We start from the raw sequence: 57,671 nt of genomic DNA, 5'->3' as shown, positions 1-57,671 counted from the left end.
GTATAGTGTTTTGGTTTCATTTCTTTCCATTGAGGTATTTCTCTTGCACATATATCCATTGCATGTTGACAGCGAGTTCTAAAAACACAACCGCTTGGTGGGTTCATTGGACTCGGTACGTCACCTTCTAAAATAATTCTTTCTGATTGTTTAGAGGGATCAGGTACAGGTACTGCAGATAACAATGCTTGAGTGTAAGGGTGTAATGGTTCTCGATAAAGCTCATCACTATCTGCAAGTTCCACCATATTCCCCAAATACATTACTAACACTCGTTCAGATATATACTTTACCATTGAAAGGTCATGAGCAATAAATAAATAAGTTAATCCTAGTTTCTCTTGCAAGTCTTTTAGAAGATTTACAACCTGTGCTTGGATAGATACATCTAGTGCTGAAATCGGTTCATCACACACAATAAACTTTGGGTTTAGTGCTAACGCTCTAGCAATCCCAATTCTTTGTCTTTGCCCACCACTAAATTCGTGTGGATATCGATTTGCGTGCTCAGGAGTTAGTCCAACCAACTTCAACAATTCAGCCACACGTTCCTTGCGCTTTTTCCCTTTTACAACGCCGTGAATGTCCAAAGGCTCTGCGATAATATCTTCAATTCGCATTCTTGGATTCAAAGATGCGTATGGATCTTGAAAAATAATCTGAACCTCTCTCCGAAGCTTTTTCATTTCTGTTACTGATAGAGTAAATATATTTTTTCCTTCAAAAAAAACTTCACCATCTGTCGCCTCTAATAAACGGATAATGGTTTTTCCAGCAGTCGATTTCCCACATCCACTTTCACCAACTAATCCTACCGTTTCACCTTGAAAAATATCCAAACTTAGGTGATTTACAGCCTTTAGAGGGACACCCCCTGAGTTAAAATATTTCTTTAAATTTCTGATTTGGACTAAGGGCTTTTCTACCGAAACCGTCTCACTTGACAAATATATCCCTCCTTAGGAAGTTGTTTGAGTATTCTTTGCTAATGGATGGTGTAACCAGCAAGCTGCATACCTAGAATCTCCTACTTTTTCATACAACGGTGGATTCTCTTTGCATACCCTCATTGCTTTATCACAGCGTGCATAAAAAGCACAACCCTTTGGAGGTGCAAGCAAATCGGGAGGGGTACCTGGAATAGGAGATAACTTTACGTCTCTACTCATATCAATACGTGGCATCGACTTTAATAACCCCTCTGTATATGGATGACTTGGGTTGGAGAATATTTCATGTATAGTACCCGACTCGACAACTTGACCTGCATACATGACCACCACTCGGTCACACATCTCTGCAACAACTCCAAGGTCGTGAGTGATTAGTATGATGGACGTATTCGTTTTCTCTTGTAGGTCTTTCATTAGTTTTAATATTTGGGCTTGGATTGTAACGTCTAAAGCTGTTGTAGGCTCATCAGCGATTAATAATTTGGGTTGACACACAAGTGCCATCGCAATCATTACCCTTTGTCTCATACCTCCCGAGAACTCGTGTGGATATTGATTGAATCTTTTTTCAGGGTTTGGTATACCTACCATTTCTAACATATTAACAGCAGTCTGATATGCTTCTTTTCTAGAAATATTCTGATGTTTTAAAAGTCCTTCAGTTATCTGTGCTCCTACTTTACTAGTAGGATTTAAAGATGTCATTGGGTCCTGAAATATCATTCCAATTTCATTCCCGCGAATTTTTTGCATTTCTCTTTCACGTTTATCTACTAAATTACTATTATTTAAAAGAATAGTCCCACTCTTAATCTTTGAGTGTGGCTCAGGTAAAAGTCTCATGATTGATTTAGCGGTTACACTTTTTCCACAACCAGATTCACCAACTATTGCAACAGCCTCTCCTGGCTTTACATGAAAGGATACGCCACGCACAGCTTTTACAACACCAGCATATGTATCAAAAGTTACATGTAAATCGTTCACCTCTAATATATTTCCCATCGGCTCACCTCCATCATATTCTATTACTTTCGTAGCTTAGGATCTAAAGCATCTCTTAATCCATCACCAAAAACGTTAAATGCAAACATAGTTAAAGAAATGAGAATCGCAGGAATGAATAATTGATAGAAATTACCGATTAATATACTTCCAAGTGCATCATTTGCCATTGTGCCCCAACTGGCTTCTGGAGCAGGTATACCTAGACCTAAGAAACTTAAAGTTGCTTCGGCAAAAATAGCCGTAGGAACTGTAAGTGTGACATTTACTAATATTGGACCCATCGTGTTAGGTAATAAGTGTTTTCTTAACGTCCAGGAAGTAGACGCCCCCATTGCATTCGCAGCCTGCACATACTCATACTCTTTTAACTGTAGTACCTGACCCCTAACAAGCCGTGCCATAGGAATCCAACCAGTGATGGTCATAGCAATGATAATTGGCCATAATCCACGCTCTAATACAATCATGATTAAAATAACCATAAGTAAGTATGGAATAGCATAAAGTATTTCAGCAATTCTCATCATCGCATTATCTACTTTTCCGCCTTTGACCGCAGATATTCCACCATAAAGTACCCCTGCAAGAAAATCTATTAATGCAGCCATAAGGCCAATAAATAAGGATATTCTTGCTCCATACCATGCTCTAGTAAATAAATCCCTACCTGATTGATCAGTACCGAACCAATGCTCTGAATTTGGTCGCAGATTTTTCTTTGTAAAGTCCTGTTCATAGTAGGTATAACCATTTAGATAGGGTCCAATGATCGCCATAACAATTAAAAGAATGATGAGAAGTAAACCAAACATAGCTAGCTTATTTTCCTTTAACCTATTCCATGTATCTTTCCAAAAAGTAAGACTTGGTCGAGAAATTTTCTCTGCTTCTTTAAAATTATCCTGCGCTGGTAAAAACATCTCCTGTGTTAGTTTATGCTTAGTCATTATTTGCTCTCCCCCGTCACCTTAATTCTTGGATCAATCCATGTATAAGCGATATCGACAAGGAAAATTAAAAAAATCAAAATTGCACTATAGAAAACCGTTGATCCTAATATAACCGGGTAATCACGGTTTGAAATACCTGTTACAAACATCTCGCCCATTCCAGGAATACCGAAGATACTTTCGATTATGAAGCTCCCTGTTACAAGGTTAGCAGTTAGAATTCCTAGCACAGTTATAACTGGTAGAATTGCATTTCGTATTGCATGCTTTATGATGATGACGTTCCTTTTCAATCCCTTAGCTTTTGCTGTAATAATATAATCCTGACTCATAACCTCAAGCATACTTGATCGCATTAAGCGAGCTATATACGCAAGCGGCATCATTGCTAGTGAAATGGAAGGTAAAACAGTATGAGACCAAGACTTCCATGTAGCAACCGGAAAGAGCTGTAATTCAACCGCAAGAAAGTTCATTAAGAAGGTTGCTAGAATAAAACTTGGCACTGAAATCCCTATAATTGCAAGTATCATAGATAAATAATCTGGTAATTTATTACGATATAATGAAGCCATAACACCGAGAATCAAACCAAAAGTAATTGCAATTAATAGGGCCTGAGCACCAAGATGGAGAGAGACAGGGAATCCGTTTTTAATATAATCATTAACGGATATGGACGAAGACTTCAATGATGGTCCAAAATCAAATTGAATTAATGATTGTAAATAGAGACCATATTGTACAATCAAAGGTTTGTCCAGATTATAATAACTCTGTAAATTATCATAAATTGCTTTAGGCATGGTACCTTCTTGAGCAAAAGGATTTCCTGGGATACTATGCATGAGTATAAATGTAATTGTAATAATGACCCATAATGTAAGCACTGCCCAGCCTAGTCGCTTAATGGTATACATTAACATTTTTTATCCCCCCTACTATAATGTGAATGAACTAATAAAAATCGGGGTATGCCCTAAAGCATACCTCGATTAATTTGTATATTAGTTTTTAATATCCACATAATGGAATTGAGGATATCTATTGATTGGTGTATAAATCCCAGTTACATATGGTTTAACTGTAAATGGTTTAGTATAGAAGTACACAGGAATAATTGGCATTTCATCCATTAAGATTTTTTCAGCATCATGCATTGCTTGCATACGTTCGCCCTGATCCATCGAAGATTTAGCTAGGTTTACCAATCTATCATATTCAGCATTAGCCCAGTTAGCATCGTTATATGGACTATCTGATACCCATAGATCAATAAATGTCATTGGGTCTACATAATCACCAACCCATCCAGCACGAGACATTGTGTAGTCTCCAGCCTTTTCACGGTCAAGTTTTACTTGGAATTCTACGTTCTCAAGTGTAATTGCTACACCTAAGTTTTTACGTAGCATTTCTTGAACTGCTTCTGCAATTAATTTATGACCTTCTGAAGTATTGTATGTTAGTGTAAATGGTGGAAGTTCAGCCATACCTTCCTCAGCTAAACCTTCAGCTAATAATTTCTTAGCTTCTTCAGCATTTGCTTCGAATAATTTACCTGTGTTTTCTTGGTAATCACCACTTACATCAGGAATACCAGGAGGTACTACAGAATAAGCTGGTGTTTGGCCACCTTGTGCCACGTGCTCAACAATCGTTTCACGATCAATAGCCATCGCTAATGCTTTTCTTACTTTCGGATTATTAAATGGTTTAACGTCATTGTTAATATTATAGTAGTAGATTGCTAGATCTGGTCCAAGGTTAAATTCAGGATCATTATTAGCAAGCAACTGACCTTGAACGTCTTGTGGTAATGGATACACTAAATCAATTTCACCAGAGCGGTACATTTGCCAAACTGTATTTTCATCATCAATAATGACAAAATGAACTTCGTCTAGGTTAATCTTAGCTTGATCATAATAATGTTCATTTTTCTCTAACTTCATGCTTTCTTTATGTTTCCATTCGGTCAACTTGAATGCACCATTAGACACATACGTATCTGCTTCTTTATACCAATCAGGATTTGCTTCTTGAACTGCTTTGTTTACAGGATAGTACGTATAAAAAGATGTTAAATCTAAGAAATATGGAGTTGCAACTTCAAGTGTTACTTCTAATGTCTTTTCATCAAGGGCTTTAACCCCTACAGCATCTTCAAGGGCTTGTAAGTCTGCCCCTTCTTCAGCTGAGTTAAATGCTTGCCCGCCTTTTAAATAGTACAATTGGTAAGCATATGTAGAAGCTGTCTCAGGATTTAATGCATGCTTCCAAGCATATTCAAAGTCATGAGCAGTTACTGAATCGCCATTTGACCAGGTAACCCCATCACGTAAGTAGAAAGTCCAAGTAAGACCATCATTACTCGTTTCCCATTTCTCTGCCATTCCTTCTACAATTTCACCTTCTGGAGATTTCTTAGTTAATCCCTCAAAGGCATGTTCTAGTACCCAAGAATCATGTGTACCTTGTGCTGTACCAGGGTGTAATGAGCCTGGTTCTGAACCATTATTTAACCTTAAAACTTTTGGACTTGTACTGGCACTATCATCTGCAGGTTTTTCTTCAGAGTCTGCAGGCTTTTCGGTATTGTTAGTTGGTTCTTTTGGTTTATTCGCTTCTTCTCCAGCAAAACAACCAGATAGTGCCACTAGTATTGCAAAAAACAACGCTAGAATTGAATAAAGCTTAACTTTCATATTTCCTCCCCCTTTCAATTTGAAATCATCAGATGATTTCTATGATTGATTTTACTTTCGAACATGTAAAAATATTACATATACATTAAAATTTTATTAATTTTTTATTTCCATAAAAAAAAGTGGACAAAGTCCACAAAGTAGGAGGTTATTCTATCTAGTGTTTTTACCAGAAAACACACTTAAAATTGCTTTTATCAGAAAACCGATTAACAAACCTGGAATGACAAATAACATGGGCATAAACACTGGCCCTATGTTCACTCCTAAAATTGTTAATTTTGGTGAGAGCATTAATCCGACTGTAACAAAATATGCCGAAAATACGTATGGAAGATATATATACTTGGACCTATTTTGTGTTGCACCCCGATGCGCGTCCCACATCGCAAAAAAGTATAAACATGGATAAAACATTAACCATTGATAATCTATGGCATTAGCTGCACCTTCAAAATCGCCTAAAAAACTTAACATGATTGCAGTATTAAAATTACTGAATACATTTACGAGAAATTCAAGTGTAATAAATAGTATCCCTTTAATTATTTGCTTATTTAGTATTTGTCCGAAGCCCGGTAAAGCAATACTCCACAAAATTGCTTCAAGTGTCCTATCCTTATTCATGGTGACACACTTAACCCTTCTGCATAGACATTTCTTTTATATTAATATGCACCATCACTTTTATTTCCCACTTTCAGTTAGTTTTAGACGGGAGCCTTTTTAGCTGGAGTTTCGGATAATAGGGATAAATAAATTTTTAAGTATCTAAAGTATGCCCTTAATCGTCTTGTTATAATTCCAATTTTTTTACAAACAAATGGCTAAATTATGGACATATAAAAATTACATATCAAAATTAGAATCTGTTACAATTAAGGAAGAATTAGTTAATGGAGTTGATAGTATGGACCGATCCACAATAGAAGAGGTTTTACGTGCAGTACCTTTATTCCGTGAACTATCGAGTGATGAGTTGTCCGAAATTGTAAACATCTCGCAAAATCGACATTTCATTAAAGGTATCCATGTTTTTATGCAAGATGACCCCTTAGAAAACGTGTATTTTATACATAGTGGAAAAATTAAAATATATAAAAATGATTTAAACGGGAAAGAACAAATTGTTTCTATTCTGAAATCAGGAGATATGTTTCCTCATGTAGGTTTTTTTAGAAAAGGGAATTACCCCGCTTTCGCGCATGTCCTTGAAGATGCAAGAATTGTAGTCATCTCCATTGCTCATTTTGAAAAACTACTTCTTCAGCATCCACAGGTATGTATTAAACTTTTTAAAGTTATGGGTGAAAAAATTATCGACCTTCAAAATAGACTAGAATCACAAATATTAAATAGCACCTACGAGCAGATTATTAAGTTATTGCTAAGGTTAGCACAAACAGATGGTACGCTACTAGAAGACGGTAGGACAGTATTAACCTCACATTATACGAATAAAGATATGGCTAACATGATTGGTACCACTAGAGAAACGGTTAGTAGAACTTTAACAAAACTAAAAAAGAAAAAAATTATTGAAACAGACAAAGATGGAAACTTTATGTTTGACGTACTAGAAGTTGAAGAAGAATTATTTTAAAGCATACACGAGGAAAGGCGTTCGAGAACTTACCGAACCACCCTTTCCTTTTTTCAATTTCAATAACATTTTGGGCCATCCTGAATAGATTGTAATATATCTATTTGCATCAGGAGGTTTCTGCAAAAAATGAGAGATGACCAAGGCAGACAACATCAAAAAAAGTATAATAAAGAACCCTTTGGAGATTTAATGAAATCAATGAACGATTTTTTTCATCAGAAACCAGTTAGAAGATTGCTTGACACAATAGATGTCTTCTTTGAACAACCGTTTCCACTGCAACAGATTCCAGTTGATATGTACGAAACCGACCACGAACTTATCATTTCAGCAGACCTGCCAGGTATTAAAAGAGAGCAAATTGGAATTGAATTCACCGGAAACCAACTAACCATATCCGTTAACCATAATGAGGTCACTGAAGAAAAAAACGAAAAGAAACATTATTATTATAAAAAGGTAGAAAAAAATCAATCCATTCGAACAGTTAGTCTACCCTATATTGTTCATGAAAAAGATGTAAAAGCATCTTATCAAGATGGTGTACTAAAAATAAGAATTCCAAGGCAACGAAAAAAAAGAATTATGATTGACTAAAAATAGAGCGATTTAGCTCTATTTTTTTGGCCTTCTTCCCCGTAAAAACATGGAAAGTGTATTTTCACATCTTTTCCAAAAGGTCCAATACATACTTTTATTCCATCAGTACCAACCTACATCTAGGAGGTGTTTTTCATGGATAGAGAAAACATGGGCAACAAAGATTTACCAGATTTTAAACAGTTAAATGATCGGATGATTGCTGATCCCCCAAGTGAACCTTTTCTTGTCTTAAAAACTAATTTAGATCCTGATGAACCATCTGTGGAAAATCCATATTATCAAAATGGAACAGCAAATAAAAAAGAATTAAACGACTACTTTAATGGGAAATAAGGTGATACTATGGAGCAGACATTAGCCTATTTACGAGAATCGTTATCCAACTATACCGAGGAGCATCAAGTTTCCCTTCAAATTTACAAAAAACTTGAAAAGAAGTCTTATAAAAGTGAAGGCGATTTTGTGAGGGAGTTAGATGAGCAAGAAATTGAATTTTTAAATCAAGTATTACCCGGTGAAATAAACCATGCAATGGATGCACAGGATTATAATCGTGTTCAAGAACTGAATGAAGTATATGAATTGTTGTTTTAGGGATGTGTAAGGCAGTGAATAACCCATTTTCAACAAAGAAATATTCTACTACTAATGTAGATGAAGTGAAACGATTAAATGCAAATTCTGGCTTGAGTTATAATGAAGTTAAATTGTTACTAGCAAAGTCCTATCAAGAAGAAAAACAACAGAAATAATAAAAAGGTATTCACTTTTCTTTGTGAATACCTTTTTCATTTTTATCCATTAAGTGGTAGTGGGTTTAACGGGTGCTTGTTTGATTTTCTTTCTATATAGATTACAACTAATAAAAACGCTAATCCTCCTAGCAGTCGAATTCCAGAGGATATTGACATGGCAATTTGTATATTATATAGCTCGAGTAGGAATACGCCGATTTGGGGTGCAATAAAGCCTACAGCTCCCAAAATAATATTATATGTGGCTAAAAATGATGTTCGCTCTTTTTCAGGAGATACATGTAGCAGTTGGTTAAAAAGAAGCATAACTGTTCCCGCAACAAAAATTCCAGAGAATAAATTTATTATCGTTAAATAGATAAGATTCGTTGATAGTATGGTTAAGATTGGAGCAGTTGCCATTCCAATACCTGCAATAAATAGCATGACAGAGTTACCCCACTTATCTGCAGATCTTCCCCACCATTTGTAGCTTAACATTTGAGAAATGGAATTTACTACAGTAAATAAACTAATCCATATCGCAGTAGCCTGTGCATCATTGATTTGGTAAATGGTAAATAAAGGCCAGGCCATTTGCCATCCAAAATTAAATAGGACTGCACATAAAACAAAACTCCTATAAGGCCTATGACTAATCATCTTTTTTAAAGTTGTGGTAAAGGCTTTTTTCTCTTTTACTTTTACTTTCTCTACTTTTATTTCATAATGCTTCATTAAGAAATAAACTTCAATCACACCGAATATAAATCCCACTAAAAACAATAATTGGTATGGAAATGTGTCAGTCTTATCAAAGCGACTAATAACAACACCAGCAGCAATTGTAACAACCATTCCAACAAAGGTTAAGATTCTGCTCCTTTCACTAAAAAAAGCTCCTCTTCGCTTATCTGGAATAATATCCCCAATAAACGATTGCCATGAAAGTGTAGCAATCGCATTGGGAAGGTTCATTAACGCAATTAAGACAACAAGTATCCATGCCTGATTTACAATTGTTATAAAAGGAATAAAGACCATTAACAGCAGGAAGAATCTAGCACTTAATATTGATAATCCAGTAAACGTTTTTTTAGTCTCGAGTCTATTGATCCACATTGCAGCTGGGATCATTGCTAGCATACTCATTAAAGATGGTAGTGAGCTTATTAGGCCAACCTGTTGGTTTGTAGCACCTAGTACCCCTATTGCAAATAAAGGAATAAAGCCACTTACAAGGCTATTTGCAACGATTGAGGAAGCTCCATTTAATATACTTAGTTTTTCATTATTTTTAATATGCTCTGATGAATAATTCATGAACAACGTCCTTTTTCGACTTCCGAAATATTTAGTTTATAGAAGGAGTTTACTCCTCAAGACAAAAACTTGCAATAGAAATTTTTAGACACATTTTCCACGTGTAGTGTTCACTGAGTCTGCTAAGATTGGAATACTTTCTATGTTCATGAAATAACGGCTTGTGAGTCCGTTTTGAGTTGTCAGCTGTTTTTGACGGACTCACAGGCCGGTATTTGGGTAAAAGTTGACTATTTTCCATCTAACGCGGACTCATAGGCCGTTATTAATATAAAAGATGGGAGTTTTAACACACTTTTCTTCAAATAAGAGCCTCTGAGTCCACTAAGGTCGGAACTAACCTTTGTCTTCTTGAAATAACGGCCTGTGAGTCCGTTTTGAATTGTCAGCTGTTTTTGGCGGGCTAAACAGGCCGGTATTTGGCTAAAATTTGACTATTTTCACCTCTTACAGGACTCAAATAAAAAAGCTACCAATTGATAAGTGGTAGCTTCTAACAATCCTTTTTTTTACCTCTAGATTTACGGGATTGTTTAACAAATTGATGTGTTGTTATCGCTGCACCAGCAGCAATTAGACCGTTTGCAATTCCGTTTACTGTAAAACCTAGCTTTATTACACTAGCAAGTGTGCCTCCAAACAATAATATCCAAATAATCATCCAATCGTGAACCTTTGGAGTATGTTTTAGAGCAAATCCTAGCACGATTAAAGCCGGTACAACTAACACCAACTGTGAATGGATTGAAATCTGACTAAACATTGCTTCTAGCATCTCAAATACCTCCCTTTCTCCTATATAGTATTCAAACTACTATTTAGAAGCATAGGGGATTTCATTAGTTATGATGAGCTTGTTTAAACTTTTTTTGTTTATTTTACTGTCTCTAAGTTTTGAATGTCTTTGTAAAACCTTGAACCATTGATCCTATCTGGTTCACTGCACCAATCATTTGTCCAGCTGTATTCATCATTTTATCAACATTGTAGGAACCATCTTTGTTCTTAAACTGGCTCATAATAGACTGCACTCCTGAAGGTTTTGAGTTTTGTGCAAACTGGTTCTGTTGAAGTGGATATGGTGTCTGATATTGTTGCTGTGCTGAATAAGGTGTAGGATATGGAACATTGTTATACATTTGATTTGGCATAGTAAATTGTTGTGATTGTTGATAGTTCGGTCCCATTGGTTGTTGATAATTCGGTCCCATTGGCTGTTGACCATAATAGTGCGGCCAACCATTTGATTGATAATTTTGTGGAAACCCATTTCTACGTGGGTTTTTTCTATGAGTAAACACAACTTTCCCCCCTCATATATTGCGTTACAATAGTTTATGTAAAATGTCCCAAAGTGTTAATGCAAAAGGTAAAGAATGAGACCATTATTCGACAAGAGTAGACTCGAGTTGTCGGAAGTTTCAATTTTTCAAAAATCATAAATAATGGCCTATCCATGCTATGATTCTGATAAGACTTATATCAGGGGGGCAATTATATGATATTAAACGAACTTAAAGAAAAGTTTATCCAGTTGAAAATGTATGAGCCGGTAGATAACAATGAATTATTGGATTTAGCAAAGCAGCTTTATATCAAAAATCAAATCACAATCATTGATTATCGTAATTTTGTTCGTGAGCTCGAAATGAATGGAGCACTTAACCCTGAGAATACTGATGAATTAATTGAATTGTAACCTTTTTAAAACTTGGCAATTAAAACATGTTATATCCTCCAGTAGAAAATGAAATATTAAGTACTGTAGAAATCCTAATTTGGAGGCTTGATTAACTATGGGTCGCGGTAAACATTTTAACCATAAGGAAAAGGGACATGAACCAAAAGTTCCGAAACATGGATTTAAAGCAGAAACAAAGGAAACAACAAAAGTAGAATTTGCAATTGAGCCTGTAGCTAGAAATGGAAACAAACCAGTTTATCTTAAAGAAGAAGACGACTTATAAAAAATAAAAGGTGCTTAAGTATAAACTTAAGCACCTTTTATTTAGGTAATATCAGTTATGATGTCGTTGATTTCCGGTCCAGGCACTTGCTTTCCGCGGGGAGGAAGTCGATCCTCCTCGACGTCCGTCTGCGGGGTCTCGACCTTTCCTCTATTTCCCGCAGGAGTCACGTGCCTTCCCCTCCAATCAACTCCCCACTTTATATTTAAAGAATTTCAAAAAATAAAAAAAGGACAAAAAACAATTTGTTTTTTACCTTCCTTTTTCATTTTTTGTACTTATTGCTTTTGATGTATTTGATCTAGTATTGATTTTAGAGTGTAGACAATTGATTGGTACGTTTCTTTTGCTCTTTTTTCTCTTGTGTCTTTGTAGAATGATTGAACAATGAGAAGTTCTATGTTTTCAATCGCTGTATCGATTTGTAGTTTATATAAGTATTTTGGATTTTCTTTTTGTATCCAAGTTAGTGTCAACTCTCTCCACTTATCAAGAGTTGCATGCACCTCATCAGCATAAGGCTTTACTTCACCGAAGAAGTCAGGTTCGTAGTCTTCGTTTCCTTTTACTGATTCTAACCTGTGAATGGATTCTTCTGCCCTTTCTAACAAATTGTTAGTTAAAGCAATTAAATCGTTATTAATCATAAACATCACCCTATTTCATCATAACAGATTCTACCTATATGAGAAATAGGACTGATTTAATAACTCAATCTATACGAAAAAGTTCCTTTTCCAATTGTATGTTTTTTTACAGAGTTGTTTGAATTTTTCTCTAGGGAGTATTTACCGATACATTCATCAATTGAAGAAAGAGTTGTCATGATGCTAGTAAATTCTGCAGTACTGTTTTGAAAGTATTCCTTTGATAGGTTTTTCCTTTCTTCTACAAGCTTATCTTCAATTTTATCTAAACCCTTTAATAATTCATCCAAATGATTCATCACTTCATTTTTAGCCATCAATGTATTCAACTCATACGCCCCCTTTTATAACTCTTCTTACAAGCTATTCGATATAGACTTGAATACTACCTTCCGACCTGACAAAACTAGTTATGTTTCGTCAAAGAAAGTGGATTTTTCCGATTTTCGACAAAGAGTAATAATCGCCCGAGGAATGAAATGTTCCGTGTTGTGAACAATATCTATAGGAGGTGTAAGTATGTCAAAAACAAAAAGAAATTCAAATAATAAACAAGTGAAACCAAAAGAGGAAACAGCACCAGGATATGGTGACAAAAAATTGGAAGGACCAAATCGTCCTGCAGAATGATGAAAGATCAAGAGCAAGAATTTCTTGCTCTTTTACTTTTTCTTAAAAAGATTTTCAATGCTTATTCCAACATGCAGTTGGTGCTGTTTATGTAAATACCAATCTGTTAAGCACAATTCTTTGGTATTAATTTTACTAACGGGTTTAAACCAATTTTTCACCTCCTTTTGATTATTGAACCAGTCATCTTGGTACTGGGATTTATGCTTAATTATTGGATAGACGGTTCTAAGAAAAGGTGTATCACGTTGTTTTGGTTGTGAAAAATACTGCTCATAATCATGCCGTGACCCAGTATGAATTGTTTTTTTTGAAAACAAATAAAATCGAGGATAGTAATATTCATGAAATAGCAACCATGCTAGTTTTTTACCTAATTCAATCCTACTCCGAAGTTTGCGAAAATCATGAACTGAAAAACCATACAACTCCCCTTGTACGGTTGGAAACAATACCGAGCTAAAGTGTAACCAATCTTGAAATTTAAAAATAAAGGATTTAAAAACTTTGTTTTTGTAGAACGGATGATTAATTACAGGTTCTTGAATAACATTTTGTTCATTAATAATTTGAGCAGTTATTAGTTTCTCTCCATTTCTAGTCAGCCAATATTCATTCCAGTGATTTTCCATAAATGAAGAAACTGAAAATGCCTTTAATAAATCAAATAACGGTTTGTTTTGCTTTTTAGACATTTCATATAATAAGAGCTGTGGATAGGCATCTGAGAAAATAAGCCAATTTGCTAGTTCATAGGTCATAAATAACGTATTTCTAGTGGTTTTATTTAAAGCTTTTGGGAACCATGTGCCTTCTAGATCTGTCATATTCCAACCTGCATTTCTAGATACCATGCTTGCTAAAAACGACCAACGAATCTCCTTATTACTATCATAAAACTTTGCATAGCTTGTTGTCCTAGAGACATTATCAATATTGTTCCTATCTGTTTCTTCTATAATATATCTAATGATCTCTTGTTCTTCTTCCGTGTAGTCACTATAGGAGTTCATGAAACACGTATGTCTTTTCCTTCCAGCCAACTACCTCACCATCCTTGTCCATATCCTTTCCTAATGTTGAAAAAGATAAGCAAAGTTTTAAATTAAATACTAGTGAACTTAATTAGCAAGAAAAATGGTAGAATGGTCCTGTGCCAAATAATACAACTATTTTCTCTCATTTTCTGATATGATAGAGTATAGGTTTTTTAGGGGGAGGTATAATATATGACTTTTCGCTATCCGAATGGTAAGCTGTACCAGCCTAAGAAAATCAGCACCACACCTCATCTTAAACAACAAGTTTATAGCAACCGTGGGATGACACTTGAAGAGGACTTAAATGAATCGAATAAATATTACCTAGAAAAGCAAATAGCGGTAATACATAAAAAACCTACACCTATTCAAATTGTAAATGTTGATTTTCCAAAAAGAAGTGCAGCAGTAATAAAAGAGGCTTACTTTAAACAAGCTTCTACCACTGACTATAACGGAATTTATAAAGGTCGTTATATTGATTTCGAAGCTAAAGAAACTAGGAATAAAACGGCATTGCCATTACAAAACTTTCATCAGCATCAAATTGATCACATGAGAGCTGTCGTAGAGCAACAAGGAATTTGTTTTGTCATTTTACGTTTTGCAGCAGTGGATGAAATCTACTTATTAGAAGCAGTCCATCTTTTGCAGTTTTGGGAGAGACAACTCCAAGGTGGCCGAAAATCAATCGCTAAAAATGAAATTGAGGCATTAGGTCATATTATTTCTATAGGGATGGCACCTAGAATCGACTATGTAAAGGTTATTGATAAGTTATACTATCAATGAAACTTTATTATTTTTAATTCGTCATATTATAAGGGATTTTATAAATAGCGACTACACCTATTATTACCTTTTTGAGGAGCAGTGAATGCTATGTCAGAGAAATATAAAACACGTGAACAAAGAAAACGTGTAAGTTCTAACAATAAGAAGAAGCCTGAAAAAAATATGAAAGGCATTATGCGGAAGGCATTTCTAACGATGTTGGTCATTGGAATTATTGGTATGATTGGAGGGGCAACGACTTTCTTTGTACTTGCAAAGGATGCCCCACCGCTTGATGAATCACTATTAAAAGATCCTTTATCATCTAAGGTTTATGATATGAATGGTGAGCTAATTGCTGAACTAGGTATAGAAAAAAGGACCCACGTTTCATACAATGAAATTCCAGAATTAGTTAGAAATGCATTTATTGCAACTGAGGACGTCCGATTTTATAAACATCACGGAATTGATATTATTCGATTTGTAGGTGCTGTTATTGCAAACGTAACAGACGGGTTTGGCTCCCAAGGAGCAAGTACTATTACACAACAGGTTGTGAAGAACTATTTTCTTACACCAGAGAAAACGTTAACGAGGAAAGCACAAGAAGCTTGGTTGGCATATCAACTAGAAAGTAAATTTTCAAAGGAAGAGATTCTTGAGATATACCTGAACAAGATTTTATTTGGTGGAAGCACTCATGGGGTAGCTAAAGCTGCTGAAACCTACTTTGGAAAGGAATTAACTGAACTCGAATTGCACGAGGCTGCCATGCTAGCAGGAATTCCACAAAGTCCAAATAATTATAATCCGTTTAATTATCCCGAGGCAGCTGAAAAAAGAAGAAATATCGTTTTATCCCTGATGGAACAGCATGGATACATTTCAGCAGATGAAGCAAAGGCTGCGAAGGCTATTCCAGTGCAAGATTCAATTGTTGACTCTAAACCTGTTTCTAAGCCAATTGATACATTTTTAGATCAAGTTAAGATTGAGATTAAAGAGCTTGGTGACATCGATGTGTATTCTGCTGGGTTAGAAATTTACACTACCTTTGATCCTAATGCACAAGCACATATTGATCAATTATTAGCTGATAATGATGCAATATCCTATCCAAATGATGAATTTCAAGCAGGAATTGCTTTATTAGACACACGTACAGGTGAAATAAGAGCTCTTGGTGGTGGGAGAAATCAAACAGAAACATCAAGAATCAATTTTGCGATAGACCCGCTAAATCAGCCTGGTTCCACAATAAAGCCTATTATCGATTATGGTCCAGCAATTGAGTATCTGAAATGGTCTACTTATCATCAAATTGATGATGAACCGTATACGTATTCTGATCCAAATCGTACACCTATTAAAAACTATGACAATAAACATTTAGGTCAGATGTCTATTCGTACAGCACTAGCTAAATCTAGAAACATTCCTGCTCTTAAAGCTATGCAGGCAGTTGGGCTAAAACAAGCTCAAGATTTTGCCGTTAATTTAGGAATGCCTTTTGAAGATCATGTATATGAATCCTACTCTATTGGAGGTATTTCAGAAGGAGTATCTCCCCTACAAATGGCTGGTGCATACAGTGCATTTGGAAATAAAGGCGTCTATATTAAACCATATGCAATAAAGAAAATTATTTATCCCGATGAAACTGAAGTTGATTTGATGCCTGAACCAAATCCTGTAATGAAAGATTCAACTGCCTTCATGGTGACTGATATGTTAAAGTCTGTAATGCTTCCTGGTGGTACTGCATCAGGCTACAATGTTCCAGGCCTTCATATAGCAGGAAAAACTGGTACCACCAACTTTGACAGTGAAACAAGAAAGAAATATGACATACCGAGTGGCGCAGTTCCAGATATTTGGTTTGTAGGTTACACGCCAAATTACACAGCAGCAATTTGGACCGGATATCGCGATAACAAGGAATGGATGAGAACAAAGGATGAACAACAAATTGCAAAAAAATTATTTAAAAACATTATTACCACTATCTCTGAAGGCAAGGATACACAGGATTACCCTATACCAAATAGTGTTGTAAAAGTAGCTGTTGAAAATGGATCAAACCCTGCCAAACTAGCTAGTGAATTTACACCAGAGGATATGGTTGTGTCAGAGTACTTTATAAAAGGGACAGAACCAACAGAGGTTTCTGATAAATTTAAGGAACTAACTCCTCCATTGGAGCCAACTATTAATTATGACCAGGAGAAAAATGAATTAACATTAACATGGTCATATCTTGAGAATGAGCTTGAAGGTATTTCCTTTGAAATTAGTGAATCAATTGACGAAGGGCCATATACTGTTCTTACAACACAAAAAGAACTAACCTTAATTATTCCAAATCCAATTCCAGAGGCAAAATACAGATATCAAATCATTGCTGTAAGTGATGCGAATCCAGAAAACAGAAGTGAACCAGCAACTATCGAGACAGAAATCCCCGCTGTAATAGAGGATGAAATAGACCTCTTCCCGGATGATGAGGGTGAAGACCCTGGAGATGGGGATGGAAGCGGTGATGGTGACGGTAATGGTGACGGAACCGGAATAAAACCACCTGATATCGTTGAGCCTCCAGGTAATCCAAACGACGAAGATTAATAGTAAAAAGGAGCAGGAATTATAAAAATCCTAGCTCCTTTTTTATTTCCCTTAGAAAATGCACCATTTTAGTGAATATTAGCATTTTTTGAGGTATACAGAGGATACGGGCATAATCTAGAGGATTTATATAAATAGGGTTGTTGAACTGCCCTTTAGCAAGTCTCCCGCTTACAGAAGCAATAATATGCCCTCTTACCCTGTTTGTGGTACAAGTATGTATTTCATTATGATTAATGAAGGTATAAAAACGTACAAAGGGGTGAAAAAAATGAAAGTTATTGAAAAAACGTTAGAGGTAACAGTTTTGTTGTCGGTAACAGTTGCATTTGGAGGTTACGCTTTGTTTGTATATCCTTTTGAGAAGCTTAGTGAGAAGTTGAATCCAGAGGTGAAACGAAAGCAATTGAAATATGCTTCGCAAAATTGAATGAGATACCCACTCCTATTGGTTGGTGTGGGTATTTTTTATTATTGTGGATTGGGGGATGCTTTTTTTAAACTTTCAATTTTATAAAATTGCTTTTCGAACTCCTCGAATAGTTGTGAAAGTTGAATATATGAATGGTAATGATTTGGATTGTCAGTAATAAAGGATAGTCTCTCTGCTACATTAATCGGCTTATACTTTAAACAAACAATCATCGAATTGATATTTTTGAGAGAACATACAGGTTTCTCATTTACCCAATTCAAGCAACAAATTAAATAAGATAGTGAACGTATCATTGGTACTTTAGCTGAAGCACGATCCCTTTTTTTGAAAAACTCCCCAATTATTTCTTTTTGTAACTTCCATTTTTTTAGTACAGTAGTTACTGCGTCTTTTTTATTTATCCAAGGTGCATTGAACTCGTTCTGAGTTAAAACAGTAGCAGCAATATCAAATAAAAAATAATCCTTTTCCAGTCCTTCTTCATAGCTTACTTGTTTGTTAAATTGGATTGTTGTTGTATTTTGATAAAATAACGGATGTAAAAAAGATTCAGGCAGCAATAATTCAACGGTATCACTCATATTTTCAAACCTTATCCTTCATTCGTTTTTTACCTTCACGACATACATCTAGTAAAGGACACACCTCGCATTGAGGAGATTGAGCTTTACAATGATATCTTCCAAAAAAGATCAAACGATGATGTGTTACTCCCCATTCATCACGAGGTACTTTTTTCATTAATGTTTTTTCTACTTCAAGCACGGAATCCTTCCATCTACAAATGGCTAATCGTTTGCTAACTCTCTCTACATGTGTGTCCACTGCGATGGCAGGAATACCAAAAGCCACTGATACAACTACATTGGCCGTTTTTCTCCCTACACCGGGAAACTTCGTTAATTCATCGCGATCCTGAGGTAAAACACCACCATATTCGTAAATAAGCATTTCGCATAATTTCCGAATATTTTTTGCCTTGTTTCTATATAAGCCAATTGAACGTATATCTTGTTGTAATTCCTCTAAAGATACCGCTAAATAATCTTCCGGTTTTTTATATTTTTCAAAAAGAGACTTAGTTACTTTGTTTACAAGTCCATCTGTACATTGCGCAGATAAAGCAACAGCAATCACTAATTCGAAAGGGTTACTATGGTTTAACTCACAATGAGCGTCTGGAAACATTTCTCCCATAGTATCTAAACAATGCCTTATTTGTGCTTTTGTTAACATATCGTTTCTCCTATCGTATGAATTTAAAAAAGCTTAAGAAAGAAATTCTCTCTTAGCTTTCAAGCCAATTGTAAAATGGAATTGTTCTTTCGTATTCCTTCGTAGTATTCTGGTCTACTTGTTTTTGCTTTTGGCTATGTTGACGAAATTTTTTGGAATGTGCTTGCGCTTGTTCAATTGTTTGTATACCGTTCTTTTTCCATTCAAATAAAATTCGATCGATATAACGGAAATTCAATTTACCTGACATAACTGCTTCTCTTAGAGCAGCTTTTATTATAATAGGATCATGATGATCTTGGTCAATCCACATAGATAACGACTCACACTCAAACGGAGATAATGGTCGTCCAAACTCTTGTTCAAAAATTGTATAAAGACTTTGTTCCTCTCTTTGAACCACTGTTTTTTCCTGTTCTATAGTCTCTGACATTAAGTAGTGAAAAAGTTTAACCCAAAGAGGTTTTAAAGAATACTTTTCAACAATAATGGATTTTTCATGGTAGTCTTCTTCAATCGCTAGATAGCCTTTTTGTAGAAGGTGTCTTAATATTTCTGTACACCTTGTCGTAGAAAGGGTCATATTGCTAGAGAGTTCGGTTGGAGTAGGAAAGGTGTTTCCACTTTCAATAAAATTTAAAACCTGTAAAACGACCATAAACTCTTCTTCATTTAAGTTTAAATTTTTATAATTTTGTAGTAGTAATTTAGGTATTGCTACACTTCCTTGTTGAAACCAGTCAATAAAGTTATCATAGTTCATTCAATACACCTCTTTTCTAGTATAACATGAACTGCTGGGACGAGATAAGAATGAAATAATTGGAGTTGAAATTTTGGTAAAATAAAAACCCTCAATTCTGAGGGTTTTTGCTCAATTTATTAATTGTGCATTTTTCTATTCATGAATTGATAAATACGTTCAATTGCTTTTTCCAGTAATTCTAATGACGTTGCATATGATAAACGAACATAATCAGGGGCACCAAAACCAGAGCCGGGTATTAGAGCCACTTTCTCTTCTTCAAGTAGTGCAGCAACAAATTGGTCTACACTTTCATAGCCTGCTGCTAATGATGCTTCTTTTGCGTTTGCAAAGAGATAAAATGCACCTTGTGGCTTAATACAAGTAAAACCAGGAATCTGAATCAACTTTGTATGAATGATATCTAATCGCTCTTCAAAAGCCTTTCTCATTTCTTCTACAGGTTCTTGTGAACCATTATAGGCCGCAATCGTACCATATTGAGCAATTGACGTTGGATTTGACGTACTATGACTAGCCAAATTGGTCATAGCATTAATTATTTCTTTGTTACCTGCTGCATACCCGATACGCCAACCGGTCATAGAATGTGATTTTGAAACTCCATTAATGACAATTGTAGCTTCCTTTAATTCTGGTGAAAGCTCCGCGATGGAATAGTGTTTACGGTTATACGTTAGTTTTTCGTAAATTTCATCTGACACAATTAATATGTTGTTTTCAAGACATACTCTGCCAATTTCTTCAAGCTCTTCTTTTGAGTAAATCATCCCAGTTGGGTTACTTGGAGAGTTTATAATGACTGCCTTAGTACGCTCAGTAATTGCCCCTTTTAACTGTTCTGGGGTAATTTTAAATTCGTTTTCTTCAACGCCGTCCACGTAAACAGGCTTACCGCCAGCTAGTTTCACCTGTTCAGGATAACTAACCCAATATGGAGTTGGTATGATGACTTCATCATCCTCATCAAGAATAACCTGAAATAAAGTATAAAGAGCATGTTTTGCGCCTGAACACACAATAATTTCGTTTGGATTATAGGTTATATTTTGATCTTTTTTAAATTTATCAATAATGGATTTTTTAAGTGCTGGTAAACCACCTGTTGGTGTATATTTAGTAAAGCCTTTGTTCATTGCATCTGATGCAGCTTGAATAATATGTTGTGGTGTATTGAAATCAGGTTCACCTGCTCCAAGTCCAATTACATCATGCCCCGCTTCTTTTAATTCTTTTGCTTTTGCTGTAATCTCTAGTGTAGAAGAAGGAGTAAGCGTCGATACTCTTTTAGCTAATTTCATTTATCGTTCCCCCTGTTTATATTTATGGAGTAGTCCTTTTCAGTAAATCTCCAGTTTCAAAATCACTATAGTAATAAGTTAATCGGTTATTTTCGTTAAGATAAATAACTTCCCAAAGTGGAATATTTTTCTCCATCCCAAGCCTTACTGAACGAATCTCTTGTGGATTCCTTTCGCTCACTAAGCGATTGACTACATCTTCTTTACGTAAACCCTCATCTTGTCTTTTAATAACAATCTCGTCTGAATTCTCAGCAATCCAAACGATCAAAGGTACATTTTCGTCAGAGATCCCCTGAACTACCTGATACGACTCTGATCCATAATATGTAGTAACTTCATAAATGGTATGTATGTTGGCTTGTGCTCTAGCAATTTCAATTGCTTGTTGCTCTATTTCACGTTTTGGCTCCATTGCTGTAATGTAAACACTAATGGCTTGCCAAAATCCGATAACTAAAATCAATATAGAAAGAAAAATCCATTTTTTCATCTGATCACATCATGTACGATAAATTGTAAAAATAGCTGTATTCTGATCTTTCATATCTAGCGCAAGTCCGAACATCAAATCTTTCGTTTTAAGCGTTCTATTTAGGCTGTCCACAATTTTATAAAGGTCTGGAGAGTTCTGGACTTTTACGGTTGAGAGTACTTCAATTTTACTTTCCATTATTCATGTCCTCCTAAAGGTACTAATCACAAATTTTGTTACTCATATGCTTTCAAGTCTTCGGTAACAATATAACTACAACAACATTACGAAGTTGTATCCTTTACCATTATAACAGGTGATAACCTTTACGATAATAATTTTAGTTAAAAAATATCTCCTAACCCACACCGTTAATAAAACTGCCACTTCTCGTGGCAGTCTTTTTTTGTTTTACTTAACTTCTTGGGAACTTTCAATTGAAATGGTAATTACCTCATATTCATTCTGATTTGCTTTTATTGTTATATTACCAAATTGTTTAGTCATATAAGTATCGATCCAAGTTTCCTTCAATCTTTCCATAACATCAGGGCTTGGGTTTAGATTTTTTTTAGTAAAAATAATAGCTACCTGAGGATCAATATGTTCAATAAACTCTTGGGAAGATCCGTCATTTTGTGCAAAGTTTGGAATTTTAATAATGTTAACCTTTGATAATTCCTCATTTGTAAGTAAAGACATCTCAGCATTAATATTCCCGGTTGACATATATAGCAGGTAGTGTCTTCCCAATTCAAAAAACAGATCATAGCTTTGGAGCCCATCTGAACTTAAACCCTCATGTACCACCTTAGCCTTTAGTAAAGGGACAATAGGGTGAGAATCATCCTTTTTCAACTTAATAATTCTTTCTTTCGATAAAAAGGCAGGTATGGCAAACTGCTCGCCAATTACTACTTTGCTAGTTGGATATCTTTTCGTTAACCATTCTAGATTTGATTGGTATTGCTGATCTTCCTTTGTAATAATAATTGATTTAACTAGTGACACATTGTACATCTTTAAGAGCCTTTCTAATTCATCTTGGGTTTCTGGTCCTCCAGCGTTAATGAGCACATTTTCTCCGTTACCATGTTGAATAAGAGTGGCCTCACCACTTGATAAATTTAAAAAAGTGATTGCAAGTTCCTTATTAGAAAGCTTAAGATCAACCTTTTCAATTTCTGTAGGTATTTCAGAGCCTGAAAAAGCAGAAAGAAACAAAGACTGAAATAGGACCAATAACACCAAAATCCTCACAGTTATCCCTCCAATAGTCGCTAGATTTAGCCTGTGTTATTGACTAAAAATTATCCTATTACCCGGTTACCTTACCATCATATCCATTTATCAATTGTTTCTAACAAATTAGTTAGTGAATTTTCAATAACTGACACCTCAGGAAGTGCCTTAATAAATTGGTTTCCATACGAGGTTGAAGTAATTCTTCGATCAAATATGAACACAACTCCATGGTCTTGCTTAGAACGTACCAATCGACCAAATCCTTGCTTGAAGCGCAATATTGCCTCAGGTAATGCCAATTCTTTGAAAGGGTTACCTCCACTCTCTTTTATACGCTTTGCATGCGTAGCATACATTGGATCAGTAGGTGGGCTGAATGGAAGCCTTACAATAACAAGTGCTGTTAAATCCTCTCCTGGGATGTCAACACCTTCCCAAAAACTATTTGTTCCCAATAGAATAGACTTTTCAAAAGCCTGGAAATTCTTTGTAAGCTTTGTTCGACTTCCACTACTAACTCCTTGGCCAATTATGACAAAATCCTCTAAGAAAGCTAGTTCTTTTAATGTGGAATGTGTTTTCTTAAGCATGTCATAGGAAGTAAATAAAATTAACATTCTACCGTTTGTTTTCAAGGCAATTTCAGCAATGTGAATAGAAATAGCGTGCACGTATTCATCTTCTGTTACTTCATTAATTTCAGGTAGGTCATTCGGAATAAGTACAGCCGCCTGCTCTTTATAATTAAAAGGAGATGGGATGGTAACTGCAAAAGGCTTGTAATCCGATAATCCTAATCGTTCTATCATAAACTCAAATGAACCTTTAATTGATAATGTAGCCGAGGTTAAAATAATTGATTTCTTTCTGGAAAAGAATGTAGCTTTTAGTTCTTCAGATATATTTATTGGCTGACTAAATAAATAAGCAGCATTTTTAGCGCCTTTTGTATCTGCCTCAACCCATGAAACCATATTACTTTGTTTGCCTAACAATAATAATGTTAGTTTTTCATTAATTGATTTAATTGATTCGACAACAGAAAAATAGTCATAGATTGTTCCTTTTTGCATGGGTGTCACTAACTTTTGTAATGATTTAAACGAGTCATATTGGTTATTGACTACCGTATATAAAGAATCTATATTCGTCGATAAATGCAACATTGTTTCAACAATTCTCCCCCAGGATTGATCATTCTGAACCGATTCATCTAAGGGAATATTTACTCGATTTATAGATGTTTGGACTTGTTTGTGATGCTCTAGTGCAAAGGTTCTAATTTCAGTAAATAGATCATCCAATTGCTGTTTGATTTCTTTATTCAATGATTCAATTAATGGAAAAGTATGATCTGTGTCAAGGCCTATCCCTCGAAAAATTTTTATCACATTTCCTACTAAATCTTTTGAATCACTAAAACCAAGTCTTGAGAGTAAATTTGTAACATCTAGATAATCTAATTTAATACCTAAATGGCTGCTTGCGACTGTTTCTAAATGATGTGCCTCATCAATGATTACTTCTTCATAACCAGGTAAGATATCTCCTTCTGATAGTAAATCAGCAAACAGAAGAGAGTGATTTGTAATAATGATTTCGGATTGTTGAGCTTGCCTCTTTGCTCTTCTATAAAAACAGCGAGATCTCCAGGGGCATTCTTTTCCTAAATTACTATTTTTTTCACTTTTTATTCGGTTCCATAAAAGCTTCCCACCTGAAGGCAAATTCAATTCATCTACGTCCCCAGTTTCCGTCTCTGTTAACCAAACAAGTATCTGAGCCTTTGCTAATATCATATCGTAGTTTGATTCTTGCTCATATAATACCTGTTCAAATCTCCTTAAACAGAGATAGTGACCTCGTCCTTTTAGTACGGTAGCCTGAAATGGTAATGGTATAGTGTTTGAAAGGATTGGGATTTCATGATCAATTAATTGTTGTTGTAGTTGAATCGTTTTAGTACTAATGATAATGGTGCGTCCAGTCTGCTTCGCAAATAGAATTGCTGGTAATAAATATGCAAAAGACTTTCCAATTCCAGTTCCAGCTTCAACAATCGAATGTTTTTGCTCCAGAAAAGCCTGCATTATAGTGTCCATCATTTTTAATTGACCTTCTCTTTCTTCATACTGCTGAATATGATTTGAGAGATGTCCTTCATTACTAAATAGATCCTTTTTTATGGAATCATAATTAACATCACTGATTGATCTGTCATGGATAATTTTGTCTTTTTTCTTTAAAGCAATGCCCCGATACACATCATAACTTTCAGAATCTCTATGGGGCATAGTTTCCTTTTCCTCAATAATTTGCGATAGTATTTTATGTAAATCACTTTTTAAGTAAGTTGCATATTGTAGCAACCTAGTACAAGTTACAAGAGGTAACTCTCTTAGTTTCAATAATATTTTCAATAGTATTTCTGCAGTTACTTCTGCGTCACTATCAGCTTGATGAGGGTTATCATGAGCTAACGAGAAATTTTCAGCAAGTTGCCCAAGTTTATAGCTATCAGTTGAAGGTATAACGATTCTAGCCAATTCAACTGTATCTAGCGTCGGACCCTCAAAAGGTTTGCAACCGCTATTTATAAGCTCCTCCTGAAGAAAGGTTAAGTCAAATGGAACGTTATGAGCTACAAAGTAAGCCCCTTCTAATAGTGACTCAATTTCAGGTGCAATTAATTGAAAGCTTGGAGCATTATGTACAACCTGATTTGATATGCCTGTAAATTGCTCTATAAAAGGAGGAATCTCTCTGCCGGGATTTATAAAACTTGCAAAACGTTCTACAATCTCTCCATCCTCTATTACTACTGCCGCAAACTGTATGATTTTATCTCCTTTTTTAGGAGAGTTTCCTGTTGTCTCTAGATCAACAACTACGTATCGTTGATTCATAAAAAAACACCTCAGCATCAGGTGGGTATTATAGTGTTCTGTCACCCACAATTAGTACTCATATAGTAGTCTTTTCAATTATAGAAAATATACTTCCTATACTAAAGAAAAAACCCCCATAATGGGGGTTATGTTTATACTATAATACAGTAGAAGCTGGCTCTTGGCCAATTAATTCTTTAATTTGATTGTTTTCATCCATGATGGCAACCTTCGGAACATGTGATTGTACTTGTTCTTCTGAAACGAATACGTAAGAAATAACAATAATCACATCACCTGTTTGAACAAGTCTAGCAGCAGCACCATTTAAACAGAATACACCAGTACCTCTTGGACCTGGTATAATATATGTTTCAAAGCGTGATCCATTATTATTATTTACAATTTGAACCTTTTCATTTCCAACCATACCAACAGCGTCAAGAATATCTTCATCTATTGTAATACTTCCAACATAATCTAAATTAGCTTCAGTCACTCGTGCTCTATGAATCTTAGCATTCATCATTGTTCTAAACACGACATTTCCCCCTCTACCCTAACCGTTTTTTCTATATATTGACTTCTATAATTTTTCACTTTTAACTTACACAACAAATGTAATATTATCAATAAGTCGAGCTTTTGTAAACTTCACAGCTAGTGCAATTATTACCTTTCCAGAAATTACTGATATTGTCTCCAACTCTGGATATGAGTATAATTCCACATAATCTATTTTTCCCGAAGTTTCATTAGTGATATGTTCCACCACTATCTTTTTCACTATCTCAGGGTCAGATACTCCATTTCTTACTGCTTCTTTTGCAAGATTCAACCCTTCATACAACTTAGCTGCCTCTTTGCGCTCTTTTTTGGTTAGGTATACATTTCGAGAGCTTTTTGCTAACCCATCCTCTTCACGTATAGTCTCCAACGGAACTAATTCAACTGGTATATTTAGGTCTTGAATAAGTCCATCTATAACAGCAACTTGCTGGGCATCCTTCATTCCAAAATAGACTTTGTGGGGTAGAACGATATTAAAAAGCTTTGTAACAACGGTAGCGACTCCATCAAAATGACCACTTCGTTGTTTACCACATAAAACGTCTACGCGTTCATTAACTTTAACAGACACAGATAATTTTTTATGTGGATACATTTCGCTCGTAGTTGGATAAAATAATAAATCAACTCCTGCGTTCCTAGCTAAATCTTCATCTCGATCAATGTTTCGAGGGTAGCTATCAAAGTCCTCATTAGGACCAAACTGAAGTGGATTTACAAAAATACTAAGTACAACAATGTCGTTTTCTTTTCGAGCTTGTTCCATTAAGGATAAATGCCCCTCATGAAGATAACCCATTGTAGGTACAAATCCAATGGATTTTCCTTGAAGTCGAAATTCAGAGACTTTCTCTTGAATTTCTTTGATCGCTTCTACTACAATCATTTGCCTTTTCCTCCGTATAATGCTTCTAGCTGATCTTCTTTCATTGTAAACATATGCTTTTCTTCAGGAAATTGCTTTGTCTTAACTTCGTTCACATAGTTTGTTAATCCATTTTTTATATCTTGATTAATGTCTGTAAATTGCTTAACAAACTTAGGAACACGTTCAACTCCGTAGGAAATGACGTCATGGTATACAAGAACTTGACCATCTGTCTTATCTCCAGCCCCAATTCCGATTGTCGGAATCGAAAGTGCAGACGTAACTTCCGCTGCTAATTGCTTTGGTACACATTCCAATACAAGTGCAATTGCACCTGCTTCTTCACACTTCTTTGCGTCAGCTAGTAATTGCCTAGCACTTTCAGCATCTTTCCCTTGAACTTTATATCCACCTAAGACGCCTACCGATTGCGGTGTAAGCCCAAGATGAGCAACTACCGGGATACCGGCATCTGTTAATAAGCGAATGACGGTTAGGACATCCTTTGCACCTTCTATTTTTAACGCATGAGCCCCAGATTCTTGTACAATTCTAGCTGCATTTTTCATTGTTTCAGCTATTGAGACATGATAAGACATAAATGGCATATCAGTTACGATAAAAGTATCTTTAGCACCTCTTTTAACTGCTTTTGTATGATGAATCATGTCATCAACAGTTACTGGGATGGTAGAGTCATACCCTAGAACAACCATGCCTAATGAATCGCCGACGAGAATCATGTCTACGCCAGCTTGCTCTGCATGTTTAGCAGATGGGTAATCGTATGCAGTAAGCATCGTGATGGGCTCATTACTTTGTTTCATTTTTAGAAAATCTGTTGTTTGTTTCATTTTTCTTCCTCCTCTTTTTGAAGTTAGAGGAAATGAAAAACCGTTTTTGTGTGAAATCAATAAAAATAGCCCTCTTTCAACGAGAAAGAAGGATCACACTAAATGATTCGGCTGAGTTTCATCCCTCTGTCCCAGTCCAACACTTGGATCAAGGCAGACAATGTTAAGTTAACTAACTGTAAGGCATTTGCATTACTTTTATGGTGTAGTTCCTTGGATACTACCCATCTCAATTGAATTATAACAATAAGTGTTGAAATTTTGCTATAATTTTGATTTATTTTTAAAACTATATTCGTTGTTTTTAATTTGAACCTAGTCCGTTTCTTTGCGCTACAGACACTAGCTTTCCGCGGGGAGGGATTCGAGCCTCCTCGGCGCTTCGCACCTGTGGGGTCTCGAACTTCCCTCAACTCCCGCAGGAGTCAAGTGCCTTCCGCTCCAATTCACTCTGTTATGTTCGGAGAATGCACACTTTATAAAGAAAAAACCTTCTCTAATAAAATTTACTGTTTTATTTCAATATCAGCAGAGTGGATTAGATGGATTGTACCATCCATTCCTTCGAGGCGTAGGACGCCGTCGTCGGTGATGCCGATTGCACGGCCTTCGATTGAACCGTTTAGGGTTCTTGCGATAATTTGTTTACCTATACTTATTGCATAGCTTTCCCAAAGAAGTTTTACGACTTTAAAGCCATTTGTTAGGTAATTGTGATATAGGTCTTCAAGCTTTGCTAAAATACTTTGAATAAGTAATGCTCTATCGATTTTATCTCCTTGTTGAATAGAAAGAGAAGTAGCTATTGATGTTAGTTCTTCAGGGAACTGTTCTATTGTCTGGTTGACATTTATTCCGATTCCAATGATGACTGAGTTCACTCGATCTGCTTCTGCTTGTAACTCTGTTAATATCCCTACTACTTTCTTCCCACCGATTAGGATATCATTTGGCCATTTTATATCTGGCTCTAACCCTGTTACTTCTTGAATTCCTTGTACGACAGCAACTGCTGCCAATAGAGTTAGCTGAGGGGTTTGGGACGGTGGGATAGAAGGTCTTAAAATAATACTCATCCATACTCCTGTGTATTTTGGTGAAAACCACAACCTGTCTAGTCTGCCTCTCCCGGCTTGTTGTTCTTCAGCAACTACTATTGTTCCCTCTGGTGTCCCTTCGTAAGCAAGACGGTGAGCAATCTTTTGAGTAGAGGTTACCGATTCTTCAAAGTGAACATGTCGCCCTAGTGTCTTCGTCTTTAGTCCTAATTGTATTTCATTGCCACTAATTTTATCAGGCTTCTGTACAATTCGATAACCTAGTTTCCGAACAGCTTCCAGTTCATATCCTTCTTTTCGCAAATCCTCAATATGCTTCCAAATGGCTGTCCTGGAGCAGCCTAATTCCTCGCTTATCTTCTGGCCAGAGACAAAACCTCCATTTGCTTCGGAGAAAATTTCTAATAATTGTTTTCTCATAGTAGATTGCAATGCAAAAGCCACTCCTTTATACCTTCTTTGTCATTTTCAACTTTCCCTAACAAGACTTCTTCTTCAACTTCTTCAATGACTTTTGCAATCCAAGGACCAGGTGTCTTATTTGACCATACTAAAAGGTCCTGCCCGTTAATTGCTAATTCACTTCTTTGTTTTATAGGCAGATTCTCATAAATTTCTTCTATCTCTTTAATTTTAGTCTCTGGGTCTTCTTTTGATAAGATAGAGATTATTCTTTGTATCTGAACCGAACTTTCAATTCCTAACCCGTATAGAAGTAAAGTAGACCAACCATGGTCTTTAACCTTTTCAATACCGTTAAGATTATAATTGACCTGATTAATTAGTTTGTTTGGCAGTTTCCACTTTTTTAGAAAGGTGGCGCTATCTCTTACCTCTAAGACAGACAGTAGCAATGTCCAATATTCGGATTTTTCCTTTAAAGAATTCCAGTGATAGCTCCCTGACTTAGTAAGCTTGTCCCGTTTATCTTGTAACCCCGGTAAGCACTTATATATATCCGTTTGTGTTAATAGTTCAAGGGCTTGTTCTGTATATCTTCCGAACATAAGTTTTTCAAACTCAACCGTTATTCTTTCAACTGAAACATGTTCAAGCAGATAAGAATATTCCTTAATAGCAGCTTTTGTTTCCTCAACTATTACAAAACCTAGTTGACTTACGAACCGTACTGCCCTAAACATTCTAAGGGCGTCTTCTTTAAAACGTTCATATGGATTACCCACCGTTTGAATTAACTTACGCTCTATTGCTTCCTTACCATTGAAGGGGTCAATAAACTTGCCTTCCACAGACATCGCAATTGCATTCATAGTAAAATCACGACGTTTTAAATCTTCTTCTAATGAAAGGATAAAGTTTACCTGATCTGGCCTTCTAAAATCCTTGTAGTTGTCTTCACTTCTAAATGTGGTAACCTCAAAAGGGGTGCCGTCATAAACAACAATAATTGTTCCATGAACAGCACCTACATCGATTGTTTTACTAAATAGCTTCTGAACTTCACTAGGAAGTGCTGACGTAGCGATATCAATGTCACCAATATCTCGGTGGAGTAATAAGTCACGTACAGAACCACCAACAAAATAAGCCTCATGCCCGTTTGCCAATAAGGTTTTGACGATTGCTAACGGCTTTACAAAAGGTTCTTCCATATATAGCCCCTTACTTGTTTTGTCCTACAATTTTAAAATATAATTTTTCATATTCATTTACAATCTTGGATGAATTAAACTTTTCTATAACAGTATTCCTTGCATTTGTTGACATCAAGGTATGCAATTTGGGATCACTTAATAAAGAAATGGCTTTAGAAGCAACTGCTGTAGTATCCCCTAGTTCACACAAATATCCGTTCTCGTTATTTGATATAACCTCTGGTATGCCTCCAATACTCGTGCCTATACAAGGAACTCCACATGCCATAGCCTCAAGTAACACCAATCCAAAGCTTTCTTTTTCTGATAATAATAGTTTTAAATCACTAATAGAATATAAGTCCTCAACACTTTCTTGTTTTCCCAAGAATAGTACTTTGTCAGTTAAGCCCAGTTGCTCTACTAAACGACAGACAACAGTAAGCTCCGGCCCATCACCTACTAAGAGCAGTTTAGAAGGAACTTTTTCTTGGATTAATTGAAAGGCTTTAATTACATCTGGAACACGCTTCACTTGACGGAAATTTGAAACATGAATGATTACCTTTTCTTCTTGTTTAATTCCATATTCCTCTTTTAAATGAAGGGTATTTTTTTTACAGTAGATTCTTTCATCAATAAAATTATAAATGGTCTCTATTTCCTTGTTAGGTTCAATAAGGTCATTTGTTTGAGCAACAAGTGAATTAGAAACAGCTGTTACCACATCAGATTTCTCTATACCGAATTTTAATAAATTCGTAAGTGAAGGATCATAACCAAGAACTGTTATATCAGTACCATGAAGCGTGGTGACTATTTTCAAATCTTCCCCGACCATCTGTTTTGCTAGATAAGCACATACTGCATGTGGAATTGCATAATGTACATGCAGTAAATCAAGTTTTTCACGTTTAGCCACCTCTGCCATTTTACTAGCCAGTGCTAGATCATAAGGAGGGTATTTAAACACAGAATAATGATTAACCTCAACTTCGTGATAATATATATTGCAGTAGACCTTATTCAATCGAAAGGGCAAACTAGAAGTAATAAAATGTATTTCGTGTCCCTTTTCAGCTAAAAGCTTACCTAGTTCTGTTGCAATTACACCTGATCCACCTACGGAAGGATAACAAGTAATCCCTATTTTAAGTTTCATCCTCTATTCTCCTATTAGATCCTTGGAAAGAAGTAATGGTTTCTTTGTAATGAAACCTTCTGCATATTCTACGCCAACCTCTTTTCCAAATAATCTTTCTCTAGCTTCTACAGTTTCTATATAGCCATTAACCAGTGGCGTATCAATCGTATTACTTTGTTTTGAAAATTGACTTTCATATGTACGAAGAGATTGTAGCTTAATGTCCATCACTTCCGAAATATCTACTACAAAGCTTGGTCTATGAAAACCATTTATCATATAGAAATAAATTGATTCAGCTTTATGAGGCCCCAATCCCTCGTTATCAACATATTTACGAATACCTGCTGAAAACGCTGCTTCTTCTATTAGCCTTGAACAGTTCCCATGGTCAGGATGGCGATCTTCATAATAAGGAGTAAAGATCAACTTCGGTTTAAACTTTCTTATAATGGTTACTATCTTCTTTATGTAAGTTTCAGTTATTACCAGTCCACGGTCAGGTAAATGCAAATTTTCTCTGACTTCCAAACCAAGTAGTTTAGAGGCTTTGTCAGCTTCATGAGAACGTGTATCAACATTACCGTTAGAAGACAGTTCAGCAAGCGTTAAATCACATATCCCCACCCGTTTACCTTCTCTTGCATACTTAGCAAGTGTCCCACCCATTCCAATTTCAACATCATCAGGGTGAGCACCGAATGCTAGGATATCTAAACTAATATTACTCATCCTTCACACCAGCTGTTTCCTTTACTACTTTCCGCCAGCTTAAATCTCCTCGCTCTAACCCGTGTATGAGTATTTCCGCGGTACCCATATTGGTTGCTAAAGGGATAGAATAGACGTCACATAGTCTTACTAGAGCCGTTACATCAGGCTCATGTGGCTGAGCAGTAAGGGGGTCACGGAAAAAGATAACAATATCCATTTGGTTTTTAGCAATTAATGCTCCTATTTCTTGGTCCCCCCCAAGAGGACCAGATTGGAAACGGTGTATTTTCAAACCAGTTGCTTCAGTTAGTATTAAACCGGTTGTTCCCGTAGCAAATAATTGATTTTGCTCTTGGCCTAAAATATCTTTATATGCTGTTACAAACTCAATTAAAGCTGGCTTTTTGTTATCATGGGCAATAAGTGCAATATTCAAACGAAATCCCCCTACTCAATTATATTCTCTAGGCCGTAAACTAATAAATCAATCTTCATAATTGTTTCAACTGCTAGCTTTACTCCTGACATGAAAGATTCACGATTGAAAGAGTCATGACGAATCGAAAGCATTTGGCCATTACCTCCAAAAAGAACCTCTTGATGTGCTATTAATCCTGGTAAGCGGACACTATGAATATGAATACCATCGTATGTAGCACCTCGAGCGCCTTGCATTATTTCTTTTTCCTCGGGGTGTCCTTGCTTCTTTGACTCTCTTACAGTTGAAATTAGTTCTGCAGTCTTAGCAGCAGTTCCAGAAGGTGCATCTAGCTTTTTGTCATGGTGAAGTTCGATAATTTCAATATCTTGGAAGTATTTTGCAGCCATTTGGCTAAATTTCATCATAAGTATTGCCCCAATTGCAAAATTAGGTGCGATAATTGCCCCAATCCCTTTTTCCTCAGCTAGTTTTGAAAGAGTTTCTAAATCCTCTTTTGAAAAACCGGTAGTTCCAACTACAGGTCTTACACCATATTGTAGTGCAATCTCAGTATGTACTCTCCCAACTTCAGGTGTTGTTAAATCGATTAACACATCCGGTTGTAATTCACTAAAACAAGCTTCAATATCTGTATAAATAGGTGCATCAAGATTAGGTAGCCCTTCAATTTCCGATACCTTTTTTCCACCGTACTTATGATCAATAGCACCAACTAGTGTGAAATGTTCAGTGTTTTTTACTAATTGCAAAGCTTCTCTTCCCATCCTACCTCTTGGTCCTGCGACAACTATTTTAATTTCACTCATATATGTACACTCCTATTATATTTTACTCTGTATCCTTTTTAGTCCAGCGATCTTTATCTCTTGTTTTAAACTTATTCATGACAATTTTGTGAGCTTCTTCAAGATCTATATTTAATGAGTTCGCAAAGCAAATGAGGACAAACAAAACATCTCCCATCTCTTCCTCAATTGTACGTTCCTTTTCAGTTGATTTTTTTGGTTTTTCACCGTAGTAGTGGTTTACTTCCCGAGCCAGTTCACCTAACTCCTCAGTCATTCTCGCTAATAGAGCCAGAGGACTAAAGTAGCCTTCTTTAAATTGACTAATATAAGCATCAACTTCATCTTGCATTTCCTTCATTGTTAACTTAGTAGACATCTTTTTCACCCTACCTTACATATTCTTACTCTATGTTAGCTAAATCGCAACAATTTGACAAATATTTTGAAATGCTGGGGCTAGCCGTCCTGTCTGAATTAACACTGCATTCGAACTCGTTTCCCCTCGCTACTACTCAACCTGGCTGAATCTTCATGGGATTCGGACGAGTTTTCCCTTGATACTACTCAACCTGGCTGAATCTGCATGGGATTCAGACGAGTTTCCCCTTGTTACTACTCAACCTGGCCGAATCTGCATGGGATCCGGACGAGTTTTCCCTTGCTACTACTCAACCTGGCCGAATCTGCATGGGATTCGGACGAGTTTCCCCTTGCTACTACTCAACCTGGCTGAATCTGCATGGGATTCAGACGAGTTTCCCCTTGTTACTACTCAACCTGGCCGAATCTGCATGGGATTCGGACTCGTTTTCCCTTGCTACTACTCAACCTGGCCGAATCTGCATGGGATTCGGACGAGTTTTCCCTTGCTACTTACCAACCTGGCCGAATCTGCATGGGATTCGGACTCGTTTGATCACTTGCCTGCGAATCGTGTCCGAATGAGCCAAGGATTCGGGCTAGTTGATTGCACTAACAAGACTAAATATAAAGAATATCTCTTAAGTCATAATTTTTTAACATGAATTGCTAGTTTTAGTTAGGTTGACTATAATAATAAAGTTATCATTTGTTTTTAGGGGTGATTAATCTGTTAGGTCTAAAATTTAAAAATATAATCTTTATTATTTTAGGAACCATTATTTTTGCCTTTGGTCTTGTTCATTTTAACATGCAGAACAATTTAGCAGAAGGCGGTTTTACAGGGATTACACTACTCCTTTATTTCGTTTGGAATTTTGACCCTGCAATAAGTAACCTTGTGCTGAACATTCCTCTTTTCTTTATTGGGTGGAAGTTACTAGGAAGGACCTCTTTTCTCTATACGATTTTAGGTACAGTCGGTCTATCCGTTTTCCTTTGGATATTTCAAAGATATCAAATTCAGATGCCGCTTCATGATGACCTTACCTTAGCTGCTCTATTTGCAGGGATTTTTATTGGTGTAGGATTAGGTATCATTTTTAGATATGGCGGAACGACTGGTGGAGTAGATATCATCGCAAGGCTTGTACATAAATATGTGGGCTGGAGTATGGGAAAGACAATGTTTCTTTTTGATGCATGTGTCATAACTTTATCCCTAATCACATACTTAACTTATCGCGAGGCAATGTATACACTTGTTGCTGTTTTTGTGGGAGCAAGAGTAATTGACTTCATGCAAGAAGGAGCTTATTCCGCTAAAGGGGCCACTATTATATCAGACAAAAACGAAGAAATCGCAGCTAGAATCATGAGCGAAATGGAACGTGGAGTAACGGTATTAAAAGGCCAAGGCTCGTTTTCAAAGCAAGAACGTGATATCTTATATTGTGTAGTAGGTAGGAATGAAATTGTCCGTCTAAAGAATGTAATTAATTCGATAGACCCGCATGCTTTTGTCGCAGTAAGTGATGTACGTGATGTGCTTGGAGAAGGCTTTACACTCGATGAAAATAAAAAACCAATTGAACGATGAAAAAGAGGGTATCCCACTAATTACTATGGGATACCCTCAATATTTATTAACCTGGGCTTATTCTTCTCGGGTCATTCCAGTATAAAGTAAAACTAGTCTCAGTAACTCAAGAACAGCTACTGCAGCAGCGGCCACATAGGTCATCGCAGCAGCATTTAACACCTTTCTCGTTTCACGCTCTTCATCGTTTCTAATAACCCCTGCCGAAACAATTTGCTCCATTGCACGGCTAGAAGCATTGAACTCTACTGGAAGTGTTACAACTTGAAATAAGACTGCGGCAGCCATAAAAATAATTCCAAATAACAATAAATCGGCTAGCCCAGCCAACATTCCAACTATGATTAATATCCACGAAATGTTTGAACCAAAGCTAGCTACTGGAACTAATGCATGTCTAAATCGTAAAAAAGCATATTCCTCTTGATCCTGCATTGCATGACCTACCTCGTGAGCAGCAACCGCCGCTCCTGCGATCGAATCACCATGAAAATTCCCCGAAGATAGACGAACTACTTTACTACGTGGGTCATAATGGTCAGAAAGAAAACCTGGTGTTTCTTCAACTGCTACATTATATAAACCATTATCATCTAATATTTTTCTTGCTACTTGAGCTCCTGTCATTCCAGAAGAAGATGGTACCTGTGAGTACTTCTTATATGTACTCTTAACTTTCATCTGGGCCCACAGAGGTACAATAATGATAATTGCAAAATAAATTAAGAACATTTTACATAGCCCCTATTCTTTTACTGTCTTTATTTATATTTAATCTTATTAAAGACAAAGAATAATGTCAATTTAAAGACATTACTCTTCAGTGTCCCTTTTTGGTAGCTTTTTTTGCTTATCCCCTTTGTATTTTCTCCAACCTACGTAAGATAATGTAAGAATGATTACACTTCCTGTTGAAATCATAACCCAAATTAGAGAAGGGTCAGCTTCATCCTCTGTCATCTTATCAAATAATTCCTTAAGATCCAGTTCCATTTGTTCCATTTGTTGAATTCTAGTCGATTTTTTTAATCCTTCGTTTCGATAACTATCTAAAAAATGAATATGAGAATCCATTTTCTGAATTTGGCTTGAAGGTAAATCCACTTGAATACTTGGATGTATTATATCAAACTTTTTCAAGAAAATATTCAATTGATGCTGATAAGACTGACTGTTCCCATCTTCAAGAACATGCTGTTTCATGACGCTAAAAGTAGTCATAATCGAGTCTTCCATCTCAGTCCATAAAGGTTGATGCTCAGAGCTTATCGCATCAACTACAAGTCTAAATTGAGTAACTTTTGTTAATCTTTCATCATAATTATTTGAAGTGGAGGTAACAGCTTCTAATGCACTATTATGAGTGACTGTAATTACTCGTAATTCATCCATTGAAAAAGTTCCATTTCGAAAATTGAGTAAAAAGTCATTTGAAAACTGTTGTAATAGCTGCTTCGCTTCCTCATATCGTTCTTGTTTTACCATTAATAGAGCTTGCCCAGATAATTCATCTAACTTCGCCCAGTTATCTGTGGATTCAGCATTAGTCAAATTGGGTAGTAGTAAAATAAAAATAAAAAGTACAGATAAGATTCTAAACTTCATACTTGTCCCTCCTCAAACTTCTAATAAAATGTATGAGAAGGTGGACAAGAGTAGACCAAAAAATTAAATAATCACTTAAAATTATGCGGCAAATTCAATTGTAATCTATTCTTACGGATGCAAAAGAAATAAGTAAGAAATAGTGCAGTAATACTTAGCCAAAATGTAAAATAGCCAATTTGCGGCATGAAGTCGTTTAACACTCTATACTGTGGCATCATAAAAAACACATAATCAATCACATCATTATGTAATGTCCAAACAGCAGCTATTATAAGATGGATTGGCTTAATCCGATAATATGGTGCATATAACAAGCCCTGAACTGCCATTCCAAAATGAGAGAATACTAACATATAACCAGCAATTCCTAGTTCACCAGAAACTGCCAACACCAGCAAATTCATAACAACGGCCCAAATACCATATTTAAACAAGGTAATAATAGCCAGGGCTTCAATTAAAGGCCAATTTTTCTTTAATAAAAAGGCAATTAATACAAAGACAAAAAACAAACTTGCAGTTGGACTATCTGGTACAAACACTAAAAATTTTGAAGGAGTAATTGCTAATTGACTTTCATACCAAATATAGCCATAAATAGTACCAGCGATATTAATAATAAGAAGTGTTAACAATACCCATCTTTGACCTAACAAATAGATTATTGATTTCATAAAGAGTCTCCAATCTTCATCTAGTAACTATTTAAGGTTTACTAAAACTTCCCCCGGATGTCAAGAATGTAGAACATTGAACAAAATAAAAAAGCTGACAATTGTCAGCTTCTTTATCTTGTATTATTCAGCACCTGAACCTAATTCTACTAGGAAGTCTGCAAGCTTTTCAAGCTCCTCATCAGTTCCAGTATATAGACCAGCAGGCATTTTTCCGCTTTCTGTACCATTCACAGCAATGTTCATGATTTCCTCTTTAGTTAACTGTAAGTTAACTAGAGGTGGAGCAAGCGCTCCATTACCTGTTAGGTTTTCACCATGACAGGTTAAACAAGTATTTGCTTGAAGAACTTTGTAGCCTTCTGCTTCTGCATCAAATTCTACTTCTTCAACAAGTTTTCCTTGTTCAGCAGCTGCTTCCCAGTCATGCTGTGCAACAGATTCCCAAGTTAAAAAGATTGTTGCAGCAACTCCTAGTAGCATTAAACCTGTTGCAATTGGTCTCTTTGAAGGCCTACGCTCAGGGCTACGGTCAAGAAATGGTGCTAATAGTAGCGCACCAAATGCTAAACCAGGCATTACAAGTGCACCTACAACTGTATAAGGACCAGCAGCATAAGTGTATTTAAGTAATTGGTATAAGAACAAGAAATACCAGTCAGGTAGCGGTATATAAGCTGTATCTGTAGGATCAGCTACACGCTCTAACGGAGATGGATGGGCTACTGTTAAACATAAGAACCCAATTAAGAAAACTGCACCTACCATCCATTCCTTTAGTAAGAAGTTAGGCCAGAACGCTTCTGTCTTCCCAGGATACTCTGAATAATCTTTTGGAATGTTAGGCTTACGAGTTGCAGGAACACGCGAATCCCCAACAAATTTCATACCTTTTCCACGATGCATATTCGGTCTCCCTCCTTTTCAAAGGTTTATCAGTTTATTTATCTTTTAGTTTAATTAATCTTATAGTGGGCCAGAGATACCTTGTTTACGAATCATGACAAAGTGAGCCGCCATTAAACCAAATAAGGCCGCAGGTAAGAAGAATACATGAATCGCAAAGAATCTCGTCAGTGTTTGAGCACCAACAATCTCAGGATGTCCAGCAAGTAATGTTTTAATTTGTGTACCTATTAATGGAGTAGCTTCAGCAATCTGTAATCCTACTTTTGTTGCGAATAAAGCTTTCATATCCCAAGGTAATAGATAACCTGTAAATCCTAATCCTAACATAACAAAGAAAATTAATACCCCAACTACCCAGTTTAATTCACGTGGCTTTTTGTAAGCACCTTGGAAGAAAACACGAAGAGTATGTAGGAACATCATTACGATTACCAAGCTAGCTCCCCAGTGATGCATTCCGCGGACAATTTGACCAAACGCCACTTCATTTTGTAGATAGTATACAGATTCCCAAGCATTCTTAATATCTGGAACATAATACATTGTTAGGAACATTCCAGATAAAATTTGAATAACGGTAACAAAGAATGTTAATCCGCCAAAACAATATACGAACGCTGAGAAATGATGTGCAGGGTTAACGTGTTCTGGAACTTCATGATCAGCAATATCACGCCACATAGGGGTAATATCTAAACGCTCATCAACCCAGTCATAAATCTTATTAAGCATCGATTACGCCCCTCCTCGTGGTTTCGCTTTTCCTAAATATAAATAGCCATCCTTTACTTCGTGTATAAACACGTCTAAAGGAGCAATAGGTGGTGTTCCTGGTACATTCGTTCCATCTTTTTCATATAGACCATAGTGACACGGACAGAAGAACATATTTTCGTTTGCTGGATCTGTATTCCAGTCAACAACACAACCTAAGTGTTTACAGACAGGTGAAAGTGCAATTATTTTACCACTTTCATCTTTGTACACCCATGCTGATCTAGGTTCTACTGATTCATACCAAGCATCAATTTGATCAATTTTGAAGTCAAAGCGTTGTGGTTCACTTGTGATTTCATCAACACTTACAACTTGTACTAAATCCTGCTCAGCAGAAGGCTTTAATACTGGATCAACTGCAAAACGAACCATCGGCATAAGCATTCCAGCAGCCATAAATCCACCTACACCAGTAAGGGTATAGTTAAGGAATTGACGTCTTGATACACGGTGTTTTTTCTCGCTCATAATTTTCCCCCCTCTATACAAAGCTAAGTCCATCCGGACATTAATTAACACATATAAAACTAGGACATACTCATGATATATCAATATTTAATTAAGGTCAATATTATCATTCTCGTAAAACATGGCAACTATGTGTCTATAAGGATTAAAAAAATAATTATTTATTCTATCTAAATCACTAACACATTTTATTTAGTCATTGCTTTTTTGCCAGATTGACATAAATATAGTAATCAATTGTTTCATCTGGTCTTGAAGCATAGCTTGTTTATATTTCTCCTCTACATATTCAAGTGGTAGGCTAGGTAACCAGATTAAAGAACCCGTTTCCAATTGTTCCTCGTGTTGTTTCCATATACTATCGGACGAGACAAAAAAGAAGTATTTCATTCCTCTTTCTGATAACTCTGAAGTCCAAGTAGTTAACCTCTCAATTCGAGACTCAACACTTTCACGGGCGGTATATGTAAAAGGGGGAAAAAGAATAATTCTTCCTTTAAATTGTCGTTCCATCTCGTTTGTGAGGATCGTAATAAACTCCCCCATTGCAACTGTTGTCTTCACATCATTTTCCCAAGTTACAGGAATTAAGGGTATAATTGCAGTATCTACATACTCCTTGGCTTGCAAATATAAATCAATATCTCTCGTAACCCACTTCATTCATCTCGCCTCTTTCTGTTGATAATTCCATTAAAAAGATACCATATTCGTTCAATTACAGCAAAAAAGTCAACCACCAAGGAGAAGGTTAGTGGTTGACTTTTTTTGATATCATGTTGTGTATTTTTTCAGTTGGTCTGTTAACCTGTTAAATTCGTCAATATTTTGCTTATCTAATGCTTCATCAATAAGCTTTAGTAACTTTTGTTTCTGAAATGTTTGTATAGATAATTCAAGGAATCTTTCTGCAATCATTTCATCCTTTTCGTTGACTTGTAGATGTTTTGGCATGTATGGGTTTTCTTCTAGCACCGCTACATATTGCGGCGAATGAAAGGAAGAACGAAAATTTAATTGGATGTAGATTTCTTCATCACGATTCAGACGGATATCATGAAACGATTTCTCTGCGTCAGTGGTCATCACATTTTCCTTGTAGAATCGGAATGGCACATCATCCACACAATGTGTGGACATGATGATCCCTCTAGGACAATATTGTGCCTGTTCAACAAAATGCACATTTTTCATTAACTGATCATGACTCATTAAATAGTTTAAAATCCAAACACATTCTCTTCTTTTTAATTGATAGTTATTCAGAAACCAGCGAATAAAATCTTTCTTCTCGTTGACAGATACAGGGGTAGTCATCGCTATGCTTCCCTCCTCTGTGATTCTAATTTTTACTACTCCTCAAAGCTATTCCGTTCTTATTTCATTCTAAACCAAGTAACATTTCCTCAATATCTACCCTTGTAGGGTCGAGCACCATCAAACGCTTAAATAATTGGATAGAATCCTCATGTTTTCCTTCTTCAAGTAGAAAGTAACCATACTCCTCAAGAAACTCTACATCATCCTTAAAAGAAGTATATGCATGACGATAATGATTTAATGCGTCAGAAAATTGTTCTAATTTGTTTTTTGCATGACCCAAATCCCAATCAAACTGAGGATCATACTCTCCGTAGGATGAAACCTGCTCAATACATTCGACTACCTCTTCGTATCGCTCTTCTTTAAATAAGAACTTTGTTAACATATGAATTGCTTCAAAATATCCAGGGTCTAATGCAATTGCTTCCCTCAAATGTTTTTCTACTTCTTCTGATTTACTAGTCTTCATGGATATTTTAGCAGCATATAGATGGAGTTCCTTATTAAAGTCATCCATCTTTAAACCGTCCATTGTTATTCTATAACTTTCTTCAAGCATCCCTTCATGTTCATAGGCTTTACTTAAATATAGGTACAGAGATGTATATTCTGCGTCCATTTCCTTAAGTTGAAGGAAAGCCTCGATTGCAGTCTTATATTGTGCTGCCTGATAGGCAGTGAAACCATAGCGAAACAATGTGTCAATGTCAGGTTTATCAATTACTGCTAGGCGGTAAAATGGTAGAGCTTCTTCAAACTCTCCAGCAGCACTCAAGCTTTCAGCAATTCGGCTGTTAACATTTATACCTCCAATAATCTCCTGCTCTTTAACTACCTCTTTATAAAGGGTAACACTCTTCTTATAATCTCCTTGACTTAAATAAAACTCTGCCAATGCAAAGTCAATGATTGGCTCATTGGGAAGCTTATTCTTAGCAAGCAGAAGCTTTTGTTCACAAACTTCGAATAAACCTTGCATTTGATAAAGATCCCCTAGAAGCAACAATGCTTGGACGTAAGAAGGATCATCTTCAGATATTAAGTTTAATGCTTCAATTGCATCTTCTTCCTCGTCCAGATCAATTAAGATATCAGCTAAAAGTAGGGTTAACTCACTCTCATCTGGGTAAAATTCGTGAAGAATTTCAACTATTTTTTTTGCTCTCTCTAGAAAACCCCATCTATAGAAATGTTCTGCAATTATATATTTTTCCTGATCATCACAACTTTTTAGAATTTCATCGAGGCTTTCAAGTCCTTTTTCAATTTCACCGTTATCTACTAAATCAATTGCTACATCTAAGTTATTCATTTACTAGTCTCCTTTAGTTGCTTAAAAGGAAGATGCAAAATATCCAGGTAATTTTACTTTACATCCATTCCCAAAGCCTGGTCTATATATTAGACGATTATCGACCTTTAAAAATTCACCTTTGTGCATTGTAATAATAGGGTTAAGATTATGATAATCTAGTAGGGGCATTTCATCAACTGATGAGCCTAGCTGCTCTATGTTGTAAAAATTATAGTCAAGTTCCCCGCCTATTCTTATATCACCTTTATCTGGGTAAATACCTATTTTTCTTAAAGCATTCAACGATAAAGGCTGATTATCTTCTGGAATGGTCAGTATAGTTGGAATATTATTGTCTTCTGTGACTTCTTTCCATTCTTTTATGTGGCGATCTCTCCTGAAAGTGGATTTTTCAGTTTGAATCCATTTCGGGACAATTGGAACGGCATAAGAATAGAGAGCATCTCTTATCCAACCCCACGGAATTTGATAAAGATCTTCATCTTCTATTTCTACAACGACTAGTGAAATACCTTTTCTTTTACAGGTTCTAATTAATGTTGGGGTCATAATTTTAAGAGGAATTTTTATTCCCATATAATAATCAATGGGACTGTTTAATAGACGATGTTTCGCCGCTTCCAGGTTCTTCGAGAGGTCACGCTCATGTTTAACATCGCAGACTGTTAAAAGCGTCGTACAACCTTTTGATAAATATTGATTTGTCATTTCTTGTTTAAATTGTGTAAAAGGCTTGTTGGCTTCACAAAGGGAATAATCAATCATTACATGTCCAGGTGTCATTATATAGTTAGTTGCATCCATCTTAGTATAGGTTAATCGATCCAAATTCGATTGTATGTAGTCTATGCGATTCTGCTTAACAAGTATTGAACATTTCATGATCCCGTTCTCTTTCAGTACATTTGCCCGGTCAATTATATATGCCATAGTTCCTCCCCCTTTGTCGCTCTTAGTAAGGTCAAATAAACTCCTTAAGACAAGCTATGACAGAGAAATAGGTTCTATGAGTAGAATCATGAGAAAGGGTAAATCTTTTAAGAAAAGTAATTGTTATTCAATTTGAATCTTGACCGTTCCTTTGCGCTGCAGGCACTTGCTTTCCGCGGGGAGGAAGTCGAGCCTCCTCGGCTTTGCCTGTGGGGTCTCGACCTTTCCTCTATCTCCCGCAGGAGTCAAGTGCCTTCCGCTCCAATCCACTCTTGTTTTAATTTTAGTTACAACCTTTTAAGTATGTAGAAAGCTAATCAAAAAGAACCGTCCAAATAGAACGGTCCTATCATTTAATCAATTAATGAATTTAAGTGTTCAAAAAACATTGGGTAGGATACTGCAATTGCGTCGGGGTCTTTTAGGGTCATTTGTCCTTCTGCAATGCAGGCAGCTATTGCTAGCATCATGCCTATTCGATGGTCTCCGTAGCTATCAACTGTAGTCCCTGTTAATTTTCCTGTTTGACCGTGTATTATCATTCCATCGTCTGTTGATTCAATTGAAGCGCCTAACTTCTTCAACTCTGTTACCACTGTATCTATTCGGTTTGTTTCCTTAACTTTTAGTTCACTAGCATCTTTTATAATTGTGTCCCCTGATGCTTGTGTAGCTAGTAGAGCAATAATAGGTATTTCATCTATCAATCTTGGTATAATATCACCTGAAATTTCAATTCCCTTTAAGGACGAAGTTTTTATATTGATATCTCCAACTGGTTCAAAATGCTCGATTTGTTCATTCTCAATCGTTAAATCTGCACCCATCTCTTTCAATACATCAATAATCCCTGTTCTCGTTGGATTTAAACCCACTCTATGTAAGGTTATTGAGCTATTAGGAACAATCGCACCAGCAACTAGAAAAAAGGCTGCAGAAGAAATATCGCCTGGTACATGTATGTTAATCCCACGAAGTTGTTGGCCTCCGTTTATAGAACAAGTTAACCCATTTTCCTCAACTTCTCCACCAAAGGCTCGAAGCATTCTTTCTGTATGGTCTCTGCTTTTGTGTGGTTCGGTAACTGAAGTTGTCCCTTCACATTGTAACCCAGCTAAAAGAATAGCCGATTTTACCTGGGCACTTGCAACCGGAGAGTTGTATCGAATAGGCTTTAACGTTCCTCCTCTAATAGAAATAGGGGTATAATTTCCATCCTCTCGTCCATCTATAAAAGCACCCATATCGCGTAGTGGATTAGTAACTCTCTTCATTGGCCTTTTCGCGATCGATTCATCTCCAATAAGGCAACTATGGAAGGGGGTTCCCGCTAACATTCCTAGAAGAAGTCTAGTAGTTGTACCTGAATTACCTACATTCAAAATCTCAGTTGGTTCCTGAAGTCCCTCAAACCCTCGTCCATTTATTACAACAGAATCAGACTCCTTTGAGATATCGACTCCCATTTTTCGAAAACAATCAATTGTACTTAAACAATCTTCACCTTCTAAAAAATTTAAGACTGTTGTTTTACCTTTTGCAATCGAACCAAACATAACTGCTCGATGTGAAATTGATTTATCTCCGGGTATTGTTAACACCCCAGTAAGTTTGTTTACTTTTGTATGTAATTGCTTTGTTTGCATATGTATCACCCCTAAGATTTAGAAAAAGACGAGTACCCTTATTTAAATAGAAAGAGTCTCGTCTCTTTATGATAAAATTAACAAACTACATTATTTTCTTCAAGCATCTCTGTTAATGTGCTAATAATTCCTTCATTTTGTTCTTGTGTACCTATTGTAATTCTAATTGCAGTCGGAAAACCTAGAGCATTTCCTGACCTAACAATATAGCCTCTTTCTAATAAGTACTGAAACACTTCATCGCCTTGTCTATTAAAATCAATTAAGATAAAATTCCCCTCAGACTTATAATAGGAAAGATTATGTTTTGAACAAAAAGCATAATATTGTTCTAAGCCCTCTTTGTTTTTTCGTTTACAGTCAAGGATAAACTCTTGATCTTCCATTGCAGCAGCCGCTGCAGCTTGTGCTAGTTTATTATTATTAAAGGGCTCTCGTGCTGGTTCTATTTCTTTTATCAGTTGACTGCTAGCAACACCATAGCCAATCCTTAATGCCGCTAATCCATAAGCTTTCGAGAAGGTTCTCAATATGATTAAATTACGATAATTTTTTAAAAGCTTTATCGTTTCTGGATAATCTTCTGCTGTTACATATTCAAAGTAAGCCTCATCTATTACAACTAATACATGACTTGGTATCTTATCTAAAAATGATACAAGTTCCTGATTATTTACATAAGTTCCGGAAGGGTTGTTGGGATTGCACACCCAAACAACGCTTGTGTCGTTATCTACTGAGGCAAGCATACCTTCTAAGTCATGTTTACCATTTTGCAGCGGCACCTCACGCACCTCCGCTCCCTCAATAATTGCATTGTGACGATATTGCGAAAATGTAGGCCAAGCTGAAACTGTATTTTTCCCAGCAGATAAGTACGATCGACAAATGATTTGAATAACTTCGTCTGAACCATTACCGAAGATAATCTGTGATTCATCAACACCTAAATGCTTTGCAACTTTTTCCCTAACATTTGTTGAATACCCATCTGGATATGATACGAGAGAATCAACGCAATTAAATATAGCCATTTTTGCTTTTTCAGAGGTTCCAAAAGGATTCTCATTTGATGCAAGCTTCGTAATTTTTTCTAAGCCGTATTCCTTTTTAACTGCATCAACTGATTTTCCAGGCAGGTAAGGCTTTAACTGTAATAACTGATTTTTCACTTTCATCTTTGAAGTTACACCCCTAAACGAGTAATAGGTGAAATGATCGAGCCGATATAACTACTGAACTCCTCAAGGGCCTCTTTTCTTGTGTCTTCATGTAGTAATCTACTTTCGAGCATCTCAATTTTGTTCACAATCGCACTACCAATAACGATCCCTTCACAATGGTCTTTTAAAGCTTCCACTTGGGAATCAGTTGAAATCCCAAAACCAACCACTACAGGTACTTTACTGAACCTTTTAACCTGAGTTAAGAAGGAATATACTTCGGTATTTAAACTTTCCCTTACTCCAGTCACACCTAGAGAAGAAACACAATAAAGGAAGCCCTGCGCGCCTGTTGCTATTTTCTCAATACGGCTAATCGAAGTTGGTGCAACCATTGATATGAATTCGATTCCGTTCTCCCTGCATGCATGACGAAGGTCTTCACTTTCTTCAAAAGGTAGGTCTGGTATTAATAAGCCATCCACTTTATTTTCTTGCGCTAAAGCGAAAAAGGATTCTTCTCCTAATTGTAGCACAGGATTGAAATACGTAAAGACTACAACAGGAATTTTAAGCCCTTTTTTTCTCATTTTTCCGATTAATTCGAGCGAGCTCCTTAAAGTAGTTCCATTCTTCAATGATCTTGCCGCCGCTCTTTGAATAACAGGGCCGTCCGCAAGTGGATCCGAATAAGGTATACCGATTTCAATAACATCAGCTCCTACTTCTTGCAATGATAATGCAAGATCAATGGTAGCATCTGGTGTTGGGTCGCCTGCTACTATGAATGGTATAAACATATTTTTATGCATGGATTGTTTCTGATAATAGGTTTGACTCAATTCCTTCGCCCCCCTTCAAATGTTCAACTAGTGAATAAACATCTTTGTCACCTCTACCCGAAAGGCAAACAAGAATCGTCTCCTTTGAATCCATTTTCTTAGCCAGTTGAAAGGCCTTTGCTAAAGCATGAGCAGATTCAATGGCAGGAATAATACCCTCTTCTCTCGCCAGTAACTGCAGAGCTTCAAGTGCCTCGCCATCTGTAATACTTTCATACTGCACTCTACCTATACTTGCTAAATATGAGTGTTCAGGACCTACCCCGGGATAATCTAGTCCTGCAGAAATGGAATACGGCTCAATTATTTGACCACTCTCATCCTGTAGTAAGTAAGTTAATGAACCATGGATAATTCCTTTTGTTCCTTTCGTAATGGTTGCGGCATGCTGGTTTGTCGAAATACCTTTTCCTGCTGCTTCAACTCCGATTAGTTTCACATCGTCCTGTATAAAAGGATAAAACATTCCAATTGCATTACTTCCTCCCCCTACACAAGCAACCACAGCTGTAGGTGGATTTCCCTCTCTAGCAAGAAATTGTCTTTTAGCCTCATCACCTATAATCCGTTGGAAATCACGAACCATTTTTGGATAAGGATGAGGCCCAACTACAGAACCAATCATGTAAAAATGATCATGACAATGTTGAACCCAATATCGTATTGCCTCATTAGTGGCATCCTTTAATGTTTTACTTCCACTAGTAACAGGCTCAACCTTTGCTCCTAATAACTCCATACGAAAAACATTTAATTGTTGCCTTTTTATATCTTCTTCTCCCATAAAAACCTTACATTCCAATCCAAATCTTGCAGCAACTGTTGCAGCAGCCACTCCATGCTGACCTGCCCCAGTCTCGGCTATTATTTTATTCTTTCCCATCCTCTTAGCTAAAAGAGCCTGACCTATAGCATTATTGATTTTGTGTGCACCTGTATGATTTAGATCCTCTCGCTTTAGGAAAATTTTCGCACCACCAAGTTTCTTGGTGATATTTTCGGCATAGGTTAATGCCGTAGGTCTTCCTGAGTATTCTTTCAATATTGCGTGATAATCTATTGAAAATGAGGGATCCTTTAACGCTTCATCTAGTGCTTGTTCAATCTCTTCTAATGGTTGCATTAATGTTTCTGGTACAAATTTCCCTCCAAAATCGCCAAACCTTCCTCTATGATCTGGAACTTGCTTCATACAATCCCAACCTTTCTTCTAATTCTCTAACCAGTTGTTTATTTTTAATCCCATCCACCTCTATCCCACTAGAAAGGTCAATCCCATTAGGATGAAATTGTAATAAAGTAGATATATTCTGCGGTGTTATTCCTCCTGCGATAAAACAAGGGACACCTTGTGAATCGGCTTCAAGCATGTAATCTCCTACTCTATTCCAATCAAAAGTAATACCTGTTCCGCCCCACATGCCTTTTACTTTACTATCTATAACGAATCCATCAACAATACCTCGCAAACTACGCATAACCTCGAGGGCATCATCTGAATGATGGATAGCTTTCCATATTGGTAAATTTATAATTGATTTAATTTCAATAAGTTGTTCAGCACTTTCAGTACCATGACACTGAATAATAGATAAGGGAACCCTAGAAACTACATTTGCTATTTCATCTGCTGTTCCATTAACGAATACACCTACCAGCTCTTTTGTTTGAAGGTCTACTTGTACTAACCACCGAGACAGATCTTCTGCATAAACTTTTCTTTTGCTTTCTGCAAAAATAACGCCAATATAATCTGCGTTACTATTACAAGCTACTTGTAAATCAGTTAGCGATTTATTTCCACAATATTTAAGCCTAACCTTCATCATTGATTTTTTCTCCAAATAATTCCCTTACAGCATCTCCGGGTTTTTCTACTTTCATAAAGGCTTCACCAACGAGCACTGCTTTTGCACCATATCCTTTTACATCTAAAAGGTCTTGGTGGCTATGAATTCCACTCTCACTTACGAGTAGGCTCCCAGGTGGAATATAAGTTACTAACTCTTTTGTCTGTAAAATGGAGGTAGAAAATGTCTTAAGATTACGGTTATTTACACCTAGTATTTTAGGTTCAAATACCTTAAGTATTTTTTCTAATATCTCATAAGAGTGTACTTCCACTAGGCATTCAAGGCCTTTCTCATATGCTTCACTATAAAATTCATGTAATTGAGTCGGCTCTAATACTTCTCCAATTAATAGGATTGCATCCGCTCCTACTCTGACACTCTGTTCTATTTGCAAGGAATCTACTATAAAGTCCTTTCTTAAGACAGGAACATCAACTAATTCTTTTATATCTCTTAAGTATTGACTTGAACCTTGGAAGTATAGTTCATCGGTTAAAACAGACATTGCGTCTACATGCACATTCATATAATCTAGTGCGATTTGTGTCGGGTTAAATTCCTGCCTTATTATCCCCTTCGAAGGTGAAGCTTTTTTAACTTCAGCAATTAACCCAATCTCTCTATTGGAATTGTGAAGTGCTTTATATAAGGATTTCCTGTCGAAAATATCATACTCTGGCAGGATAATTTTTTTAACCTCTTCATATTTAGTCTCAATGATTTTAGTGAGCATGGAATGTCTCCTTTACACTTCTTAAGGAATTAAAATGACTTTTCACCTTACCGCTTATTAAGGACTCTTTTGCAAGACTGACTCCATCATTGATTGAAGGTACCTTCCCAGCGACATAAAGGGCAGCACCAGCGTTAAAGGAAACAATATTTAACGCATCTTGATTCCCTTTCCCAGATAACACTTGTTCTATCAACCTAGCACTTTCTGACACAGTATTTACTTGTATATTTTTTAGGCTTCCGCGTTCTAAACCAACTTCTTCCGGTGTAAGAACATACTTCTTAATCTGTCCGTTTTTTAATTCAACAACGTCGGTCTCAGAACTAATACTACATTCATCAAGGCCATCTCTGCCTGTTACTAGCAATACATGCTCTGAACCCAAGTTGTTAAGTGTATGAGCCATTTTCTCGGCGTATTTAAATGAATAAACACCAATGACCTGTTTTTTACAACGTGCCGGATTGGCTAAAGGACCTAACAAATTGAATACTGTTCTAAACCCTATTTCAGCCCGAGGTGTTACAGCATTTTTCATTGCAGAATGATAGTACGGTGCAAATAGAAAACTCATACCTCTATCTTTTAAAGCTAGCTTTGCTTCCTCTTTTGATGACTGGATATCAACCCCTAAATGCTCAAGTACATCAGCACTCCCGCTTTTCGATGACACTGCACGATTTCCATGCTTAGCGACTTTAACCCCAAGTGCGGAAACAGTTATGGCAGTAGCTGTGGAAATGTTAAATGTTGATACCCCGTCTCCTCCAGTACCACAAGTGTCTATTATATTTGGATCTTCATATTCTAAAACCATCATATGGTCACGCATCGCACTCGCAAAACCTGTCATCTCATCAATCGTTTCTCCCCTAAAGCGTAAAATGGATAGGAGACTTGCAATTTGGCTGGCCGTTGCTCTGCCAGACATAATCTCATTCATTAAAGATTTCGCTTCATCTATCGTTAATATTTCACCATTTATGCATTTATTTAAAAGTTGTTTAAACATACGATTCCTCCTGGCTCGCAAACATCTCATGCGCAATTTCAATTGTTTTAATGAGTGCACTTGCTTTATTTAAGGTTTCTTTCCATTCATTTTCAGGAATTGAGTCAGCTACAATGCCAGCACCAGCTTGAATATAGCCAACACCTTCCTTCAAGAGAATCGTACGAATTGTAATACAAGAATCGATATTCCCATCAAACCCTACATAAGCAATTGTTCCGGCATATAAATTTCTGGCGGTGGGTTCTAGTTCAGACAAAATTTGCATCGCACGAATTTTAGGAGCTCCAGAAACCGTTCCCGCTGGAAAAGCAGCAAGTAAAGCATCAATAGGTTCAATTTTTTCAGAAAGAATGCCAGTGACTTTCGAGATTAAATGCATAACATGTGAAAACCGACCTAACTCCATAAGTACCGGGGTTTGCACTGTTCCATACTTGGAAACCCGCCCTATATCATTTCTTGCTAAATCAACTAGCATATAGTGCTCAGCTTTTTCTTTCTCATCCTGGAGTAATTCAACTGCTAGTGCCTCATCTTCTTCAGGAGTTCTTCCTCTTCTTCTTGTTCCTGCAATCGGATGTATTTCCAAATCTCCATTTTGTATCTTAATTAATCTCTCTGGAGAGCTACCAACAATTTCTACATCTTCACTCTTTATATAAAAAAGGTAAGGTGAAGGGTTTACCATTCTTAGCACTCTATACAGTTGAAACCCACTTACTTTAATAGGAATTTCGAACCTCTGGGATAACACTGCTTGAAATACATCACCCGCTGCAATATAATCCTTGATTTTATTTACATCTTGTAGAAATCGTTCTTTCTCATAATTTGTTTTAATATTTTCAAAGCTTACATCCTTAAAGTTGGGAGGCGATTGTAGCATATCATGTTTATTATTTTGCAGTATTTTAGCTACGTAGAAATTCATCTTTGCAATCCCTTGTTCATATAAGGCAGCTTTACATCGGTCGTCCTCATCGCCATTAAGACGGATATAATGAATAATTGTAAGCTCTTTCGTATCATGGTCAAATGCGAGTATTGTCTCACAAAAAAAGAAGTGATACCGTTTCATTTTCAAATCGTTATTATCGTTTTCAGGTACTTTCTCAATTGTAGATACAGCATCATACCCAATATACCCTACTGCACCTCCAGTAAATGGTACAGGGATTGATAATTCTTTACTTACTAAATAATTTTTAATCCATGAAAACGCACCTTTTAACGTTGGTGATTTAACAAGAGTAAGTTGATTTTTACCCTTAATCATAAATTCTCCATTTATCTCATCGATAAATAAAAACGGATCAAGGCCAACAAAAGAATACCTAGACCATTCTGAATGTTGATCTTTACTTTCTAACAAAAAAGAGGCTTCTTTTTCTAGATTTTGGAATAGTTGAATGGGTGTTAGCGTATCGCCAACTATTTTTTTAATGATCGGAATTGTTTTGTATCTTTGACAATCCGATAAAAATGAGGAAAACTCTTCGTTTTTCTTTGACATGGTCTCACTCCTCCATATTTCTGTCTTGTAGTAGGTAAACTACTACATTACCGTTTTATGGAGAATGAGGATTTAGGAGGTGAATAACCTTACAATCTTTAGAAAAAGACCGTAAAAAACCCAAAGACAAATAAAGAGTCTTTGGGTAGGATGGTTATAATTAGACCTATTTACTCAACTAACCTCAGCTAAACTCTCTCACTCTCAGCTACCCTAAGCTATTTACAACTACTTTTACTTTCATCTCAACTAATCTCTAAGCTAACTTTCTAAACTATTAATTAATGTTAGTATACTTTTAACTTCTTTGTCAATACGAAATATTCTGACTAACTGTTTTTCCTGGTTAAATCAGGTCTTAACTGCACAGCATTCTTAAGATATATATGATTTATATCCTCTTGATTTGTATTGGTGTTCACCGTTAACATGACCCTAATACATTTTGAAAGGGAGTTTGGTACGGGTATTTCTTTTGTACACATTACCGGTACGTAGTTCCATCCCTCAAGACGCCTAAGTGCTGCAGCAGGGAAAGCATCATTAATATCTTCGGTCACAGATATAATAACTTGAGCAACATCCCTTGCCTCAACCTTGTTTGCATCGATCATTTCACGAAGCAACTGTTCTGTCGAAGCAATTATTTGATTCGCTTCATTTTCCTCAACTGTAATTGCACCTCTTATCCCACGGACCATAGTTCTCCCCCTTCTCCGTTTGTTTAGTTTAATAGTTTATATAGTAAATCATCTCTAACTTCTTGTACTTCAACCTTGCCTATTTCCTTTAGTAAGACCATTCGAATCGTACCTGCGTTGGCTTTTTTATCTTTTTTCATTCTTTGTACTAAACGTGATTTATCTAAAGCAGCAGGAAGGTCGGTGCAGTAACCAAAATTCGAAAACCATTGTTTAAATTCTTCATAATATAAATGTCTAGGATAAGTTTCCTCACTCACTTTGATAGCAAATAACATACCGATTAACACTGCTTCTCCATGTGTGATTTCACCATATCCAAGCTCAGCTTCAATAGCGTGCCCAAGCGTATGCCCAAAATTTAAAATGGCTCGAATGTCATTTTCCTTCTCATCCATTGCTACAATTTGAGATTTTATAGAAATGCCTTGTTCGATGGCATATTGAAGTTTTTCATCTTTTAGATCTGATAATGTTGTAATATTGTTTCTCAACCAGTTATAAAAGGATTTATCCCAAATGATTGCTTCCTTAATAACCTCAGCGAAACCAGATAAGAGTTCCTTTTTAGGTAAAGTTTCTATGAAATCAATATTAAAAATAACGGCCTCAGGTTGGTGAAATGCACCGATCATATTTTTTCCGAGAGGGTGATTAATTGCTACCTTTCCTCCTACAGCACTATCATGCGCCAATAGTGTCGTAGGAATTTGGATAAAGGGAATTCCTCTTTGAAAAGTAGCTGCAACAAAACCGGCAAGATCGCCAACAACCCCACCACCTAATGCAATAATCAGTGATGAACGGTCTAGACCATTTGAGAGTGCACAGGTTTGACACTCATAGAACCAATCAATATTTTTGGAAGCTTCCCCACTAGGAATAATAAACTCAATAATAGGGTATTCAGACTTTATCTGAGTTGTAACACTATCCATATATAAAGGAGCCACTTGGTCATCAGAAATAATTAAAATTTTTGTGATGGACAAATTAAGATTCCTTAAAATTGCAGATAGTTCAGGGAGGATACCACTTCCAATGTATAGAGGATACGTTTTTGAATGGGTTTTAATGTTTAACGTATCCATTAGAAGCTCCTAGAATAGTCCTTCATTTTCTCTACATTTTCTAAAATTAGATTCATTCGGTCCTGTCCAAACTGGCTAACAATAGCCGATGCTATTTCCCATGCAACAACTGATTCAGCCACTACACTTGCAGCAGGTACTGCACAGCTGTCTGATCTCTCGATACTAGCTTGAAACGGTTCCTTTGACTCAATATCAACACTTTGTAAAGGTTTGTATAAGGTAGGTATTGGCTTCATTACTCCCCTTACAACAATAGGCATACCTGTAGTCATTCCGCCCTCAAAACCACCTAAATTATTCGTTTTTCTCGTATAGCCATTTTCCTCATCCCAAAGAATCTCATCATGAACTTCACTACCCTGTTTCCTAGCAGCCTCAAATCCAATACCAAATTCAACACCCTTAAATGCATTTATACTAATGATTGCTGATGCAATTTTAGCATCTAACTTTCGGTCATAGTGGACATAACTCCCAACACCTGCGGGAACCCCTTCCACAATCACTTCGACAATTCCACCAATGGAATCGCCATTTTCCTTAGCTTTATCTATCGCATCCATCATCTCTTGTTCTTTGTTACGATCAAAGCATCGAACAGGTGATTGCTCAGTTATAACTTGTAATTCTTCTATTGATTGATAAGCTGGAGGATTTGCTCTGACCCCACCAATTTCAAGCACATGACCAGCTACCTTGATTCCCAAATGGGATAGTATCTTTTTAGCTACAGCTCCTGCTGCTACTCTAACTGTTGTTTCTCTAGCAGAAGAACGCTCTAAGACATTACGCATGTCTCGATGTCCATATTTCAGAGCTCCATTTAAATCTGCATGTCCAGGACGGGGCCTAGTAATCTTACGCTTAATCTCATCATCCTGAATTTCTTCAAGTGGCTCAATCCCCATTATATTTGTCCAGTGCTTCCAATCATTGTTTTCAACCACTAATGTAATCGGTGAACCTAATGATTTTCCATGTCTGATTCCACTCAAGATTTGGACTTGGTCTTTTTCAATTAACATTCTCCGGCCTCGACCATGTCCTTTTTGTCTTCTAGCTAAGTCCTCATTTATATCTTCTGCAGTTATCGGTAAACCCGCTGGTACCCCTTCTATGATTGTTGTTAACTGAGGTCCATGGGATTCTCCTGCTGTTAAGTATCTCATCTACATTCCCCCTTCAACTCTTTAAAGCGATTATGTACTAATATATCATATCAACTATGGATTAGTAAGAAAAATTAATTATTTGTTAGGTTCATTCTACAAAAAAGATTGCATGTGAAAATAATAGGAACGTCCCTTTCCGCTGCAGGTACTTTCATATATGGTTCAATAAAATGTCTTTTTAAGAAATAACAAAAAAGAATCCATCTAGGATGAATCCTTTTTTATGTTTATTATTTCTTACGGTAAAAAAATGTATCCTCAGTATCGAAATTATAATGGCTTGGGTTGAATATTTGTTCTGTGCTTCCGACAAAAAAGATTCCATCCGTCTTAAGAGCATCACTAAATTTTTTGTATAAGAGATTTTTTGCTTCCTCAGTAAAATAAATTAAAACATTTCGACATACAATTAAGTCAAACTGTGTATCAAAGGGCTCTGCAAGGAGGTTGTGCTTTTTAAAGGTTACAGCCTTTTTAATATCGTCGCTAACTTTATAAAAGTCACCATCTGCTGTAAAATATTTTCGTTTCATATTCTCAGGCACTTCCTGAAGAGATCTTTCTGGGTATATACCCAACTTCGCTCTAGCAATTACATTTTCATCAATATCTGTTGCTAAAATAGAGATGCTTTGTAGTGGTAAGAAATTAGATAATATCATAGCAAGTGTATAAGGCTCTTCACCTGTAGAGCATGCAGCACTCCATATCTTTATACGTGGATTTTTATCTAAAAGCTTAGGAAGAATTTTCTGCTCCAAAACCTCCCACCTTTTACCATTCCGATAAAATTCAGACACATTAATCGTCATTCTATCTAAAAATTCCTGAAATAAAGCTTGTTCAGTAGACATTGCTTGATAATAGTCTTTGAAGCTTGTGTAACCCTTCTTCTCATACAAAGAAGTTAGTCTTCTTTTCATTTGAGCTTCTTTGTATAGGGAAAGGTCTATACCTGACTTTCGCTTTATCTTCATTATAAACTCTTCATAATCATGGGACATTACCATAGCTCCTCTTACAACGAAATATCTTATTAATTAGCTCTTTTTAAAAAATAATATAGTTTTCCAATTTGAACATAGATCGTTCCTTTTCGCTGCAGGCACTTGCTTTCCGCGGGGAGGAAGTCGAGCCTCCTCGACGTTCCGTCTGCGGGGTCTCGACCTTTCCTCAACTTCTGAGCAGGAGTCAAGTGCCTTCCGCTCCAATCCACTCTTCATTAAACTATTTTTAATTAGCAACATTCTTTACGAAGAGCCAAATAAATTTACAATAATTATAAGTTTAGTATATCTCATGTTAGTTGAAAAGAGGAGGAATTTATCGATATTTGTCATAAATCAGAAAGCTAAGAAAAGAAAAACGCTTGAGAGTAATCTCAAACGTTTATCTAATAAATATTTAATTCTAATTATTAGTAAATCCACTCGTTGATTTGGCGAGTATATTCTACTAACTCGTTTTCTTGAAAGAATAAACCGATTTCACGCTCAGCACTTGCAGGAGCATCTGAACCATGAATTACGTTTTTATCAATTGTTAAACCGAAATCTCCACGAATTGTTCCAGGAGCTGCATCTTTAGGGTTAGTTGCTCCCATCATTTGACGAGCAGTAGCAATCACATTTTCACCTTGCCATACCATAGCAAATACTGGTCCTGAAGTAATGAAGCTAGTTAGTGCTCCAAAGAATGGACGCTCTTTGTGTTCGCCGTAATGTTCCTCAGCAAGCTCAGGTGTAATTTGCATTAATTTAGCTCCAACTAATTGAAAGCCCTTTCTTTCAAAACGAGAAACGATTTCTCCGATTAATTGACGTTGAACACCGTCAGGTTTTACCATTAAGAATGTTTTTTCCATAATTTCCACCTCTATTAATTATGTATAGATTGTAATTTAACCAACCAAACAAAATACTATCATTATTTTGTTTGGTTATCAACTTTATCTGCCAATAATGTTAAAATTTTCGTTTACCGATAAATTTCGCAATGTTATAAAGCGTATTTCTTGCTCTATT

The 57,671-nt window shown here is 36.3% G+C and carries 65 protein-coding genes (2 of these 65 running past the window's edge); 11 read left to right on the top strand and 54 right to left on the bottom strand.

The features are described 5' to 3' along the window. From J2Z26_RS09620 to J2Z26_RS09595, 6 genes are all read right to left on the bottom strand, one after another. Window positions 1–947, bottom strand: partial view of an ABC transporter ATP-binding protein gene (locus J2Z26_RS09620; RefSeq protein WP_193539481.1) — the 5' portion only. 34 nt of this gene lie to the left of the window's left edge; 947 of the gene's 981 nt are visible here — the first part of the coding sequence; its start codon is at window positions 945–947; its stop codon lies beyond the left edge, outside the window. A 12-nt stretch (window positions 948–959) separates the two neighbouring features. Continuing rightward, a complete protein-coding gene (locus J2Z26_RS09615; protein WP_193539482.1) occupies window positions 960–1,958 on the bottom strand; it encodes an ABC transporter ATP-binding protein in 999 nt (332 codons plus the stop codon). 23 nt (window positions 1,959–1,981) lie between these two features. After that, window positions 1,982–2,908 (bottom strand): ABC transporter permease, encoded by a 927-nt coding sequence (locus J2Z26_RS09610; protein WP_193539483.1) that lies wholly within the window; start codon window positions 2,906–2,908, stop codon window positions 1,982–1,984. Beyond that, window positions 2,908–3,837, bottom strand: coding sequence for an ABC transporter permease (locus J2Z26_RS09605; RefSeq protein WP_193539484.1), 930 nt, complete (start codon window positions 3,835–3,837; stop codon window positions 2,908–2,910). Before J2Z26_RS09605 ends, J2Z26_RS09610 begins: the two co-directional genes overlap by 1 nt. Before the next feature lie 81 nt (window positions 3,838–3,918). Then, on the bottom strand, window positions 3,919–5,619 hold the full coding sequence (locus J2Z26_RS09600) for a peptide ABC transporter substrate-binding protein (RefSeq protein ID WP_193539485.1): 1,701 nt from the start codon (window positions 5,617–5,619) through the stop codon (window positions 3,919–3,921). Window positions 5,620–5,772: 153 nt separating this feature from the next. Continuing rightward, the gene (locus tag J2Z26_RS09595; protein WP_193539486.1) at window positions 5,773–6,246 is read right to left on the bottom strand and encodes a hypothetical protein; all 474 of its coding nucleotides are present in this window, start codon (window positions 6,244–6,246) and stop codon (window positions 5,773–5,775) included. A gap of 283 nt (window positions 6,247–6,529) precedes the next feature. Here J2Z26_RS09595 and J2Z26_RS09590 point away from each other — a divergent pair, with 283 nt between their 5' ends. The 5 genes from J2Z26_RS09590 to J2Z26_RS09570 all read left to right on the top strand — a co-directional run bounded on the left by J2Z26_RS09590 (window position 6,530) and on the right by J2Z26_RS09570 (window position 8,580). After that, window positions 6,530–7,222, top strand: a complete 693-nt coding sequence (locus J2Z26_RS09590; protein WP_193539750.1) for a Crp/Fnr family transcriptional regulator — start codon at window positions 6,530–6,532, stop codon at window positions 7,220–7,222. A 129-nt stretch (window positions 7,223–7,351) separates the two neighbouring features. Further along, window positions 7,352–7,822, top strand: a complete 471-nt coding sequence (locus J2Z26_RS09585) for an Hsp20/alpha crystallin family protein (RefSeq protein ID WP_193539487.1) — start codon at window positions 7,352–7,354, stop codon at window positions 7,820–7,822. 138 nt (window positions 7,823–7,960) lie between these two features. Beyond that, window positions 7,961–8,161 (top strand): hypothetical protein, encoded by a 201-nt coding sequence (locus J2Z26_RS09580; RefSeq protein ID WP_193539488.1) that lies wholly within the window; start codon window positions 7,961–7,963, stop codon window positions 8,159–8,161. A 9-nt stretch (window positions 8,162–8,170) separates the two neighbouring features. Continuing rightward, the gene (locus J2Z26_RS09575; RefSeq protein WP_193539489.1) at window positions 8,171–8,422 is read left to right on the top strand and encodes a sigma-G-dependent sporulation-specific acid-soluble spore protein CsgA; all 252 of its coding nucleotides are present in this window, start codon (window positions 8,171–8,173) and stop codon (window positions 8,420–8,422) included. A 14-nt stretch (window positions 8,423–8,436) separates the two neighbouring features. Continuing rightward, window positions 8,437–8,580, top strand: coding sequence for a hypothetical protein (locus J2Z26_RS09570; protein WP_193539766.1), 144 nt, complete (start codon window positions 8,437–8,439; stop codon window positions 8,578–8,580). Window positions 8,581–8,622: 42 nt separating this feature from the next. Here J2Z26_RS09570 and J2Z26_RS09565 read toward each other — a convergent pair whose 3' ends face one another. From J2Z26_RS09565 to J2Z26_RS09555, 3 genes are all read right to left on the bottom strand, one after another. Continuing rightward, window positions 8,623–9,885, bottom strand: a complete 1,263-nt coding sequence (locus J2Z26_RS09565) for an MFS transporter (protein WP_193539490.1) — start codon at window positions 9,883–9,885, stop codon at window positions 8,623–8,625. A gap of 493 nt (window positions 9,886–10,378) precedes the next feature. Further along, on the bottom strand, window positions 10,379–10,660 hold the full coding sequence (locus J2Z26_RS09560; protein WP_193539491.1) for a phage holin family protein: 282 nt from the start codon (window positions 10,658–10,660) through the stop codon (window positions 10,379–10,381). 112 nt (window positions 10,661–10,772) lie between these two features. After that, entirely contained in the window at window positions 10,773–11,186 is a 414-nt protein-coding gene (locus J2Z26_RS09555; RefSeq protein ID WP_193539492.1) for a YppG family protein, read from the bottom strand. Between the two features lie 197 nt (window positions 11,187–11,383). Between J2Z26_RS09555 and yppF the strand changes: the two genes are divergently transcribed. Next, complete coding sequence (gene yppF / locus J2Z26_RS09550; protein ID WP_193539493.1) at window positions 11,384–11,584, top strand: YppF family protein; 201 nt, start codon at window positions 11,384–11,386, stop codon at window positions 11,582–11,584. Window positions 11,585–11,681: 97 nt separating this feature from the next. Next, a complete protein-coding gene (locus J2Z26_RS09545) occupies window positions 11,682–11,852 on the top strand; it encodes a hypothetical protein (RefSeq protein ID WP_193539494.1) in 171 nt (56 codons plus the stop codon). Window positions 11,853–12,130: 278 nt separating this feature from the next. On the opposite strand, the gene J2Z26_RS09540 is transcribed toward J2Z26_RS09545, so the two are convergent. The 3 genes from J2Z26_RS09540 to J2Z26_RS09530 form a co-directional block, all read right to left on the bottom strand. Further along, window positions 12,131–12,499, bottom strand: coding sequence for a YppE family protein (locus J2Z26_RS09540; protein WP_193539495.1), 369 nt, complete (start codon window positions 12,497–12,499; stop codon window positions 12,131–12,133). Window positions 12,500–12,555: 56 nt separating this feature from the next. Further along, window positions 12,556–12,828, bottom strand: coding sequence for a hypothetical protein (locus J2Z26_RS09535; RefSeq protein WP_193539496.1), 273 nt, complete (start codon window positions 12,826–12,828; stop codon window positions 12,556–12,558). 333 nt (window positions 12,829–13,161) lie between these two features. Then, window positions 13,162–14,142 carry a DUF2515 domain-containing protein gene (locus J2Z26_RS09530; RefSeq protein WP_193539497.1) on the bottom strand — a complete coding sequence of 327 codons (981 nt, stop codon included), beginning with the start codon at window positions 14,140–14,142 and terminating at the stop codon, window positions 13,162–13,164. A gap of 216 nt (window positions 14,143–14,358) precedes the next feature. Here J2Z26_RS09530 and recU point away from each other — a divergent pair, with 216 nt between their 5' ends. The 3 genes from recU to J2Z26_RS09515 all read left to right on the top strand — a co-directional run bounded on the left by recU (window position 14,359) and on the right by J2Z26_RS09515 (window position 17,998). Then, the gene (recU, locus tag J2Z26_RS09525; protein WP_193539498.1) at window positions 14,359–14,961 is read left to right on the top strand and encodes a Holliday junction resolvase RecU; all 603 of its coding nucleotides are present in this window, start codon (window positions 14,359–14,361) and stop codon (window positions 14,959–14,961) included. Window positions 14,962–15,051: 90 nt separating this feature from the next. Continuing rightward, window positions 15,052–17,568 carry a PBP1A family penicillin-binding protein gene (locus tag J2Z26_RS09520; RefSeq protein ID WP_227413846.1) on the top strand — a complete coding sequence of 839 codons (2,517 nt, stop codon included), beginning with the start codon at window positions 15,052–15,054 and terminating at the stop codon, window positions 17,566–17,568. 271 nt (window positions 17,569–17,839) lie between these two features. Beyond that, complete coding sequence (locus tag J2Z26_RS09515) at window positions 17,840–17,998, top strand: hypothetical protein (RefSeq protein ID WP_193539499.1); 159 nt, start codon at window positions 17,840–17,842, stop codon at window positions 17,996–17,998. 41 nt (window positions 17,999–18,039) lie between these two features. Here J2Z26_RS09515 and J2Z26_RS09510 read toward each other — a convergent pair whose 3' ends face one another. The 18 genes from J2Z26_RS09510 to J2Z26_RS09425 all read right to left on the bottom strand — a co-directional run bounded on the left by J2Z26_RS09510 (window position 18,040) and on the right by J2Z26_RS09425 (window position 34,324). Further along, entirely contained in the window at window positions 18,040–18,585 is a 546-nt protein-coding gene (locus J2Z26_RS09510; protein ID WP_193539500.1) for a YpoC family protein, read from the bottom strand. Between the two features lie 4 nt (window positions 18,586–18,589). Further along, window positions 18,590–19,240: an endonuclease III gene (gene nth / locus J2Z26_RS09505; protein ID WP_193539501.1), complete on the bottom strand. Its 651-nt coding sequence runs from the start codon at window positions 19,238–19,240 to the stop codon at window positions 18,590–18,592. A gap of 52 nt (window positions 19,241–19,292) precedes the next feature. After that, complete coding sequence (locus J2Z26_RS09500; RefSeq protein ID WP_193539502.1) at window positions 19,293–20,003, bottom strand: DnaD domain-containing protein; 711 nt, start codon at window positions 20,001–20,003, stop codon at window positions 19,293–19,295. Between the two features lie 119 nt (window positions 20,004–20,122). Further along, the gene (locus J2Z26_RS09495) at window positions 20,123–21,307 is read right to left on the bottom strand and encodes a pyridoxal phosphate-dependent aminotransferase (RefSeq protein WP_193539503.1); all 1,185 of its coding nucleotides are present in this window, start codon (window positions 21,305–21,307) and stop codon (window positions 20,123–20,125) included. A gap of 22 nt (window positions 21,308–21,329) precedes the next feature. After that, window positions 21,330–21,800, bottom strand: coding sequence for a cell wall elongation regulator TseB-like domain-containing protein (locus J2Z26_RS09490; RefSeq protein WP_193539504.1), 471 nt, complete (start codon window positions 21,798–21,800; stop codon window positions 21,330–21,332). Between the two features lie 9 nt (window positions 21,801–21,809). Continuing rightward, a complete protein-coding gene (locus tag J2Z26_RS09485; protein ID WP_193539505.1) occupies window positions 21,810–21,980 on the bottom strand; it encodes a YpmA family protein in 171 nt (56 codons plus the stop codon). Window positions 21,981–22,193: 213 nt separating this feature from the next. Then, complete coding sequence (locus J2Z26_RS09480) at window positions 22,194–23,042, bottom strand: ComEC/Rec2 family competence protein (protein WP_193539506.1); 849 nt, start codon at window positions 23,040–23,042, stop codon at window positions 22,194–22,196. Window positions 23,043–23,119: 77 nt separating this feature from the next. Continuing rightward, a complete protein-coding gene (gene dinG / locus J2Z26_RS09475) occupies window positions 23,120–25,933 on the bottom strand; it encodes an ATP-dependent DNA helicase DinG (protein WP_193539507.1) in 2,814 nt (937 codons plus the stop codon). A gap of 139 nt (window positions 25,934–26,072) precedes the next feature. Then, window positions 26,073–26,456, bottom strand: coding sequence for an aspartate 1-decarboxylase (gene panD, locus J2Z26_RS09470; protein WP_193539508.1), 384 nt, complete (start codon window positions 26,454–26,456; stop codon window positions 26,073–26,075). A 66-nt stretch (window positions 26,457–26,522) separates the two neighbouring features. Next, window positions 26,523–27,371 (bottom strand): pantoate--beta-alanine ligase, encoded by an 849-nt coding sequence (gene panC, locus J2Z26_RS09465; protein ID WP_193539509.1) that lies wholly within the window; start codon window positions 27,369–27,371, stop codon window positions 26,523–26,525. Continuing rightward, a complete protein-coding gene (gene panB, locus J2Z26_RS09460; protein ID WP_193539510.1) occupies window positions 27,368–28,207 on the bottom strand; it encodes a 3-methyl-2-oxobutanoate hydroxymethyltransferase in 840 nt (279 codons plus the stop codon). Before panB ends, panC begins: the two co-directional genes overlap by 4 nt. Window positions 28,208–28,713: 506 nt before the next feature. Continuing rightward, complete coding sequence (locus J2Z26_RS09455; protein ID WP_193539511.1) at window positions 28,714–29,685, bottom strand: biotin--[acetyl-CoA-carboxylase] ligase; 972 nt, start codon at window positions 29,683–29,685, stop codon at window positions 28,714–28,716. Next, window positions 29,682–30,878 (bottom strand): CCA tRNA nucleotidyltransferase, encoded by a 1,197-nt coding sequence (locus J2Z26_RS09450; RefSeq protein WP_193539512.1) that lies wholly within the window; start codon window positions 30,876–30,878, stop codon window positions 29,682–29,684. Before J2Z26_RS09450 ends, J2Z26_RS09455 begins: the two co-directional genes overlap by 4 nt. A gap of 10 nt (window positions 30,879–30,888) precedes the next feature. Beyond that, a complete protein-coding gene (gene bshA, locus J2Z26_RS09445) occupies window positions 30,889–32,022 on the bottom strand; it encodes an N-acetyl-alpha-D-glucosaminyl L-malate synthase BshA (protein ID WP_193539513.1) in 1,134 nt (377 codons plus the stop codon). Window positions 32,023–32,025: 3 nt separating this feature from the next. Continuing rightward, window positions 32,026–32,736, bottom strand: a complete 711-nt coding sequence (gene bshB1, locus J2Z26_RS09440) for a bacillithiol biosynthesis deacetylase BshB1 (RefSeq protein ID WP_193539514.1) — start codon at window positions 32,734–32,736, stop codon at window positions 32,026–32,028. Then, complete coding sequence (gene mgsA / locus J2Z26_RS09435; protein ID WP_193539515.1) at window positions 32,729–33,154, bottom strand: methylglyoxal synthase; 426 nt, start codon at window positions 33,152–33,154, stop codon at window positions 32,729–32,731. Before mgsA ends, bshB1 begins: the two co-directional genes overlap by 8 nt. Before the next feature lie 11 nt (window positions 33,155–33,165). Continuing rightward, the gene (gene dapB / locus J2Z26_RS09430) at window positions 33,166–33,966 is read right to left on the bottom strand and encodes a 4-hydroxy-tetrahydrodipicolinate reductase (RefSeq protein WP_193539516.1); all 801 of its coding nucleotides are present in this window, start codon (window positions 33,964–33,966) and stop codon (window positions 33,166–33,168) included. Window positions 33,967–33,988: 22 nt separating this feature from the next. Beyond that, window positions 33,989–34,324 (bottom strand): nucleotide pyrophosphohydrolase, encoded by a 336-nt coding sequence (locus J2Z26_RS09425; RefSeq protein ID WP_193539517.1) that lies wholly within the window; start codon window positions 34,322–34,324, stop codon window positions 33,989–33,991. A gap of 714 nt (window positions 34,325–35,038) precedes the next feature. Here J2Z26_RS09425 and J2Z26_RS09420 point away from each other — a divergent pair. Next, window positions 35,039–35,908 (top strand): YitT family protein, encoded by an 870-nt coding sequence (locus J2Z26_RS09420; RefSeq protein ID WP_193539752.1) that lies wholly within the window; start codon window positions 35,039–35,041, stop codon window positions 35,906–35,908. A 57-nt stretch (window positions 35,909–35,965) separates the two neighbouring features. Here J2Z26_RS09420 and J2Z26_RS09415 read toward each other — a convergent pair whose 3' ends face one another. The 24 genes from J2Z26_RS09415 to hepT all read right to left on the bottom strand — a co-directional run. Further along, window positions 35,966–36,640, bottom strand: a complete 675-nt coding sequence (locus tag J2Z26_RS09415) for a zinc metallopeptidase (protein ID WP_193539518.1) — start codon at window positions 36,638–36,640, stop codon at window positions 35,966–35,968. Between the two features lie 81 nt (window positions 36,641–36,721). Next, on the bottom strand, window positions 36,722–37,513 hold the full coding sequence (ypjB, locus tag J2Z26_RS09410) for a sporulation protein YpjB (protein ID WP_193539519.1): 792 nt from the start codon (window positions 37,511–37,513) through the stop codon (window positions 36,722–36,724). A 71-nt stretch (window positions 37,514–37,584) separates the two neighbouring features. After that, window positions 37,585–38,190: a lipoprotein heptaprenylglyceryl N-acetyltransferase LhaT gene (gene lhaT, locus J2Z26_RS09405; protein ID WP_193539520.1), complete on the bottom strand. Its 606-nt coding sequence runs from the start codon at window positions 38,188–38,190 to the stop codon at window positions 37,585–37,587. Window positions 38,191–38,313: 123 nt separating this feature from the next. Further along, window positions 38,314–39,096: a menaquinol-cytochrome c reductase cytochrome b/c subunit gene (locus J2Z26_RS09400; RefSeq protein WP_193539521.1), complete on the bottom strand. Its 783-nt coding sequence runs from the start codon at window positions 39,094–39,096 to the stop codon at window positions 38,314–38,316. Between the two features lie 60 nt (window positions 39,097–39,156). Next, the gene (gene qcrB, locus J2Z26_RS09395; RefSeq protein WP_193469179.1) at window positions 39,157–39,831 is read right to left on the bottom strand and encodes a menaquinol-cytochrome c reductase cytochrome b subunit; all 675 of its coding nucleotides are present in this window, start codon (window positions 39,829–39,831) and stop codon (window positions 39,157–39,159) included. A 3-nt stretch (window positions 39,832–39,834) separates the two neighbouring features. Beyond that, window positions 39,835–40,344 carry a Rieske (2Fe-2S) protein gene (locus J2Z26_RS09390; RefSeq protein WP_193539523.1) on the bottom strand — a complete coding sequence of 170 codons (510 nt, stop codon included), beginning with the start codon at window positions 40,342–40,344 and terminating at the stop codon, window positions 39,835–39,837. 192 nt (window positions 40,345–40,536) lie between these two features. Next, entirely contained in the window at window positions 40,537–41,007 is a 471-nt protein-coding gene (locus tag J2Z26_RS09385; protein ID WP_193539524.1) for a YpiF family protein, read from the bottom strand. Window positions 41,008–41,118: 111 nt separating this feature from the next. Then, complete coding sequence (locus J2Z26_RS09380; RefSeq protein ID WP_193539525.1) at window positions 41,119–41,661, bottom strand: ReoY family proteolytic degradation factor; 543 nt, start codon at window positions 41,659–41,661, stop codon at window positions 41,119–41,121. Window positions 41,662–41,725: 64 nt separating this feature from the next. Then, window positions 41,726–42,979, bottom strand: a complete 1,254-nt coding sequence (locus J2Z26_RS09375) for a tetratricopeptide repeat protein (protein WP_193539526.1) — start codon at window positions 42,977–42,979, stop codon at window positions 41,726–41,728. A 21-nt stretch (window positions 42,980–43,000) separates the two neighbouring features. Beyond that, on the bottom strand, window positions 43,001–43,912 hold the full coding sequence (locus J2Z26_RS09370) for a hypothetical protein (protein WP_193539527.1): 912 nt from the start codon (window positions 43,910–43,912) through the stop codon (window positions 43,001–43,003). Between the two features lie 353 nt (window positions 43,913–44,265). Beyond that, window positions 44,266–45,558: a 3-phosphoshikimate 1-carboxyvinyltransferase gene (gene aroA, locus J2Z26_RS09365; RefSeq protein ID WP_193539528.1), complete on the bottom strand. Its 1,293-nt coding sequence runs from the start codon at window positions 45,556–45,558 to the stop codon at window positions 44,266–44,268. 77 nt (window positions 45,559–45,635) lie between these two features. Further along, the gene (gene hisC, locus J2Z26_RS09360; RefSeq protein ID WP_193539529.1) at window positions 45,636–46,736 is read right to left on the bottom strand and encodes a histidinol-phosphate transaminase; all 1,101 of its coding nucleotides are present in this window, start codon (window positions 46,734–46,736) and stop codon (window positions 45,636–45,638) included. Between the two features lie 8 nt (window positions 46,737–46,744). Continuing rightward, window positions 46,745–47,533 (bottom strand): tryptophan synthase subunit alpha, encoded by a 789-nt coding sequence (gene trpA, locus J2Z26_RS09355; RefSeq protein ID WP_193539753.1) that lies wholly within the window; start codon window positions 47,531–47,533, stop codon window positions 46,745–46,747. Then, window positions 47,526–48,755, bottom strand: a complete 1,230-nt coding sequence (trpB, locus tag J2Z26_RS09350; protein ID WP_193539530.1) for a tryptophan synthase subunit beta — start codon at window positions 48,753–48,755, stop codon at window positions 47,526–47,528. Before trpB ends, trpA begins: the two co-directional genes overlap by 8 nt. Further along, window positions 48,733–49,389 carry a phosphoribosylanthranilate isomerase gene (locus J2Z26_RS09345; RefSeq protein WP_193539754.1) on the bottom strand — a complete coding sequence of 219 codons (657 nt, stop codon included), beginning with the start codon at window positions 49,387–49,389 and terminating at the stop codon, window positions 48,733–48,735. Before J2Z26_RS09345 ends, trpB begins: the two co-directional genes overlap by 23 nt. Then, window positions 49,379–50,149: an indole-3-glycerol phosphate synthase TrpC gene (gene trpC / locus J2Z26_RS09340; RefSeq protein WP_193539531.1), complete on the bottom strand. Its 771-nt coding sequence runs from the start codon at window positions 50,147–50,149 to the stop codon at window positions 49,379–49,381. Before trpC ends, J2Z26_RS09345 begins: the two co-directional genes overlap by 11 nt. Next, a complete protein-coding gene (gene trpD, locus J2Z26_RS09335) occupies window positions 50,139–51,164 on the bottom strand; it encodes an anthranilate phosphoribosyltransferase (protein WP_193539532.1) in 1,026 nt (341 codons plus the stop codon). Before trpD ends, trpC begins: the two co-directional genes overlap by 11 nt. Further along, the gene (gene trpE / locus J2Z26_RS09330) at window positions 51,157–52,680 is read right to left on the bottom strand and encodes an anthranilate synthase component I (RefSeq protein WP_193539533.1); all 1,524 of its coding nucleotides are present in this window, start codon (window positions 52,678–52,680) and stop codon (window positions 51,157–51,159) included. Before trpE ends, trpD begins: the two co-directional genes overlap by 8 nt. A 329-nt stretch (window positions 52,681–53,009) precedes the next feature. Beyond that, entirely contained in the window at window positions 53,010–53,381 is a 372-nt protein-coding gene (aroH, locus tag J2Z26_RS09325; RefSeq protein ID WP_193539534.1) for a chorismate mutase, read from the bottom strand. 23 nt (window positions 53,382–53,404) lie between these two features. After that, complete coding sequence (aroB, locus tag J2Z26_RS09320) at window positions 53,405–54,472, bottom strand: 3-dehydroquinate synthase (protein ID WP_193539535.1); 1,068 nt, start codon at window positions 54,470–54,472, stop codon at window positions 53,405–53,407. Then, a complete protein-coding gene (aroC, locus tag J2Z26_RS09315; protein ID WP_193539536.1) occupies window positions 54,472–55,644 on the bottom strand; it encodes a chorismate synthase in 1,173 nt (390 codons plus the stop codon). Before aroC ends, aroB begins: the two co-directional genes overlap by 1 nt. Window positions 55,645–55,877: 233 nt before the next feature. After that, the gene (locus J2Z26_RS09310) at window positions 55,878–56,651 is read right to left on the bottom strand and encodes a CheR family methyltransferase (protein WP_193539537.1); all 774 of its coding nucleotides are present in this window, start codon (window positions 56,649–56,651) and stop codon (window positions 55,878–55,880) included. Window positions 56,652–57,064: 413 nt separating this feature from the next. Continuing rightward, the gene (gene ndk / locus J2Z26_RS09305) at window positions 57,065–57,511 is read right to left on the bottom strand and encodes a nucleoside-diphosphate kinase (protein ID WP_193469209.1); all 447 of its coding nucleotides are present in this window, start codon (window positions 57,509–57,511) and stop codon (window positions 57,065–57,067) included. Between the two features lie 100 nt (window positions 57,512–57,611). After that, a protein-coding gene (gene hepT / locus J2Z26_RS09300; protein WP_193539538.1) for a heptaprenyl diphosphate synthase component II crosses the window boundary here: on the bottom strand, window positions 57,612–57,671 show its final stretch. Its footprint extends 903 nt past the window's final position; only the last 60 of its 963 coding nucleotides appear in the window; its start codon lies off the right edge, out of view; its stop codon occupies window positions 57,612–57,614.

The sequence above is a fragment of the Cytobacillus luteolus genome (genome assembly GCF_017873715.1).
Classification (GTDB): domain Bacteria; phylum Bacillota; class Bacilli; order Bacillales; family Bacillaceae_L; genus Bacillus_BV; species Bacillus_BV luteola.
Note: the sequence above shows the minus strand (reverse complement) of the source record. Positions and strands in the feature narration are given on the sequence as shown.

Coding starts and splice junctions, on each gene's coding strand:
- aroC (WP_193539536.1), bottom strand. CDS start 55,644: ATGAGATACTTAACAGCAGGAGAATCCCATGGACCTCAGTTAACAACA.
- J2Z26_RS09510 (WP_193539500.1), bottom strand. CDS start 18,585: ATGAGTGATACCGTTGAATTATTGCTGCCTGAATCTTTTTTACATCCG.
- J2Z26_RS09485 (WP_193539505.1), bottom strand. CDS start 21,980: ATGGAAAGTAAAATTGAAGTACTCTCAACCGTAAAAGTCCAGAACTCT.
- J2Z26_RS09425 (WP_193539517.1), bottom strand. CDS start 34,324: ATGTCTACTAAGTTAACAATGAAGGAAATGCAAGATGAAGTTGATGCT.
- J2Z26_RS09615 (WP_193539482.1), bottom strand. CDS start 1,958: ATGGGAAATATATTAGAGGTGAACGATTTACATGTAACTTTTGATACA.
- trpC (WP_193539531.1), bottom strand. CDS start 50,149: ATGCTCACTAAAATCATTGAGACTAAATATGAAGAGGTTAAAAAAATT.
- J2Z26_RS09585 (WP_193539487.1), top strand. CDS start 7,352: ATGAGAGATGACCAAGGCAGACAACATCAAAAAAAGTATAATAAAGAA.
- J2Z26_RS09495 (WP_193539503.1), bottom strand. CDS start 21,307: ATGAAATTAGCTAAAAGAGTATCGACGCTTACTCCTTCTTCTACACTA.
- J2Z26_RS09540 (WP_193539495.1), bottom strand. CDS start 12,499: ATGATTAATAACGATTTAATTGCTTTAACTAACAATTTGTTAGAAAGG.
- J2Z26_RS09580 (WP_193539488.1), top strand. CDS start 7,961: ATGGATAGAGAAAACATGGGCAACAAAGATTTACCAGATTTTAAACAG.
- ypjB (WP_193539519.1), bottom strand. CDS start 37,513: ATGAAGTTTAGAATCTTATCTGTACTTTTTATTTTTATTTTACTACTA.
- J2Z26_RS09455 (WP_193539511.1), bottom strand. CDS start 29,685: ATGAGAAAACAATTATTAGAAATTTTCTCCGAAGCAAATGGAGGTTTT.
- J2Z26_RS09595 (WP_193539486.1), bottom strand. CDS start 6,246: ATGAATAAGGATAGGACACTTGAAGCAATTTTGTGGAGTATTGCTTTA.
- J2Z26_RS09520 (WP_227413846.1), top strand. CDS start 15,052: ATGTCAGAGAAATATAAAACACGTGAACAAAGAAAACGTGTAAGTTCT.
- hisC (WP_193539529.1), bottom strand. CDS start 46,736: ATGAAAGTGAAAAATCAGTTATTACAGTTAAAGCCTTACCTGCCTGGA.
- J2Z26_RS09575 (WP_193539489.1), top strand. CDS start 8,171: ATGGAGCAGACATTAGCCTATTTACGAGAATCGTTATCCAACTATACC.
- J2Z26_RS09490 (WP_193539504.1), bottom strand. CDS start 21,800: ATGAAAAAATGGATTTTTCTTTCTATATTGATTTTAGTTATCGGATTT.
- J2Z26_RS09610 (WP_193539483.1), bottom strand. CDS start 2,908: ATGACTAAGCATAAACTAACACAGGAGATGTTTTTACCAGCGCAGGAT.
- J2Z26_RS09560 (WP_193539491.1), bottom strand. CDS start 10,660: ATGCTAGAAGCAATGTTTAGTCAGATTTCAATCCATTCACAGTTGGTG.
- nth (WP_193539501.1), bottom strand. CDS start 19,240: ATGTTAACAAAAGCACAAATAAGGCATTGTTTAGATACTATGGGAGAA.
- J2Z26_RS09345 (WP_193539754.1), bottom strand. CDS start 49,389: ATGAAGGTTAGGCTTAAATATTGTGGAAATAAATCGCTAACTGATTTA.
- dinG (WP_193539507.1), bottom strand. CDS start 25,933: ATGAATCAACGATACGTAGTTGTTGATCTAGAGACAACAGGAAACTCT.
- panB (WP_193539510.1), bottom strand. CDS start 28,207: ATGAAACAAACAACAGATTTTCTAAAAATGAAACAAAGTAATGAGCCC.
- ndk (WP_193469209.1), bottom strand. CDS start 57,511: ATGGAAAAAACATTCTTAATGGTAAAACCTGACGGTGTTCAACGTCAA.
- J2Z26_RS09565 (WP_193539490.1), bottom strand. CDS start 9,885: ATGAATTATTCATCAGAGCATATTAAAAATAATGAAAAACTAAGTATA.
- J2Z26_RS09515 (WP_193539499.1), top strand. CDS start 17,840: ATGAAAGTTATTGAAAAAACGTTAGAGGTAACAGTTTTGTTGTCGGTA.
- dapB (WP_193539516.1), bottom strand. CDS start 33,966: ATGAGTGAAATTAAAATAGTTGTCGCAGGACCAAGAGGTAGGATGGGA.
- J2Z26_RS09390 (WP_193539523.1), bottom strand. CDS start 40,344: ATGAGCGAGAAAAAACACCGTGTATCAAGACGTCAATTCCTTAACTAT.
- yppF (WP_193539493.1), top strand. CDS start 11,384: ATGATATTAAACGAACTTAAAGAAAAGTTTATCCAGTTGAAAATGTAT.
- lhaT (WP_193539520.1), bottom strand. CDS start 38,190: ATGAAATCAATAATCTATTTGTTAGGTCAAAGATGGGTATTGTTAACA.
- aroB (WP_193539535.1), bottom strand. CDS start 54,472: ATGGATACGTTAAACATTAAAACCCATTCAAAAACGTATCCTCTATAC.
- bshA (WP_193539513.1), bottom strand. CDS start 32,022: ATGAAACTTAAAATAGGGATTACTTGTTATCCTTCCGTAGGTGGATCA.
- J2Z26_RS09545 (WP_193539494.1), top strand. CDS start 11,682: ATGGGTCGCGGTAAACATTTTAACCATAAGGAAAAGGGACATGAACCA.
- J2Z26_RS09530 (WP_193539497.1), bottom strand. CDS start 14,142: ATGAACTCCTATAGTGACTACACGGAAGAAGAACAAGAGATCATTAGA.
- trpB (WP_193539530.1), bottom strand. CDS start 48,755: ATGAAGCAAGTTCCAGATCATAGAGGAAGGTTTGGCGATTTTGGAGGG.
- J2Z26_RS09380 (WP_193539525.1), bottom strand. CDS start 41,661: ATGACTACCCCTGTATCTGTCAACGAGAAGAAAGATTTTATTCGCTGG.
- J2Z26_RS09370 (WP_193539527.1), bottom strand. CDS start 43,912: ATGGCATATATAATTGACCGGGCAAATGTACTGAAAGAGAACGGGATC.
- aroA (WP_193539528.1), bottom strand. CDS start 45,558: ATGCAAACAAAGCAATTACATACAAAAGTAAACAAACTTACTGGGGTG.
- J2Z26_RS09400 (WP_193539521.1), bottom strand. CDS start 39,096: ATGCATCGTGGAAAAGGTATGAAATTTGTTGGGGATTCGCGTGTTCCT.
- bshB1 (WP_193539514.1), bottom strand. CDS start 32,736: ATGAGTAATATTAGTTTAGATATCCTAGCATTCGGTGCTCACCCTGAT.
- J2Z26_RS09450 (WP_193539512.1), bottom strand. CDS start 30,878: ATGGAAGAACCTTTTGTAAAGCCGTTAGCAATCGTCAAAACCTTATTG.
- J2Z26_RS09605 (WP_193539484.1), bottom strand. CDS start 3,837: ATGTTAATGTATACCATTAAGCGACTAGGCTGGGCAGTGCTTACATTA.
- J2Z26_RS09385 (WP_193539524.1), bottom strand. CDS start 41,007: ATGAAGTGGGTTACGAGAGATATTGATTTATATTTGCAAGCCAAGGAG.
- J2Z26_RS09375 (WP_193539526.1), bottom strand. CDS start 42,979: ATGAATAACTTAGATGTAGCAATTGATTTAGTAGATAACGGTGAAATT.
- panC (WP_193539509.1), bottom strand. CDS start 27,371: ATGATTGTAGTAGAAGCGATCAAAGAAATTCAAGAGAAAGTCTCTGAA.
- trpA (WP_193539753.1), bottom strand. CDS start 47,533: ATGCATAAAAATATGTTTATACCATTCATAGTAGCAGGCGACCCAACA.
- J2Z26_RS09590 (WP_193539750.1), top strand. CDS start 6,530: ATGGACCGATCCACAATAGAAGAGGTTTTACGTGCAGTACCTTTATTC.
- J2Z26_RS09600 (WP_193539485.1), bottom strand. CDS start 5,619: ATGAAAGTTAAGCTTTATTCAATTCTAGCGTTGTTTTTTGCAATACTA.
- recU (WP_193539498.1), top strand. CDS start 14,359: ATGACTTTTCGCTATCCGAATGGTAAGCTGTACCAGCCTAAGAAAATC.
- J2Z26_RS09500 (WP_193539502.1), bottom strand. CDS start 20,003: ATGAACTATGATAACTTTATTGACTGGTTTCAACAAGGAAGTGTAGCA.
- trpE (WP_193539533.1), bottom strand. CDS start 52,680: ATGTCAAAGAAAAACGAAGAGTTTTCCTCATTTTTATCGGATTGTCAA.
- trpD (WP_193539532.1), bottom strand. CDS start 51,164: ATGTTTAAACAACTTTTAAATAAATGCATAAATGGTGAAATATTAACG.
- aroH (WP_193539534.1), bottom strand. CDS start 53,381: ATGGTCCGTGGGATAAGAGGTGCAATTACAGTTGAGGAAAATGAAGCG.
- qcrB (WP_193469179.1), bottom strand. CDS start 39,831: ATGCTTAATAAGATTTATGACTGGGTTGATGAGCGTTTAGATATTACC.
- J2Z26_RS09415 (WP_193539518.1), bottom strand. CDS start 36,640: ATGTTCTTAATTTATTTTGCAATTATCATTATTGTACCTCTGTGGGCC.
- J2Z26_RS09310 (WP_193539537.1), bottom strand. CDS start 56,651: ATGTCCCATGATTATGAAGAGTTTATAATGAAGATAAAGCGAAAGTCA.